The 57044-nt window shown below is 59.0% G+C and carries 52 protein-coding genes and 3 tRNA genes (1 of these 55 running past the window's edge); 25 read left to right on the forward strand and 30 right to left on the reverse strand.

Annotated elements, in window-relative coordinates; all coding sequences use genetic code 11:
• Positions 1-1386, reverse strand: a 1386-nt coding sequence (locus PHQ58_RS14790) for a phosphomannomutase/phosphoglucomutase (protein ID WP_300112208.1), incomplete at its 3' end; no start/stop codon positions are given.
• Positions 1387-1651: 265 nt separating this feature from the next.
• Between PHQ58_RS14790 and PHQ58_RS14795 the strand changes: the two genes are divergently transcribed.
• Positions 1652-2146: a methylated-DNA--[protein]-cysteine S-methyltransferase gene (locus PHQ58_RS14795; protein ID WP_300112209.1), complete on the forward strand. Its 495-nt coding sequence runs from the start codon at positions 1652-1654 to the stop codon at positions 2144-2146.
• Complete coding sequence (locus tag PHQ58_RS14800) at positions 2143-3039, forward strand: DMT family transporter (RefSeq protein WP_300112210.1); 897 nt, start codon at positions 2143-2145, stop codon at positions 3037-3039. Before PHQ58_RS14795 ends, PHQ58_RS14800 begins: the two co-directional genes overlap by 4 nt.
• A gap of 7 nt (positions 3040-3046) precedes the next feature.
• Here the strand turns inward: PHQ58_RS14800 and PHQ58_RS14805 are convergent, their stop codons facing one another.
• The 10 genes from PHQ58_RS14805 to folC all read right to left on the reverse strand — a co-directional run bounded on the left by PHQ58_RS14805 (position 3047) and on the right by folC (position 12527).
• Positions 3047-4909 (reverse strand): N,N-dimethylformamidase beta subunit family domain-containing protein, encoded by a 1863-nt coding sequence (locus PHQ58_RS14805; RefSeq protein WP_300112211.1) that lies wholly within the window; start codon positions 4907-4909, stop codon positions 3047-3049.
• Positions 4910-5301: 392 nt separating this feature from the next.
• A tRNA-Asp gene (locus tag PHQ58_RS14810) sits at positions 5302-5378 on the reverse strand.
• Positions 5379-5467: 89 nt separating this feature from the next.
• A tRNA-Glu gene (locus PHQ58_RS14815) sits at positions 5468-5543 on the reverse strand.
• 32 nt (positions 5544-5575) lie between these two features.
• Positions 5576-5651, reverse strand: a tRNA-Ala gene (locus tag PHQ58_RS14820).
• 63 nt (positions 5652-5714) lie between these two features.
• Complete coding sequence (gene gltX / locus PHQ58_RS14825) at positions 5715-7103, reverse strand: glutamate--tRNA ligase (RefSeq protein WP_300112212.1); 1389 nt, start codon at positions 7101-7103, stop codon at positions 5715-5717.
• A 3-nt stretch (positions 7104-7106) separates the two neighbouring features.
• Positions 7107-8321 (reverse strand): O-succinylhomoserine sulfhydrylase, encoded by a 1215-nt coding sequence (locus tag PHQ58_RS14830; RefSeq protein WP_300112213.1) that lies wholly within the window; start codon positions 8319-8321, stop codon positions 7107-7109.
• 2 nt (positions 8322-8323) lie between these two features.
• Positions 8324-9823 (reverse strand): amidophosphoribosyltransferase, encoded by a 1500-nt coding sequence (gene purF, locus PHQ58_RS14835; RefSeq protein WP_300112214.1) that lies wholly within the window; start codon positions 9821-9823, stop codon positions 8324-8326.
• 52 nt (positions 9824-9875) lie between these two features.
• The gene (locus PHQ58_RS14840) at positions 9876-10364 is read right to left on the reverse strand and encodes a CvpA family protein (protein WP_300112215.1); all 489 of its coding nucleotides are present in this window, start codon (positions 10362-10364) and stop codon (positions 9876-9878) included.
• A 10-nt stretch (positions 10365-10374) separates the two neighbouring features.
• Positions 10375-11166 carry an SPOR domain-containing protein gene (locus tag PHQ58_RS14845; protein WP_300112216.1) on the reverse strand — a complete coding sequence of 264 codons (792 nt, stop codon included), beginning with the start codon at positions 11164-11166 and terminating at the stop codon, positions 10375-10377.
• 44 nt (positions 11167-11210) lie between these two features.
• Positions 11211-12527, reverse strand: a complete 1317-nt coding sequence (folC, locus tag PHQ58_RS14850; protein WP_300112217.1) for a bifunctional tetrahydrofolate synthase/dihydrofolate synthase — start codon at positions 12525-12527, stop codon at positions 11211-11213.
• A gap of 79 nt (positions 12528-12606) precedes the next feature.
• On the opposite strand from folC, the gene PHQ58_RS14855 reads away from it, so the two are divergent.
• The 3 genes from PHQ58_RS14855 (at position 12607) to argG (ending at position 14861) form a co-directional block, all read left to right on the forward strand.
• A complete protein-coding gene (locus PHQ58_RS14855; protein ID WP_300112218.1) occupies positions 12607-12966 on the forward strand; it encodes an ArsC family reductase in 360 nt (119 codons plus the stop codon).
• A 56-nt stretch (positions 12967-13022) separates the two neighbouring features.
• Complete coding sequence (locus PHQ58_RS14860) at positions 13023-13340, forward strand: pyrimidine/purine nucleoside phosphorylase (RefSeq protein WP_300112219.1); 318 nt, start codon at positions 13023-13025, stop codon at positions 13338-13340.
• 177 nt (positions 13341-13517) lie between these two features.
• Positions 13518-14861 (forward strand): argininosuccinate synthase, encoded by a 1344-nt coding sequence (gene argG, locus PHQ58_RS14865; RefSeq protein ID WP_300112220.1) that lies wholly within the window; start codon positions 13518-13520, stop codon positions 14859-14861.
• Positions 14862-14907: 46 nt separating this feature from the next.
• Here argG and PHQ58_RS14870 read toward each other — a convergent pair whose 3' ends face one another.
• Positions 14908-15870, reverse strand: a complete 963-nt coding sequence (locus PHQ58_RS14870) for a complex I NDUFA9 subunit family protein (protein ID WP_300112221.1) — start codon at positions 15868-15870, stop codon at positions 14908-14910.
• Between the two features lie 45 nt (positions 15871-15915).
• On the reverse strand, positions 15916-16989 hold the full coding sequence (murB, locus tag PHQ58_RS14875; protein WP_300112323.1) for a UDP-N-acetylmuramate dehydrogenase: 1074 nt from the start codon (positions 16987-16989) through the stop codon (positions 15916-15918).
• A 33-nt stretch (positions 16990-17022) separates the two neighbouring features.
• Between murB and PHQ58_RS14880 the strand changes: the two genes are divergently transcribed.
• The 12 genes from PHQ58_RS14880 to tolA all read left to right on the forward strand — a co-directional run bounded on the left by PHQ58_RS14880 (position 17023) and on the right by tolA (position 26391).
• Entirely contained in the window at positions 17023-17508 is a 486-nt protein-coding gene (locus PHQ58_RS14880) for a YajQ family cyclic di-GMP-binding protein (RefSeq protein ID WP_300112222.1), read from the forward strand.
• Between the two features lie 29 nt (positions 17509-17537).
• Positions 17538-18494 (forward strand): phosphodiesterase, encoded by a 957-nt coding sequence (locus PHQ58_RS14885; RefSeq protein ID WP_300112223.1) that lies wholly within the window; start codon positions 17538-17540, stop codon positions 18492-18494.
• A 108-nt stretch (positions 18495-18602) separates the two neighbouring features.
• Complete coding sequence (gene ribD, locus PHQ58_RS14890) at positions 18603-19733, forward strand: bifunctional diaminohydroxyphosphoribosylaminopyrimidine deaminase/5-amino-6-(5-phosphoribosylamino)uracil reductase RibD (protein ID WP_300112224.1); 1131 nt, start codon at positions 18603-18605, stop codon at positions 19731-19733.
• 46 nt (positions 19734-19779) lie between these two features.
• On the forward strand, positions 19780-20415 hold the full coding sequence (locus tag PHQ58_RS14895; protein WP_300112225.1) for a riboflavin synthase: 636 nt from the start codon (positions 19780-19782) through the stop codon (positions 20413-20415).
• A gap of 43 nt (positions 20416-20458) precedes the next feature.
• Positions 20459-21574 carry a bifunctional 3,4-dihydroxy-2-butanone-4-phosphate synthase/GTP cyclohydrolase II gene (ribBA, locus tag PHQ58_RS14900; RefSeq protein ID WP_300112226.1) on the forward strand — a complete coding sequence of 372 codons (1116 nt, stop codon included), beginning with the start codon at positions 20459-20461 and terminating at the stop codon, positions 21572-21574.
• A 28-nt stretch (positions 21575-21602) separates the two neighbouring features.
• A complete protein-coding gene (gene ribH / locus PHQ58_RS14905; protein WP_300112228.1) occupies positions 21603-22076 on the forward strand; it encodes a 6,7-dimethyl-8-ribityllumazine synthase in 474 nt (157 codons plus the stop codon).
• Positions 22076-22606, forward strand: a complete 531-nt coding sequence (gene nusB, locus PHQ58_RS14910) for a transcription antitermination factor NusB (protein ID WP_300112229.1) — start codon at positions 22076-22078, stop codon at positions 22604-22606. Before ribH ends, nusB begins: the two co-directional genes overlap by 1 nt.
• 8 nt (positions 22607-22614) lie before the next feature.
• Entirely contained in the window at positions 22615-23799 is a 1185-nt protein-coding gene (locus PHQ58_RS14915; RefSeq protein ID WP_300112230.1) for a pyridoxal phosphate-dependent aminotransferase, read from the forward strand.
• On the forward strand, positions 23796-24224 hold the full coding sequence (ybgC, locus tag PHQ58_RS14920; RefSeq protein WP_300112231.1) for a tol-pal system-associated acyl-CoA thioesterase: 429 nt from the start codon (positions 23796-23798) through the stop codon (positions 24222-24224). The genes PHQ58_RS14915 and ybgC overlap by 4 nt, the downstream gene beginning before the upstream one ends.
• Positions 24225-24270: 46 nt before the next feature.
• Positions 24271-24963 carry a protein TolQ gene (gene tolQ, locus PHQ58_RS14925; RefSeq protein ID WP_300112232.1) on the forward strand — a complete coding sequence of 231 codons (693 nt, stop codon included), beginning with the start codon at positions 24271-24273 and terminating at the stop codon, positions 24961-24963.
• A 32-nt stretch (positions 24964-24995) separates the two neighbouring features.
• The gene (locus PHQ58_RS14930) at positions 24996-25415 is read left to right on the forward strand and encodes a biopolymer transporter ExbD (protein WP_300112233.1); all 420 of its coding nucleotides are present in this window, start codon (positions 24996-24998) and stop codon (positions 25413-25415) included.
• 10 nt (positions 25416-25425) lie between these two features.
• Complete coding sequence (gene tolA / locus PHQ58_RS14935) at positions 25426-26391, forward strand: cell envelope integrity protein TolA (RefSeq protein ID WP_300112234.1); 966 nt, start codon at positions 25426-25428, stop codon at positions 26389-26391.
• A gap of 73 nt (positions 26392-26464) precedes the next feature.
• On the opposite strand, the gene dnaE is transcribed toward tolA, so the two are convergent.
• Positions 26465-30028 carry a DNA polymerase III subunit alpha gene (gene dnaE, locus PHQ58_RS14940; protein WP_300112235.1) on the reverse strand — a complete coding sequence of 1188 codons (3564 nt, stop codon included), beginning with the start codon at positions 30026-30028 and terminating at the stop codon, positions 26465-26467.
• 95 nt (positions 30029-30123) lie between these two features.
• Between dnaE and PHQ58_RS14945 the strand changes: the two genes are divergently transcribed.
• A complete protein-coding gene (locus tag PHQ58_RS14945; protein WP_300112236.1) occupies positions 30124-30783 on the forward strand; it encodes a response regulator transcription factor in 660 nt (219 codons plus the stop codon).
• Here PHQ58_RS14945 and PHQ58_RS14950 read toward each other — a convergent pair.
• The 7 genes from PHQ58_RS14950 to PHQ58_RS14980 form a co-directional block, all read right to left on the reverse strand.
• Entirely contained in the window at positions 30750-32711 is a 1962-nt protein-coding gene (locus tag PHQ58_RS14950; RefSeq protein ID WP_300112237.1) for an ATP-binding protein, read from the reverse strand. The genes PHQ58_RS14945 and PHQ58_RS14950 overlap by 34 nt on opposite strands.
• A complete protein-coding gene (locus PHQ58_RS14955) occupies positions 32708-33646 on the reverse strand; it encodes an ABC transporter substrate binding protein (protein WP_300112238.1) in 939 nt (312 codons plus the stop codon). Before PHQ58_RS14955 ends, PHQ58_RS14950 begins: the two co-directional genes overlap by 4 nt.
• Positions 33647-33653: 7 nt before the next feature.
• Positions 33654-35588, reverse strand: coding sequence for a TonB-dependent siderophore receptor (locus tag PHQ58_RS14960; protein WP_300112239.1), 1935 nt, complete (start codon positions 35586-35588; stop codon positions 33654-33656).
• A gap of 107 nt (positions 35589-35695) precedes the next feature.
• Positions 35696-36715 carry a TRAP transporter substrate-binding protein gene (locus tag PHQ58_RS14965; protein ID WP_300112240.1) on the reverse strand — a complete coding sequence of 340 codons (1020 nt, stop codon included), beginning with the start codon at positions 36713-36715 and terminating at the stop codon, positions 35696-35698.
• A gap of 51 nt (positions 36716-36766) precedes the next feature.
• Positions 36767-38059 (reverse strand): TRAP transporter large permease, encoded by a 1293-nt coding sequence (locus PHQ58_RS14970; RefSeq protein ID WP_300112241.1) that lies wholly within the window; start codon positions 38057-38059, stop codon positions 36767-36769.
• Positions 38060-38064: 5 nt separating this feature from the next.
• Complete coding sequence (locus tag PHQ58_RS14975; RefSeq protein ID WP_300112242.1) at positions 38065-38577, reverse strand: TRAP transporter small permease; 513 nt, start codon at positions 38575-38577, stop codon at positions 38065-38067.
• Complete coding sequence (locus PHQ58_RS14980; protein ID WP_300112243.1) at positions 38574-39080, reverse strand: gluconokinase; 507 nt, start codon at positions 39078-39080, stop codon at positions 38574-38576. The genes PHQ58_RS14975 and PHQ58_RS14980 overlap by 4 nt, the downstream gene beginning before the upstream one ends.
• A 176-nt stretch (positions 39081-39256) precedes the next feature.
• Between PHQ58_RS14980 and PHQ58_RS14985 the strand changes: the two genes are divergently transcribed.
• On the forward strand, positions 39257-40288 hold the full coding sequence (locus tag PHQ58_RS14985; RefSeq protein ID WP_300112245.1) for a LacI family DNA-binding transcriptional regulator: 1032 nt from the start codon (positions 39257-39259) through the stop codon (positions 40286-40288).
• Between the two features lie 21 nt (positions 40289-40309).
• Here PHQ58_RS14985 and PHQ58_RS14990 read toward each other — a convergent pair whose 3' ends face one another.
• Complete coding sequence (locus PHQ58_RS14990) at positions 40310-40864, reverse strand: flavodoxin family protein (RefSeq protein WP_300112247.1); 555 nt, start codon at positions 40862-40864, stop codon at positions 40310-40312.
• 41 nt (positions 40865-40905) lie between these two features.
• Positions 40906-41607, reverse strand: coding sequence for a pirin family protein (locus tag PHQ58_RS14995; protein ID WP_300112249.1), 702 nt, complete (start codon positions 41605-41607; stop codon positions 40906-40908).
• 114 nt (positions 41608-41721) lie between these two features.
• On the opposite strand from PHQ58_RS14995, the gene PHQ58_RS15000 reads away from it, so the two are divergent.
• Genes PHQ58_RS15000 through PHQ58_RS15025 form a run of 6 tightly spaced genes read left to right on the forward strand, consistent with a single transcriptional unit; the run spans position 41722 to position 49801 of the window.
• A complete protein-coding gene (locus tag PHQ58_RS15000) occupies positions 41722-42660 on the forward strand; it encodes a LysR family transcriptional regulator (protein WP_300112250.1) in 939 nt (312 codons plus the stop codon).
• A 49-nt stretch (positions 42661-42709) separates the two neighbouring features.
• Entirely contained in the window at positions 42710-43765 is a 1056-nt protein-coding gene (locus tag PHQ58_RS15005; RefSeq protein WP_300112252.1) for an NAD(P)/FAD-dependent oxidoreductase, read from the forward strand.
• Positions 43766-43786: 21 nt separating this feature from the next.
• Positions 43787-44821 carry a tRNA glutamyl-Q(34) synthetase GluQRS gene (gluQRS, locus tag PHQ58_RS15010; RefSeq protein ID WP_300112254.1) on the forward strand — a complete coding sequence of 345 codons (1035 nt, stop codon included), beginning with the start codon at positions 43787-43789 and terminating at the stop codon, positions 44819-44821.
• Between the two features lie 51 nt (positions 44822-44872).
• On the forward strand, positions 44873-48091 hold the full coding sequence (locus tag PHQ58_RS15015; protein WP_300112256.1) for an EAL domain-containing protein: 3219 nt from the start codon (positions 44873-44875) through the stop codon (positions 48089-48091).
• Between the two features lie 47 nt (positions 48092-48138).
• The gene (trmB, locus tag PHQ58_RS15020; protein ID WP_300112324.1) at positions 48139-48906 is read left to right on the forward strand and encodes a tRNA (guanosine(46)-N7)-methyltransferase TrmB; all 768 of its coding nucleotides are present in this window, start codon (positions 48139-48141) and stop codon (positions 48904-48906) included.
• On the forward strand, positions 48893-49801 hold the full coding sequence (locus PHQ58_RS15025; RefSeq protein WP_300112258.1) for a pseudouridine synthase: 909 nt from the start codon (positions 48893-48895) through the stop codon (positions 49799-49801). Before trmB ends, PHQ58_RS15025 begins: the two co-directional genes overlap by 14 nt.
• 42 nt (positions 49802-49843) lie before the next feature.
• On the opposite strand, the gene PHQ58_RS15030 is transcribed toward PHQ58_RS15025, so the two are convergent.
• The 7 genes in view from PHQ58_RS15030 to PHQ58_RS15060 are tightly spaced (at most 42 nt apart) and all read right to left on the reverse strand, a layout consistent with a single transcriptional unit that may run on beyond the window.
• Positions 49844-50830 carry a Bug family tripartite tricarboxylate transporter substrate binding protein gene (locus tag PHQ58_RS15030; protein ID WP_300112259.1) on the reverse strand — a complete coding sequence of 329 codons (987 nt, stop codon included), beginning with the start codon at positions 50828-50830 and terminating at the stop codon, positions 49844-49846.
• A gap of 35 nt (positions 50831-50865) precedes the next feature.
• On the reverse strand, positions 50866-51660 hold the full coding sequence (locus PHQ58_RS15035) for an SDR family oxidoreductase (protein ID WP_300112260.1): 795 nt from the start codon (positions 51658-51660) through the stop codon (positions 50866-50868).
• An 18-nt stretch (positions 51661-51678) separates the two neighbouring features.
• Positions 51679-52587 (reverse strand): DMT family transporter, encoded by a 909-nt coding sequence (locus PHQ58_RS15040; RefSeq protein WP_300112262.1) that lies wholly within the window; start codon positions 52585-52587, stop codon positions 51679-51681.
• Positions 52588-52629: 42 nt separating this feature from the next.
• Complete coding sequence (locus PHQ58_RS15045; protein ID WP_300112326.1) at positions 52630-54141, reverse strand: tripartite tricarboxylate transporter permease; 1512 nt, start codon at positions 54139-54141, stop codon at positions 52630-52632.
• Positions 54142-54143: 2 nt separating this feature from the next.
• Positions 54144-54629, reverse strand: a complete 486-nt coding sequence (locus PHQ58_RS15050) for a tripartite tricarboxylate transporter TctB family protein (RefSeq protein ID WP_300112264.1) — start codon at positions 54627-54629, stop codon at positions 54144-54146.
• A gap of 19 nt (positions 54630-54648) precedes the next feature.
• On the reverse strand, positions 54649-56433 hold the full coding sequence (locus PHQ58_RS15055) for a GspE/PulE family protein (RefSeq protein ID WP_300112266.1): 1785 nt from the start codon (positions 56431-56433) through the stop codon (positions 54649-54651).
• Positions 56430-57044: the 3' portion of a spermidine synthase gene (locus tag PHQ58_RS15060; protein ID WP_300112268.1), read on the reverse strand. The gene runs 180 nt beyond the window's last position; the window shows 615 of its 795 coding nt (coding positions 181-795); the start codon falls outside the window, past its right edge; its stop codon occupies positions 56430-56432. The genes PHQ58_RS15055 and PHQ58_RS15060 overlap by 4 nt, the downstream gene beginning before the upstream one ends.

Below are 57044 nucleotides of genomic sequence, written 5' to 3' on the forward strand. Positions count from 1 at the left end.
CCGATCTTGTGCCGCCTCGTCGGTGACAGCGCCGGGCAGCACCTGGTGCAGCAGCGCCATCATGGCGGTTTGGATGCGTGTCAACGCTTCAGGCGTGTGGCCTTCAAAGCGCAGCACCAGCACCGGCGTGGTGTTGGAGGCACGAATCAGGCCGAAACCGTCGGGCCAATCGACCCGCAGGCCATCGATGGTGTTCAGGGTGGCTGGTGCGGGGAAGTTCACCGAGGCAACCAGTTGCGCCACCAGTGTTTGCGGCTGGCCCTCAGCGCATTTCACGTTGAGTTCTGGCGTGGAAAAACTGGTGGGCAAAGCATTCAGCACCGTGTTGGCATCTGGTGATTGGCTCAAGATTTCCAGCAGGCGACAACCCGCATAGGTGCCGTCGTCAAAGCCAAACCAGCGCTCTTTAAAGAAGATGTGGCCACTCATCTCGCCACCCAGCGGCGAGTTGACCTCTTTCATCTTGGCCTTGATCAGCGAATGCCCAGTTTTGAACATCATGGGCACACCGCCTGCCGCTTCAATGGCCGGGGCCAGGCGCTGCGAGCATTTCACGTCAAAAATGATGGTGCCACCAGGCGCACGTTTCAAGACATCCTGGGCAAACAGCATCATCTGGCGGTCCGGGTAAATGGTGTTGCCGTCTTTGGTGACTAGCCCCAAGCGGTCGCCGTCGCCGTCAAACGCCAGGCCCAGTTCGGCGTCGCTGCTCTTGAGCGCGGCCATCACATCACGCAGGTTTTCAGGCTTGCTTGGGTCAGGATGGTGGTTGGGAAAGTTGCCATCGACCTCGCTGAACAATTCTGTGACCTCGCAACCAATCGCACGCAATATGCCGGGCGCAGATGCGCCGGCGATGCCGTTACCGCTGTCCACGACGATCTTCAATGGGCGCGCTAATTTGATGTCGCCAATGATGCGCGCGGTGTACGCGACCAGCACGTCCACCGTGCGAATCTGGCCACCGGCGCGCAGCTCCCAGGTTTCATCTTCCATCATGCGGCGCAGGTTTTGGATCTCATCGCCGTAAATGGCGCGCCCGGCCAGCACCATCTTGAAACCGTTGTAGTCTTTGGGGTTGTGGCTGCCGGTGACTTGGATGCCACTGGCGCACAGTGTGTTGGCGGCAAAGTAAAGCATGGGCGTGGTGGCGAGACCGATGTCGATCACCTCAACACCGGCTGCCATCAGGCCACGCATCAGGGCAGCGCTCAAGTCCGGGCCACTCAGGCGACCATCACGGCCCACTGCTACGGCTGTTTGCCCCTCACGTAGCGCCACGGTGCCAAAGGCGCGGCCCAAGGCTTCGGCCACCGATGCATCAATGGTGCTGGGCACCACGCCGCGAATGTCGTAGGCTTTGAAAATAGTGGCTGTGAGTTGCATTGTGGGGTTCCCTGGCTGAGTCTGTTGCATGTTTTTTCGCCCTGAATTGTAGGGGCCAGGCACGGCTAAGACATCGGCCATGGCAGCTGCTAGCGGCAGTCATCGGCTGGTAGCGATGCGCTCTTGGCTGGATGTCCACATGCCGCGCGCTTATGATCGTTCACATGAACAGAGCGCCATCGGTTGCATCACAAGTGTCTCATCGACACTTCTTATTTGATAGCTTCTAACGCAATAATTTAAAGGGCTAGAGGCCTAAAACACCATGAAACTTCCTGCACACACACAAATCACCAGTATGGCCAGCCCCTTGGGGCGCATCACCATGGCTGCGGCTGACCAAAGCCTGGTCGGCGTCTGGTTTGAGGGCCAAGCTCACTTACCCGATCTGTCTGGCTTTGCGCAAGCGCCCACGCACCCGGTACTGCAGCAGGCCGCCGCGCAACTGACGCAGTACTTTGCCGGGGAGCGCACCAGCTTCGAGCTACCGCTGGACCTGAGCACCGGCACCGCGTTTCAGCAAAGCGTTTGGCAGGCGCTGCTGGCCATTGCACCGGGGCAAACCTGCAGCTACCAGACGTTGAGCGCGCTCATTGGCAACCCAGCTGCCGTGCGTGCCGTGGGTGGCGCCGTGGGTCGCAACCCCTTGAGCATCATCGTGCCCTGTCACCGCGTGGTCGGGGCCAAAGGCGCCCTGACCGGCTACGCCGGCGGGCTTGAGCGCAAAGCCGCACTGCTGCAGCTTGAAGGCGCACGTTGAAGTCCCCACACCCTGCGAGTCCCTGGCTGGCTGAGTTTGTAGCACTGGCCGCCATTTGGGGTGCGTCATTTTTATTTACCCGACTAGGCGCCACCGAGTTTGGCGCACTGCCCACCGCAGGCATACGTGTGACCATCGCCGCGCTGTTTTTGCTGCCTTTGCTGTTGCTGCGCGGGCAGGTGCCGGCCTTGCGCGCGCACTGGAAAAAGATCTTTTTCCTGGGGCTGTTGAACTCAGGCATTCCGTTTGCGCTGTACGCCTATGCGCTGCTGTCGATCAGCACCGGGCTGTCTTCGCTACTCAACGCCACTGTGCCGCTGTTTGGGGCCTTGGTGGCCTGGTTCTGGCTGAAGGACCGGCCACACGGCATGAAAATCATCGGGCTCTTGATCGGTTTTGTCGGCGTCGCCATGCTGGCATCAGGCAAAGCCAGCTTCAAGCCCAATGCCTCCGGCTTGGTCACGGGCTGGGCCGTGCTGGCGTGTTTGGGCGCCTGCCTGTGTTACGGTTTGGCGGCCAGTTTTACCAAACGTTATTTGAGCGGCGTGCCCTCGCTTGTGGTGGCTACCGGCAGCCAACTGGGTGCCACGTTGGGTTTGGCATTGCCAACACTGCTGTTTTGGCCGGCCACCATGCCCAGCGTCAACGCCTGGCTAGCGCTGCTGGTGGTGGGGGTGCTTTGCACGGGCGTGGCCTACGTGCTGTATTTCAGGCTGATTGACAAGGTCGGGGCGGCAGGTTCACTCACCGTGACATTTTTAATACCAGTGTTTGCCGTGATCTACGGCGTGGTGTTTCTGGGCGAATCCGTGACCGCCTGGATGCTGATCTGTGGCGCGGTAATTTTGTGCGGCACGGCCTTGTCGATGGGATTGTTCAAAGCGCGTGCCTGAGGCCTTGTCAGGCCGTTGGCACAAAAAACGCGACACCGTCAAACGTCCAGCCGGGCTCAATCATCAGTGGCGAGTAAAAGAGCCGCCAGCCGTCACCATTGGCCTGAACAATGTGGTGCTGGTAAATGGCCGCACTGCCTGCCACCGCGCTGGCGAAGGCGTGAAAAGCAATACCATCAGGTGTCCAGCCCAAGCCCAGGTTGGCGTTGAGGTTGTAAATGTACCTGTCACCATCACCGTTGGCCTGAGTTGCCTTGTATCGGTACACCGGAACCGTGTTGGCAATGGGTGCGGCGTAAGCCCGAAACGCCAATCCGTCAAGCACCGCCCCGGCTGGCGCGTCAGCCCCAACCGTGTAGAAATAACGCGAGCCGTCGCCGCTGACCTGCACGTTATGCCACTTGCGCACATCGGCACTCTCAAAATACGGCGCGCTGAGGCGGGTGACCACGTTGCGGGTGATGCGGCTGAACGGTGTGGCAATTTGCCCATCCAGCTCAGGCTGCAAGGCGCGCACCCAGTCGATCGTGCCACCATTGAAGATCGCACCGGCCGCCCCGCCGCGCGAGTGGATGCTGATGGCTGCATAGCCTGACTTTTCGCCAGGGCCACCCATGGCAAGGGACTTGGCATCCCAGGTGCTGGCATCGGCCAGCGCCAGCACCCGCAGCGTGGCGGGTGTGCCGTCCGCAGCAGTGGGGTAGGCGCGACCGTCGAGGCCGGTGCGAAAGTCCAGCGCATCCACTTCATAGCCGCAATAGGCACCGCCAAAATTTGCACCGGTAAGCAGGCCGGCACCCTCAAATGCCCAATGTTCGCCGCGCTGAACCACGTAGGGCGTGTCCGGACGGGCTAGTGACCCGGCCCAAGCAGCACCCAGATTCCAGCCCAGCCCGATGCTGCTGTTCTCAGGGTCTGGCGGTACCAAGCTGATCCAGTTGGTGGTTTTATAGGCCTCGCGCGTGTCCGGGTCGGTACTTCGTGATTTGTAGCAAACCAGTGTGCGATTGGCCGTGCCGCCAGAATTGGCCTCAAAGCGCACCTGCCACCAGCAGGTATTGCCGCTGAAAATTGCCGCATTACCGCCCGCACCCACAAAGATGTCAAATCGGCTACGCATATTGCGTGACCAGTATTCGTCGTGTCCCGCCGTCAGGAACAACTTATACCCATTGAGTGAAGCAGAGTCTTGATGCAAGTCCACACTGGTGCAGAAGTCGGCGGCAATGCCGTTTTTGGCCAGCCAGCGCACCAAGGGGGCTTGCCAGGGGTCAAAGGCAAAACTCAGCGGGTCGGCGTTGGGCCGGTCAAACGACACTTTGGTGGCAGGCACGCCACCCGTGGAGTTGTAGGCGTACATGCTTTTGCCACCGTAGTTGTTGTAAGCCTGCATGGTGGTGACTGGCACCTGAACCAGTACCTTGACACCGGCCGTAGGCGTTTTCGGGCGAACCACGAAAGGCACACAACACAAACGGTTGCCAGAACCAATGGCAGCGTAATAAATGCCACTGGGCCAGTTGGCAGGCACGCTCAGGGTGTAAGCCGTCGGCCAACCACAACCCGCCGCAGAGGCATTGGATGGCACCGAGCAGTTGTACAGGCTGACGTTTGTGGTCAGCAAAGTCTGGTCGGCCAGACCAACGCGAGCCACAGCCAATACAAATTTCTTACTGAGCAAGCTCAGACTCTGGCCCTGCGGGTCCCGCGCATAAAAAGTGATTTTCCCGCCCTGCTTGACCGACGTGGCCGAGGCATAACCTTCCAGGTTTGTACTGGCCGCCCAAGCCGAGTCCATCAGCCAAGATGTGGTGCTGGCCATGCCCGCCGCTTGAACAAAGCGACGCCGGGTCAAGTGTTTTGAAGCCATGGTGAATACCTCCCTTATTGAAAATGCAAACAACCACGTCGACGCTTCACTTGGCTACATCCTAAACAGATGTCAAGCGAGATACCGTTGAGCTACAAGAAATGGGAGTTGGCTCAGACGAGCCAACAGCAATTTGCTACCAAACCGCGCCATTGTCAGAAAAATGTCGATAGTTCAATTGATTCTTCTTGAGTTTGTGAGCTATTTACCATCGCATGGCAATTTTTCAAAAATTAAGGCGCAGTTGAGCCTCTTCTTTTGTCGCCCGATCTCAGCTTTAGAGCAACACTGCGTCGAACAAATTTTGACCAACTGCAAAATTTGTAGGCATAAAAAAAGCCCTACTTTTAAGGTAGGGCTTTTTCGTAAGTCATTGAAACCAATGACTAATTTGGCGGAGCGGACGGGACTCGAACCCGCGACCCCCGGCGTGACAGGCCGGTATTCTAACCAACTGAACTACCACTCCTGGTAGCTAACGTTTACTCTTTCGAGTCAAGTCATTTGTCCTTGCGGACAAACCGTTACCGACTTGCGCCACTTTACTTTTCAGTAAACTGGCGACCCCACGGGGATTCGAACCCCGGTACCTACCGTGAAAGGGTAGTGTCCTAGGCCTCTAGACGATGGGGTCATAACCTTTGGACTTCCGTCTCTTGAAAACAATGGTGGAGGTAAGCAGGATCGAACTGCTGACCTCTTGCATGCCATGCAAGCGCTCTCCCAGCTGAGCTATACCCCCTCAATAACACCACTTTGTTTAGAAGCAGTGTTTGTTTCCAAGCCTCAAATTATAGTGTGAATTTCAGGCTGTTTCTAATCTGCTGATAACTTTTTCGCGATCGAACAATTCAAGCATCGCATCCAGGGACGGTGTATGGGCATTTCCGGCCACCAGCACACGCACGGGCATGGCCAAATGTGGCATTTTCAGACTGCAAGCCTTCAGCACTTCCTTGATCTCGGTCGCGATGCTGGCTTTGTCCCAGGCGCAGGTGCCCAATCGATCTGCCAGCATGGTCAACGCGGGTTTGATGGCATCGGTCACATGCTGGGCGAGATCCGCTGCAGCGGGTTGCACATCCGCATAAAACACTGCCGCCCATTCGGCCAGCACCACAGTGGTGTCGCAACGGTCTTTGAACAGCGCACAAATGCGTGGCAGACGCTCATCTGCCGCAAGGCCCCGTTTTAGCAATTGCGCTTCCACAAGTGGCACCAACACCTCATCGGCGGTGATTTTGATGTGTTGGGCATTGACCCAGCGTAGCTTGGCTTCGTCAAACTGCGCAGCACTTTTACCCAAATGATCCAGGTTGAACCACTCAACAAACTGCGCCCGGCTGAAAATCTCGTCATCGCCATGGCTCCAGCCCAGACGCGCCAGGTAATTCACCATGGCATCGGGCAGATAACCTTCTTCGCGGTACTGTGTCACCGGTTTGGCGCCGTTGCGCTTGCTCATTTTTTCGCCCTGCTCGTTGAGCACGGTGGGCAAATGGGCATACACCGGGGGCTCTTTGCCCAAGGCTTTGAAGATGTTGATTTGGCGTGGCGTGTTGTTGACATGGTCGTCACCGCGAATCACATGGGTGATGGCCATGTCAATGTCGTCCACCACCACACAGAAGTTGTACGTGGGCGTGCCATCAGGGCGTGCAATCACCAAGTCATCGAGTTCGTCGTTGCTGATCTCAATGCGACCTTTCACCTTGTCTTCCCACACGACCGAGCCACCTTGCGGGTTCTTGAAACGCAACACCGGCTGCACACCTTCGGGAATAGCGGGCAGCACCTTGCCCGGCGCTGGTCGCCAAGTGCCGTCGTAGCGTGGTTTTTCTTTGGCCGCAGTCTGACGCTCCCGCAGGGCGTCCAACTCCGTCATGCTCATGTAGCAAGGGTAAACATGACCTGCAGTCACCAAGTCAGCCAACACCGCCTTGTAGCGGTCCATGCGCTGCATTTGGTAGAACGGGCCTTCGTCATAGTCCAGGCCCAACCAGCTCATGCCCTCGATGATCACATCGACAGCAGCCTGGGTGGAACGCTCCAGGTCGGTGTCTTCAATGCGCAAAATGAAGTCGCCGCCAGTAGACCGGGCAAACGCCCACGGGTACAAGGCGGATCGAATGTTGCCGAGGTGGATAAAGCCAGTGGGTGAAGGCGCGAAACGGGTACGGGTTTTTTGTGTCATGGGTCAGCTCAGTGTGTTCAGGCCGCGCAACAGGTCAGCCTTGATGTCGTCAAGATGCTCCAGGCCCACGGCGATGCGGATCAGGCCCTGGCCAATGCCTGCGGCTTGCCGCTGGTCTTCAGTCATGCGGCCGTGGGACGTGGTGGCAGGATGCGCAATGGTGGTTTTGGTGTCCCCCAAATTGGTTGTCACCGAGCACACCAGTGTGCTGTCAATCACATGGAACGCCCGCTTGCGGCCTTGTGCAGCATCCGATGCATGTACATCAAACGACACCACGGCCCCGCCCAAGCCACTTTGCTGGCGCATGGCCAAGTCGTGCTGCGGGTGCGATGCCAAACCTGGGTAATAGACATGCGCCACATTGGGCTGCGTCTGCAGCCAGGTGGCCAGGGCCAGCGCGCTGTCGCACTGGGCGCGCATGCGAATGGCCAAGGTTTCCATGCCTTTGGTGACCACCCAGGCGTTGAACGGCGACAGCACCACACCCACCGTGCGGTTGATCGGCCAAAACACATCATTGACGTATTTCTGGCTGCAACAAATGGCGCCTGCCACCACCCTGCCCTGACCGTCAAGGTACTTGGTGCCGGAATGAATCACAAAGTCCGCACCATATTCAACCGGGCGTTGCAGGGCGGGTGTGCAAAAGCAGTTGTCGACTGCCAGCAGCGCACCCCCTGAGTGCGCCACCTCGGCCAGTGCAGCAATGTCACAAATATCTGTCAAGGGATTGGTCGGCGTTTCGGCAAACAACAGCTTGGTATTGGGCTTGACGGCCGCGCGCCATTGCGCCACATCAATTTGCGACACAAAAGTGGTTTCCACACCGAACTTGGCAAACTCGACCGCAAACAGCCGCAAGGTCGAGCCAAACACAGACTGCGAACACACCACGTGGTCACCCGCGCGCAACAAACCCATGCCCAACAACAAAATAGCAGCCATACCACTGGAGGTAGCGATCGCCGCCTCGGTGCCCTCAAGCGCCGCCAGCCGCTGCTCCATGGCAGTCACGGTGGGGTTGCCGACGCGGGTGTAGGTGTAGCCGTCTTCCTCATTGGCAAAACGCTTGCGCGCGGTTTCTGCGTCGGGCTGGACAAAACTGCTGGTCAGGTAAAGCGCCTCTGAGTTTTCGCCATACTGGCTGCGCTCGATGCCCGTGCGCACCGCCAAGGTGTCGCGATGCAAGTTGTCAGGGAGTTTCTTTGCCGTCATGGTTAGTCTTCGTGATTAGGCAAGGCCAGGCGGGACGTTTCCTCCTGGCTTTCATCGCCGCCGACGCGGCTGGCATTGAGGCGAACAATGTCTTCCAGCGTGATGTCGCCAGTGACGTAGATGCCGTCAAAACAGGAGGCATCAAAGTTCTTGATCGTGGGGTTGAGTGAGCCAATGGCTTTCTTCATGCCATCCACATCCTGATAAATCAGCGCATCGCAGCCAATAATCTCGCGAATCTCTTCCACGGTGCGGTTGTGAGCCACCAACTCTTGCGGGTTAGGCATGTCAATGCCATACACATTGGGGTAACGCACCGGCGGTGCTGCGCTGGCCATATAGACCTTGCGGGCACCAGCGTCGCGGGCCATTTGCACAATTTCTTTGGACGTGGTCCCGCGTACGATGGAGTCGTCCACCAGCAACACGTTGCGGCCTTTGAACTCACTGGCGATCACGTTGAGCTTTTGGCGCACTGATTTTTTACGCACCGATTGCCCAGGCATGATGAAGGTGCGACCCACGTAACGGTTTTTCACAAAACCTTCGCGGTAAGGCAAACCCAGCAATTGCGCCAGCTGCGCCGCGCTTGGGCGGCTGGACTCAGGGATTGGGATCACCACGTCAATCTCATTGGGCGGCACGGTCGAAATCACGCGCTTGGCCAGGGACTCACCCAGGTTCAGGCGCGCCTGGTACACCGAGATGCCGTCCATCACCGAATCAGGCCGGGCCAGGTAAACAAATTCAAAAATACACGGGTTGTGCACCGGGTTCGCAGCACATTGCTGGCTGTGAATATTGCCCTTGAGGTCAATGAACACGGCTTCACCGGGCTCGACATTGCGCTCAAACTGGTGCGACGTGCCTTCCAGCGCCACCGATTCGCTGGCCAGCATCCAGGTGTCGCCACTGCGCCCCATGCACAGCGGGCGAATGCCGAATGGGTCACGAAATGCCAGCACACCATGGCCGGCAATCAGCGCGATCACGGCATAAGACCCCTTGACGCGCAGATGCACCTTGCGAACTGCTTCAAACACATCACGTGGCCGTAGCGGCATGCCGCGCGTGGTCGCTTCAATCTCATGTGCCAGCACGTTGAGCAGCACCTCGGAGTCGCTCTCAGTGTTGATGTGGCGGTGATCGGTGCTGAACAACTCGGCCTTGAGGGCATGCGCGTTGGTCAGATTGCCGTTGTGCACCAGCACAATGCCAAAGGGTGCGTTGACATAGAAAGGCTGTGCTTCTTCTTCACTGAATGCATTGCCGGCTGTGGGATAACGCACTTGCCCCAAGCCACAGTTTCCTGGAAGTGAGCGCATGTTACGGGTCCGAAACACATCACGCACCATGCCTTTGGCTTTGTGCATGAAGAATTTACGCTCCTGCTGGGTGACGATGCCCGCAGCGTCTTGGCCGCGGTGCTGCAGGAGCAACAAAGCGTCATACAGGAGCTGATTTACCGGGGCGTTGCTGACAACACCAACAATTCCACACATAGTTTTCCAATCTTTTTCAACGACTAATTCAATGCCAATATCAACAACTAATTCAGGTTGGCAAAAACTTTTCCAGGTGGCCAGGCAACGCCGGTTTCAAGCCCTTCAGCACCACAACTGCCACCCCGGCCCCTACCGACGCTTGCCAGGCTGGGTTTGATTTCATTGGCGTCAGGTCCACCAGCACAGTAGCTAACAGCAGCAGCAGCACACCCCGAACAGACCCGAACACAGCACCCAGCGCCCGGTCCACCGGGCGCAAGCCCACGGCCGTGGTGAGCTTTTTAACCACCACTGCGACTAGGCTACCCAGCACAACAACCATCAAAAACACCAGCACAAACCCTGCGGCATATCGCATCATGTCGCTGGAACCACCCATTGGCAAATACTGCGCGGCATCCAGCGCCAACCACTGCGCCAGCACGAATGCGGCCACCCAACTGAGCAAGGACAAAACTTCAAACACCAAACCACGCCAAGCCCCCAACAGCATGGACGCCAACAGCACGGCTGCAAAAATCCAGTCCAGCGCGGGCATGCTCACCGTCTTAAAGCGTCAGCAGCGCGGCTGGCAAGTTCAGCTTTTTGATCTTTTCAGAAGCTTTTTCAGCCTCGGCCCGGGCGGCAAATGGCCCCACTCGCACGCGAATTCGCTTGCCGTCCTTGGTCTCAGCCACATTGGTGTAAGTTTTCAGGCCGGCCCGCTCCAGCTTCAGGCGAACCTCATGCGCGCGCGTCGCGTCGGCAAACGCCCCAACCTGGACGACAAAACGCCCCACTGCCGCAGCAGGTGAATCCACCGTCTTGCCATCCAGCAAAGACTGTGCTTTGACAGCCTCCAGCGGCTTGGCAGCCACAACAGGGGCGGCCGGACTGGCAGGTTTTGGCACCTCTTTTGCTTCACTTTTTATAGCTTCAACTGCTTTTTCAACGGGAGCTTGAGGCTTGTTCTTTTCAGGGGCCTCGGTGATTACGCCAGGCTCATCAGCGAGCACACGGGATTTGGCTGGATTGCCCACAGCATTGGGCGACACCTCTGCTGGCGCAGCGACTGGGGCCGCTGGGGCTGTTGATTCTGGCGTTGACTGCGAAGGTGTGGCATTCGGAAAGGCAAGTGGCACTACCTTGTTGCGGTCAGGTATGTCAATGGGCATGTCGACGGCAATCGGGCGCGGTTGCTTGTCAAAAAGCAACGGAAAGCCAATCACCCCCAACAGCACCAACACACTAGCCCCTACCAAACGGTGTTTGGCGCGCTGGCGCAGGGCATCAATGCTCTGTGGCGCAGGGGGCGCACTGGCGGGCTCGTCGGCAGCTTTGCGAAACTTGAAGAAAGGCATGCTGGATCAGTTGATAGAAATCAGTCGAAGGAAACCAGGAAATATCAGGCGGCAGGCAGATGTTTGGCCTGTAGGCGGGGCACCCCGTCTCTGACCACGCCGCCTACGGTGTAGAACGACCCAAAGACAACGATTCTATCAGCGGGGTCTGCGCCAGCGAGGGCCGCCTGCAGTGCCGATTCGGGATCTGGGTGGGTGCTGGCACTGGCATCTTTGCGGGTGTTTTGGGCTTGCCAAGCCTGCATCAGATCCGCGGAACTGGCGGCGCGGGCGGTCGGCAAATCTGTGAAATACCACTTGTCAACCAAGGGGTTGAGGCGCTTTAAAAGGGCCGCTACGTCCTTGTCGGCCATGGCACCAAACACCGCGTGTGTGGTGGGGAAATACCCCATGGCGTCCAGATTGAGGGCCAGCGCGGCAGCCGCGTGCGGGTTGTGCGCCACATCCAGCACCAGCGTCGGTTGGCCCGGCACAATTTGAAAACGCCCTGGCAGTTCGGCAAACACCAGTCCATTGCGCACCGCTTGCGCGGTAACCGGCAAGCGCTCGCGCAGCGCGGTGAGCGCCGCCAGTACACCGCCGGCATTGACCAGCTGATTGGCCCCACGCAAGGCCGGATACGCCAAGCCGCTGTAACGCCTGCCGCGCCCGGCCCAGTTCCACTGCTGCTTGTCACCCGACACGTTGAAGTCTTGCCCAACGCGCCACAAATCTGCACCAACTTCCAGCGCCCGGTCGAGCACGCTTTGCGGCGGCAGCGGGTCGCTCACCACCACTGGTTTGCCGGTGCGCATGATGCCGGCCTTCTCGTAGCCAATGGCCTCCCGGGTTTCGCCCAGCAGCGCCACATGGTCCAGGTCAATGCTTGTGATGATGGCGCAGTCGGGCTCGATGATGTTCACAGCATCCAGGCGCCCCCCCAAGCCGACTTCAAGAATCACCACGTCAAGCGTCTGGTGACGCATCACGTCCAGAATGGCAAGCGTGGTGAACTCAAAGTAGGTGAGCGAGATATTTTGATCATTTTGGCTTCTAGCCCTTTCCACATCTGCGAGAGCAGCTACCAAATAGGAAGCATTCACCGGGTCGCCATTGAGCCGTAGGCGCTCTTCAAAATGCACCAGATGTGGCGAGGTGTAAACCCCGGTGCGGTAGCCCGCCTGCATCAGAATGGATTCAAGCATGGCACAGGTGGAGCCTTTGCCATTGGTGCCGGCCACGGTGATGACCGGGCAAGAAAAACGAATGCCCATGCGCTCGGCCACGGTGCGCACGCGGTCCAGGCCGAGGTCAATGGTGACGGGGTGGAGTTGCTCGCAGTGGGCGAGCCAGTCTTGAAGGGTTTGAGGCGTTGATGTCATACGGCCTGAATTGTCTCCCAGTGCAGGGTAAACCCGGCGCCAGCGGGACAATTTTGACCGCAATGGCATGATGGCGGGCATGAATACCCCCATCCTCACCGTTTACGGCATCCCCAATTGCGACACCGTTAAAAAAGCCCACAGCTGGCTGACCACGCAAGGCGTCGCCTATATTTTTCATGATTTCAAAAAACAAGGCGTACCTGCTGCGTTGCTGCCGCAGTGGCTGGCGGCAGTTGGTTGGCAGACATTGGTGAACCGCAAAGGCACCACCTGGCGCAAGCTCGATGAGGCCACCCGTCTGGCAGTGGTAGATGACGCATCAGCCACCGCCCTGATGCTGGCGAACCCCAGTGTCATCAAGCGACCGGTGGTGGTGTGGGGTGATGGCAGCATCAGCGTTGGCTTTGATGTTGATGTATTTAAGGCGCACCTTTGAGCAAAACCAAGCGCCCCTAAAATCCAAAGCTTTCATCGCCCGGAAATACCAGCATCATGACCACCACCCACATTGACGGCGTGTCCGTTACCACCCAAGCCAGCGTTTACTTTGACGGCAAGTGCGTCAGCCATGGCATCACATTTGCCGACGGCACCAAAAAATCAGTCGGTGTGGTGCTGCCCGCCACCTTGACCTTCAATACCGGTGCGCCAGAAATCATGGAATGTGTGGCGGGTAGTTGCGACTACAAACTGGCCGGCACCGAGGCCTGGCTGACTTCCAAACCGGGTGACACGTTCAGCATTCCAGGCGATTCCAGCTTTGACATTCGCGTCACCGAGCCGTACCACTACATCTGCCACTTCGGCTAATTTTTGGATGACGGGCTAAAAAGTGCCCCAGCGTCGTTGCGCCGCCTTGCCGTACAAGGACGTACTGTCTGCGGCGGCGCGCCTAGCTGGGACAATTTTTAGCCCGTCCGAGACATTTGTGAATATTATTTTTTATAGTTACTCACGCTTATTCCATAAGGGCTAGAGGCCAAAATCATGTCAAATACCATTCTTCAAAACATTCCCGTCGACCAAAAGGTCGGCATCGCTTTCTCGGGCGGGCTTGACACCAGCGCGGCCCTGCACTGGATGAAACTCAAAGGCGCCCTGCCCTACGCCTACACCGCCAACCTGGGCCAGCCTGACGAGTCGGATTACGACGAGATCCCACGCAAGGCGATGGAGTATGGCGCTGAAAAGGCCCGGTTGATCGACTGCCGCCAACAGCTCGCCGCCGAAGGTATTGCCGCGCTGCAAGCAGGCGCCTTTCACATCACCACCGCGGGTGCCACCTACTTCAACACCACGCCGCTGGGCCGCGCTGTGACCGGCACCATGCTGGTGAGCGCCATGAAGCAAGACGATGTGAACATCTGGGGCGATGGTTCCACCTTCAAGGGCAACGACATCGAGCGCTTCTACCGCTACGGGCTGCTGACCAACCCAGCACTCAAAATCTACAAGCCCTGGCTGGACCAGCAATTCATCGACGAACTCGGTGGCCGCGCCGAGATGTCTGCGTTCATGACTGCGCACGGTTTTGGCTACAAGATGAGCGCTGAAAAGGCGTACTCCACCGACAGCAACATGCTGGGCGCCACGCACGAAGCCAAAGACCTGGAGTTTTTAAGCAGCGGCATGAAGATCGTCAACCCCATCATGGGCGTGCCGTTCTGGAAAGAAGACTGCGTGGTGAAGGCTGAAGAAGTCTCGGTGCGCTTTGAAGAAGGCCGCCCGGTGGCCCTGAACGGCGTTGAATACCCTGATTTGGTCAGCCTGATTCTGGAAGCCAACCGCATTGGTGGCCGCCACGGCTTGGGCATGAGTGACCAGATCGAAAACCGCATCATTGAAGCCAAGAGCCGCGGTATTTACGAAGCCCCTGGCTTGGCGTTGTTGTTCATTGCCTACGAGCGTTTGGTGACCGGCATCCACAACGAAGACACCATTGAGCAGTACCGCGACAACGGCCGCAAACTGGGCCGCCTGCTGTACCAGGGCCGCTGGTTCGACAGTCAGGCCATCATGCTGCGGGAAACCGCCCAGCGCTGGGTGGCCCGCGCTGTGACCGGCACGGTATCCATTGAGCTGCGCCGCGGCAACGACTACTCGCTGCTCAACACCGAGTCCCCCAACCTGACCTACGCGCCCGAGCGCCTGAGCATGGAAAAGGTGGAAGACGCGCCGTTTTCACCTCTGGACCGCATTGGCCAGCTGACCATGCGCAACCTGGACATCACCGACACGCGTGCCAAGCTGAGCATTTATGCCAAAGCGGGCTTGCTGTCGCTGGGATCTGATGGCGACTTCTTGAGCTTGAAAAACGACGAGCCTAAATAAGCGGCACCAAAGCAGGGGCACAGGCAGACCAAGCCTGTGCCTTTTTTTATGTGCGCACCAGGTATTGCTGCGCAATCGGCTTCAAGGCTGATGCGGTGATGCCCAGCGAGGCCAGGCCCGGCAGCTTGCCCGAGGCCACGTTGTCAATCTTCATTGAATCCAGGTTGTCGACACTCATCAAGGGTTGACCGGGGGCCAGGCCTATCAGCGTGGCCTGGAGCCGCCCGGCCCAGGTGGGCAATGCAATCACCGGCCGACCCAGACCGCCTGCGACGCCACTGATTTGCGCGGCAAGCTGCACAATTTCTTTCAGCGTGTAGACATCGGGCCCAGCCAATTCAATGATGCGCGGCGAAGCCTGTCCATTGGCCCCTTTGAGACAAGCCACCACGGCACTCGCCACATCCTGCACCCACACCGGCTGAAAGCGCGTGGCGGCACCTGCCAAAGGCATCAGCGGGAAGACTTTCTGCAACTTGGCAAACAGGTTCAAAAACTTGTCACCTTCGCCAAAAATCACGCTGGGCCGAAGGATGCTCAAATCAAAACCCTTGTGCGCCGCAGCGCCAGCACCACCGCCCGCTGCAGCTTGCAGCAATACTGCCTCGCCCTCGCCTTTGGAGCGCAAGTACATGGACGGCGACTTTTCAGGCTGCAAAGAATCCGCACCCAGCGCGCTGATGTGCACCACCTGGGCCACGCCGCCAGCCAGGCAGGCCCGTGCAATTTTTTTCGGTAACGCCACATGCACGTGTTCAAAAGCGGCTTGGTCGCCATGAAGAATGGCCACCAAGTTGACGAGTGCGTCATGCCCCGCCACAGCGCCCGCCAGGGCCGCTTCGTCATGCAGGTCCAGCTCCAGCACCGTCAGACTCGGCAAATGCATGATGTTCGTGGCATTGGACCTGCGCCGCGTCGGCACCGTCACCTGCCAGCCCTCACGAATGAGTTTTTCACACACACGGGCGCCAACGAAGCCGGTACCACCTAACACAATGATTTTTTTCATGGCGGCAATGATGCGTCAAAACTTGGGGAAATCGCTGCCGTGGGGTCAAATAACGACGGGTTCGGCTTCCAGCATGATGCCAAAGCGCTCGTACACGCTGGTTTGAATGGCGCGGGCCAGGGTCATGACCTCGCCACCCGTGGCGCCATCACTGCCACTGACCGAACCACGATTGACCAGCACCAAGGCCTGTTTTTCGTACACACCCGCCTGCCCGACCGACTTGCCGCGCCAACCGCATGAATCAATCAGCCAACCTGCCGCCAGCTTGACCGAGCCGTCGGCCAACACGTAATGCACCACCTTGGGGTCGCGAGCAATGATGTCGGCACACTGCTCACGGGTGACGCTGGGGTTTTTGAAGAAACTGCCGGCGTTGCCAATCAGGTCGGGGTTGGGCAACTTGGCACGCCGAATGTCACAGACCCAATCAAAGATCTGCTGCGCTGAGGGCTGAGTGCAGTCGTGCTCAGCCATTTTTTTCTCGATGTCCGCATAGCCTAATACCGGTTTCCAGTGTTTCGGCAATGCAAATCGCACACGCAAAATCAGGGCCCGATCTTTCAGTCCCAGCGCCTTCTGGTCGGCATCGGTATTGGCGGAACTGCTATGCTTAAAAATGGAGTCGCGGTAACCAAAAGCACACTGCGCAGCGTTCAGGGTGAATAGTTCACCAGTGTGCAAATCGATCGCATCCAGCGAATCAAAGCGATCTTGCAGCTCCACCCCGTAGGCACCGATGTTTTGCACCGGCGACGCGCCCACCGTGCCGGGAATGAGCGCCATGTTTTCCAGACCCGGCAAACCCTGCGCCAAGGTCCAGGCGACAAATTCATGCCAGTTTTCACCAGCACCGGCTTCCACAATCAAAGCTTTGGCGGTTTCGCCAGCCAGCCTGCGGCCCATCACCTCGACCTTCAGGACCAAGGCCTTCACGTCACCAGTGAGCACCACATTGCTTCCGCCACCCAGCACAAATTTGGGCATTTGAGCCCAGGGTGCCTCGGCCAACAGGGCGCGCACATCAGACGCATCGACGATACGCGCCAACGCCTGCGCTTTGGCCACGATGTGGAAGGAATTGAAAGGCTGAAGGGGAACGTTTTTCTCGACTAACATGGTGGAATTGTCGAACATTTTGTGAGTACTTCTATGCCCTCTTTTGATACCGTTTGCGAAGCCAGCATGGTTGACGTGAAACACGCCATTGAAAACACCACCAAGGAAATCACCACCCGCTTTGACTTCAAGGGCACGCCTGCAGCCATTGAACTCAAGGACAAGGAAATCACCATGATTGGCGACGCTGACTTTCAGCTCAGCCAGATCGAGGACATCTTGCGCAACAAGCTCACCAAGCGCAATGTGGACGTGCGTTTTCTGGACAAGGACGATGTACAAAAAATCGGGGGTGACAAGGTCAAGCAAGTCATCAAGATCCGTGACGGCATTGAGACCGAGTTGGCCAAAAAAATCCAGCGCATCATCAAAGACAGCAAGATCAAGGTGCAAGCCGCCATTCAAGACGGCAAATTGCGCGTGACAGGCAAGGACCGTGACGACCTGCAAGCTGCCATGGCGCTGATGCGCAAAGAAGTCACTGACATTCCGCTGAGCTTTGACAACTTTCGCGATTAAGCAACCACGCTTCCCGGTTGCTGCACGCCATGCGACTGATCGTCAAATCCGAAGACGAATACGAAGACCTGCTGGGCCAATGGTCAGATCTGGAATCCAGCTTGGGCGTGATTTTGGCTCACCCAACCAGCGCCCAGGAGTTTGAAGCGCGTATCTACCAATATGACCGCTGGATGCAAGACCTGATCCAGCGCGACGCCGATGTGGCGCTGTACCTGCTGTTTCAGTTGGCCGCGCAGTCACCCGTGGGCTACAGCGCGTCGCACGCGCTGGTGTGCGCCGTGTTATGCCACTTGGTGGCCCCTGAATTTGAGTTGACCCTGCATGAGCGCAATAGCCTGGTGCGCGCCGCGTTCACCATGAACATTGCCATGACAGCGCTGCAAGACCAGCTGGCCACGCAGCGTAGCAAGCCCAGCCAAGAGCAGCAAACAGCAATCAAGGCGCACACGGCCATGGGGGCCTTGATGTTGGGCAACCTGGGCATTGCCAATGAGCTGTGGCTGGAAACGATCCAACTGCACCACCAGGAAGCGTCGCAGCAAGCCGAACTGGAAACGCTGACACCACCGCAGCGCCTGGGCATGATTCTGCAAGTGGTTGACCGCTATGCGGCCATGATCAGCCCGCGCCAATCCCGCGAAGGCCGCAGCGCTGTTGAGTCTGCCAAAAACATCATTCACAGCAGCGCTGACCACGACAACCCCGTGGGCCAGGCACTGGTGCGCATTGTGGGCCTGTGCCCGCCCGGCACCTTTGTGCAACTTGACGATGACAAGGTGGCTGTGGTCATGCGCCGCAGCGACCAGCCCAACCTGCCTGACGTTGCCATTGTGCTCAACGCCCATGGCGACCAAGTGAAACCACCCACCTTGCACCACACGGCCGAAGGAAGGCCTGGCATCAAAGGCGCGCTGCCCGCCTCGGCCATGCAAGAGCGCATCAACCACCATGTGATCTTGCAATTGGGCATGCAGGCTGCTTGAGTTGGTTTGCTATTTTATAAATAGCAATAGGTTCTTATAGAATAAGGACTAGACGCTTAATTTATGAAAATTTAGCTCGCAATCCATTCAAAATAAGCCAACCCCTTCATGCCTGATACCTCCGCGCTCGTTTCACAAGCCCTGGCGTTAGCCACCCAAAGCCTGCTGCTAACGTCCCCCAACCCACGTGTGGGTTGCGTCATCGTCAGCGCAGATGGGCAAGTGCTCGGCCGTGGTAACACGCAACGCGTCGGCGGTCCGCACGCTGAAATCAAGGCGCTGCGCGATGCCGCAGAAAAAAACCACTCGGTGGTGAATGCCACCGCTTATGTCACCCTCGAACCCTGCGCCCACCATGGCCGCACGGGGCCGTGCTGTGACGCGTTGATCACTGCCGGCATCAAGAAAGTGGTAGCCACAAACACCGACCCAAATCCGCTGGTGGCTGGCCAGGGCTTTGCGCGCTTGCGCGCTGCAGGCGTCGCTGTTGAACTGCTCCAAGCCGATGACCCGCTCGCCAGCGCGGCACGCGAACTCAACATTGGCTTCTTCAGCCGCATGGTCCGCAAAAAGCCTTGGGTGCGCATGAAGATGGCCGCGTCGCTGGATGGTCAAACGGCGCTGCAAAACGGTGTCAGCCAATGGATCACCTCAGAGGCCGCCCGCACCGACGGTCACGCTTGGCGCGCCAGGGCCTGTGCCGTGCTTTCCGGTATTGGCACGGTGCTGGCCGACAACCCAAAGCTTGACGTGCGGCTGGTCAACACGCCGCGTCAACCCCACGTCGTCGTTATAGACAGCCGCCTGGAAACACCGCTGGATGCTGCTTTTTTTATAGCTGGTCGCGCTTGCTACATCTATGCTGCAGTGCCAAATGATGTAAAAAAATTGGCGCTTGAGGCACGCGGTGCCACGGTGATTTACCTGCCCGGCAAGACACCTGGCACAGAGGGCAAGGTCGACCTCAACGCCGTGTTGTTGGACCTGGGCAAGCGCGAAATCAACGAACTGCACGTGGAAGCCGGCCACAAACTCAATGGCTCTTTCATTCGTGAACGCCTGGTCGACGAGTTTCTGGTTTACCTTGCACCCAAACTGCTGGGGCTTGGCCAGGGCATGGCCAACTTTGGCCCACTCACCACGCTCGATGAGGCGGTGAACCTTGACTTTCAAAGCGTCGAGCGCGTCGGTGCTGACCTGCGCGTGCTGGCCAGAGAACCGGGGCGTGACAGGTTTTAAGTAGCCGCCCGCCATCGCACGTGACTTAACCTGCGAAAATACCCGGATGTTTACAGGAATCATCACCGGCATCGGCCGCATCACCGCCATTGAGCCCCTGGGCCAAACGGCCACCCATGGCAAACGACTCACCATTGCGTGCCCACCCGATTATTTGAATGACGCGGGGTTAGGCGACAGCATTGCGCTCAACGGCGCATGCATGACCGTCACCACACTTGATGTCGCGCGACACCAGTTCACGGTGGACATCTCGGCCGAGTCGCTCAGCAAAACCGCCGGTTTGGCGGCCATCGGCCCGATCAACCTTGAAAAAGCCTTGCGCGCCCATGACCGTTTGGGTGGCCACATCGTCTCGGGCCACGTTGACGGCGTTGGCACCGTCACCCACTTCGCCCAGATCAGCGAAAGCTGGGAACTGAGGGTGCAGGCCCCCAAAGAATTGGCCAAATACCTGGCGTTCAAGGGCTCTATCACCATCAACGGCGTCAGCCTGACAGTGAACCAGGTGACAGATTTGCCCGACGGTTGTGAGGTGAGCATCAACCTGATCCCGCACACCGTGCAAAACACGGCGCTTGGCTCGCTGGCGGCAGGCTCACAGGTGAACCTGGAAATTGATTTGATCGCGCGCTATGTCGAGCGCATGCTCAACCCGGCAGCACGAGTTGAGACCGCCTGAAAACCAAAACAACACTGAACCCTTATTTTTTGAAGAACTGCCCATGACAACTCCAAGCCCCGTGGCTATTTCCCCCGTTGAAGACATCGTCGCCGACATCAAAGCAGGCCGCATGGTCATTCTGGTTGACGAAGAAGACCGCGAGAACGAGGGCGACCTTGTCATGGCCGCCGAACACGTCACCGCAGATGCCGTTAATTTCATGGCTCGTTTTGGCCGTGGCCTGATCTGCCTGACTTTGACCAAAGAGCGCTGCGAACGCCTGCAACTGCCACCCATGACAGTACGCAACGGCGACAAAAAAGGCACCGCATTCACCGTGTCGATTGAAGCCGCAGAAGGTGTCACCACCGGTATTTCGGCCGCCGACCGGGCCTGCACTGTGCTGGCGGCCGTGGCCCAAAATGCCAAAGCAGATGACCTGGTCCAGCCCGGCCACATCTTCCCGCTGCAGGCTGTAGAAGGCGGCGTGCTGATGCGAGCCGGTCACACTGAAGCCGGTTGCGACCTGGCCGCCATGGCGGGCTGCGAGCCAGCTTCCATGATTTGCGAGATCATGAAGGACGATGGCACCATGGCACGCCTGCCTGACCTGCAGCTGTTTGCCGCCGAGCACGGAATCAAGATTGGCACCATTGCTGATTTGATTCACCACCGCAGTCGCGTCGAATCTCTGGTGGAGCATGTGGGTTCACGCCCACTCAAAACCGCGTTTGGCGAGTTCACCGCGCACGCCTTCAAAGACAAGACGGCCCACGGCGTTCACTTGGCGCTGGTCAAGGGCCAATGGGACGAAAACGAGGCCGTGCTGGCACGTGTGCACGAGCCCCTGTCTGTGCTGGACGCCCTGGAAGTCGGCCGCACCATGCACTCCTGGAGCCTGGACGCCAGCCTGAAGCGTGTCGCCTCCGAAGGCAAAGGCGTGGTGGTGTTTTTGAACTGTGGCGAAAGCGGCAACCAACTGTTGGATCAGTTTGATGGCACAGCGCGCGCCAGCCACGGGCCAGAGCGTGGCCGCATGGACCTGCGCTCTTACGGCATCGGTGCTCAGATTTTGCGCGAATGTGGCGTGCGCAAAATGCACCTGATGAGCACACCCCGCCGCATGCCCAGCATGACCGGTTACGGCCTTGAAATTGCCAGCTACGTCACCGCTTAAGCACCCATACCGAACAGGAAACAAACCCATGCTGATTGCAGACCAAGGCACGCTCGATGCCACCGACAGCCGCCTGAACGGCAAAAAGCTCACCATTGGCATCGTGCAAGCCCGCTTCAATGCCGGCATCACCGACGCGCTGGCCGCTGCCTGCACGGCCGAATTGCTGGCGCTGGGTGTGCCTGAAAAACACATCACGCTGGTGCAGGTGCCCGGCGCGCTGGAGGTTCCCATGGCACTGTTGGCCATGGCAGAAAAACTGAAATATGACGCGCTGATTGCCCTGGGCTGCATCATTCGCGGCGAAACCTACCACTTTGAGCTGGTGGCCAATGAATCAGGCGCGGGTGTCAGCCGCGTCGCGCTGGATTACCAGTTGCCTATTGCCAATGCCATTCTGACCACCGAAAACATGGCACAAGCCGTGGCTCGCCAAACCGACAAGGGCCGAGATGCGGCCCGCGTGGCCGTTGAAATGGCCAATTTACTGGAAGAAATTTAATGAGCGAATCTAGCCACCCCACCCCAATCACCCGTCCGCCACGCCAGCCCCGCAAGGGATTGACCAGCACCGGTGTGCGCAAAGCGGCCAGCAAATCAGACCGATCCCGCTCGCGTGAGTTTGCAGTGCAAGCCTTGTACCAAGTGCTGGTCGGCAAAAACGAAACTGAGGCGGTGGACGCATTCACCCGCGATCTTGCGGGGTTCTCAAAGGCTGATTCGGTGCATTTTGACGCCCTGTTGCACGGCTGTGTCGAACAATCTGCAGCGCTTGACGCGCTGATCTTGCCGCTGCTTGACCGCAAATTGGCAGAAATCTCACCAGTGGAACATGCCGTGTTGTGGATTGGCACTTATGAGCTGCAGCACTGCCTGGACGTGCCATGGCGCGTGGTGCTGAACGAATGTGTCGAGCTGGCCAAGGAATTTGGCGGCACCGACGGTCACAAATATGTCAACGGTGTACTCAATGGTCTGGCTCGTCAGTTGCGCGAAGCCGAGGTGGCAGCTGACAAAGGTGCCGCACGCTGACACCAGCCATGCGAATTTCCCAACGCGCCAAGCGCATTGAGCCTTTTTACGTGATGGAAGTGGCCAAGGCAGCCAGCGCTGTGGCGGCAAAGGTGGCGCAATCCGACTCACCCATGATCTTTTTGAACATCGGTGAGCCAGACTTTACTGCGCCGCCCTTGGTGCAGGAAGCCGCTGCCAGAGCCATTCACGACGGCCTGACGCACTACACCCAGGCCACCGGTTTGCCTGAGTTACGCGAGCGCATCAGCGACTGGTACACCAGCCATTTTGGCGTCTACGTGCCAGCCAGCCGCATTGTGATCACCGCAGGTGCCTCTGCCGCGCTGCAGCTGATTTGCCTGGCCTTGATTGAGGCCGGTGACGAAGTCCTCATGCCGGACCCCAGCTACCCCTGCAACCGCCATTTTGTGTCGGCAGCTGACGGTACAGCGGTGCTGATTCCGACCACTGCAGCAGAGCGCTTTCAGCTCAGCGCCGACAAGGTGGCAGACGCATGGAATGAGAAGACACGCGGTGTGTTGCTCGCATCCCCATCCAACCCCACCGGCACGTCCATTGCGCCCGATGAGTTGCGCCGCATCCACGAGGTGGTCAGGCAGCGCGGTGGCATCACCCTGATTGACGAGATTTACTTAGGGCTTAGCCACGACGAGCAGTATGGCCACACCGCGTTGGCGCTGGACGACCAGGTCATCAGCATCAACAGCTTCAGCAAATACTTCAACATGACCGGCTGGCGTCTGGGCTGGATGGTGGTGCCTGAAAAACTCGTGCCGGTGATTGAGCGGCTGGCGCAAAACCTGTTCATTTGCCCCAGCACCATTTCCCAGTATGCGGCGCTGGCCTGTTTTGAGGCGAACAGTCTGCAAGAGTACGAACGCCGCCGGGCCGAATTCAAGGCTCGGCGTGACTACTTCATTCCGGCCCTCAACGCCCTTGGTTTGACGGTGCCAGTGATGCCCGACGGTGCTTTTTACGCTTGGGCCAATTGCGAAGGAGCCTGCGAGAAACTGGGCGTGAATGGCAGTTGGGACTTGGCCTTTGAGCTCATGAACCGTGCCCACGTGGCGGTGACACCAGGGCGTGACTTTGGCCATGCCGACACACAAGCTTTCATCCGGTTTTCTACGGCCAACTCGATGGCACAACTGCACACCGCCATTGACCGCCTGAAGGCCCTGCTGGCATGAGCGACGAGCCGCTTGCCAAAGAGACTTTTCACTGGCCAGTGCGGGTCTACTGGGAAGACACCGACGCCGGTGGCATTGTGTTTTACGCCAACTACCTGAAGTTTTTTGAGCGCTCGCGCACCGAATGGCTGCGCGCAAAAGGCATCAGCCAGCACGCGCTGCGTGAAACCACAGGCGGCATGTTTGTGGTGGGCCAGGCCGATGTGCGTTACCTGAAAAGCGCCAGACTCGATGACGAACTGATGGTTACAACTTCATTGCTTGACGCAGGACGAGCCTCCATGACAATCCATCAGCAAGCTTTTTTGACCAGCCCGGGCGGGACGGTGCTGCTGTGCGAAGCCACCATTCGCGCCGGTTGGGTCAACGCTGAAACGCTCAAACCGGGCAGAATCCCGGCGCAAATTCTTCAAGCACTGACCTGAACACCCTGCACTGAACCCATTGACCTGAATCCGAAATAAGCCAAGCATGAACCAAGACCTTTCCATTTTTCAACTCGTGCTGCACGCCAGCCTGGTGGTGCAGCTGGTGATGCTGCTACTGCTGACCATCTCGGTGGCCAGCTGGGCGGCGATTTTTCGCAAGCTCTTTTCGCTGGGCAAAGTCAAGCAGCTCAACGATGGATTTGAGCGCGAGTTTTGGTCGGGTAGCAGCCTGAATGACTTGTTTGCTGCAGCCACCCAGAACGCCCGCACGGCAGGGCCGATGGAACGCATTTTTGCCAGCGGCATGCGCGAGTACCAAAAACTGCGCGAACGCCACATCACCGATGCCGGCACCCTGATGGACGGGGCCCGACGCGCCATGCGCGCAAGCTTCCAGCGTGAGATGGACGTGATCGAAACGCACCTGAGTTTTCTGGCCTCTGTCGGATCGGTGTCGCCGTATGTGGGCTTGTTTGGCACGGTGTGGGGCATCATGCATGCGTTCACTGGCTTGGCCGCACTGCAAACCGTGACGCTGGCCACGGTGGCTCCAGGCATTGCCGAAGCGCTGGTGGCCACCGCCATTGGCCTGTTTGCGGCCATTCCAGCCGTGGTGGCCTACAACCGGTTTGCCCGCGACATTGACCGCATTGCCATTCGCCTGGAAACCTTCATCGAAGAATTTTCCAACATTTTGCAGCGCAATGTGAGCGCACAAGCGGCTCCTGGCCGTTAAAACCCCGCTATTTAGCCCCAGGGAGCACACCAATGGCAGCAGTTGCACACCGCGGACGCGGACGCCGCACCATCAACGAGATCAACATGGTGCCCTTCATCGACGTGATGCTGGTGCTGCTGATCATTTTCATGGTCACCGCACCCTTGATCGCGCCCAGCATGATTGACCTGCCCAGCGTTGGCAAAGCCGCGCAACAGCCTGATCAGGTGGTGCAAATCGTCGTTGGCAAAGACGAGTCTCTGCAGCTCAAGCTCAAAGACAAGTCCACCCCCATCAGCCTGAAAGAAGTGGCCAGCGCCGTCAAACAAGCCCAAAGCGGTGCGCAAAATCCAGCCGTGGTCATTAGCGCAGACAAAGCCGTCAAGTACGAAGCCGTGGTGAAGGTGATGGACACCTTGCAACGCGCCGGAGTGGCCCGCGTGGGCTTGTCCGTGCAATTGGCACCCTGATCAAACGGCCATGCACGCTGCTGCTGAACGCCTCGAATTTGCACCGCCCGACACACCGGGGTTACTGCGCGCACTGGTCCTGGCTGCACTAGCCCACCTGCTGTTAGTGGCCGCCTTGACCTGGGGAGTGCACTGGAAGCGCGACGTAGAAATCGTCAGCGCCGAGGCTGAATTGTGGGCTGCCGTGCCAGTGGCCGCTGCGCCCAAGTTACAAGAACCACCGCCCGAACCGCCCCCCCCACCAGAACCTCAACCCGTCCCAAAACCGGCGCCCAAACCTGCGCCAGAGCCACCCCCTGCCCCGGTGGTGGAGCCGCCCAAGGTGGACATTGCGCTGGAGCAGGAAAAGCGGCGCATTCTGAAACAAAAGCAGCTTGACCTTGCAAAACAGCAAGAAAAATTGCAGTTGGCCAAACAGAAGCTAGAGAAGCTCAAGCTGGAAAAGCAGCAGGCAGAAAAGCTCAAACTTGAGAAGCTCAAAGCGGCCCAAGTTGAGACGGCAAAACTCAATGCTGAGAAACTAAAGGCCGACAAGCTCAAGCAGACGCTGGCCGACAAAGCCAAGCAAGCCCAGGACAAGAAGCAGCTTGAGGCGCAGGCCAAACAACTTGAAGTTCAGCGCGAAAAAAATCTGCAACGCATGACCGGCCTGGCCGGGGCCAGCGGTGGCCCAACATCAACCGGCAATGCGCTCAAGTCTGCTGGCCCATCCGCCAGCTACGCCGGACGCATTCGCGCCAGAATCAAACCCAACATTGTGTTCACCGAAGACATTGCGGGCAACCCAACGGCTGAAGTGGAAGTGCGCACCTCACCAGACGGCACCATCATCGCCCGCAAACTGATCAAATCCAGCGGCGACAAGGCCTGGGACCAAGCCGTGCTCAAAGCCATTGACAAAACCGAAGTGCTGCCACGCGACACCGATGGCCGCGTGCCACCAGTGCTGGAGATCAGTTTCAAGGCCAAAGATTAGTCACATCTAAGCGGCCAAAAAAGCTATATTTTATATAGCTACTTACGCTTATTTAATAGGGTCTAGAGGCCAATTATTCATAAATAATTTCAGCCTTGCCGGGTACGGCCTGAGCCCACCAGCTGGCCAGTGCGGCATCGGTTGGATAAAACTTGGCGCGCTCATCCAATTGCAATTCAGCGCTGGCTGCAGCTTCCGCACTGACACAGGTCAGCGCCAAACGCACTCCCAAACCACGCCACAAATCACCTTGCTCGGTGACTTCTTTTTGCGCCGGAAAGTCCCTCAAGAGCCGCGCCATGTCCAGCTTCAAGCCCTGCGGCCCGGTGCTGGCCGTCACGCGCAGGTATTTGCCAAAGCGACAGCGCGCTTGGTCCAGGTTCCAGATTTGCTGAACCGTCAATTGCATGCCACCTGAGAAACGATCGGGCTGCTGTTTGCCCATGACAATCACCAGTTCATCGTCTTTGAGCAGGTCTTTATGTGCTGTGAGCAGCGCCTCATCGGCACGGGCTTCAATCACACCAGTTTTGTCATCCAGCTTGAACAAGGCCAGTTTGCCGCGCTGGCCGTTGATGACGCGAAAGTCGGTGATGATGCCAGCCAGCAGCTGTGGCTCGCGGGTGTCAATCAGGTCCGTGATTGGCCTCTTGGCAAAGCGCCGCACTTCGGTCACCACTTCGTCAAACAAATGGCCTGACAGGTAAAACCCGACAGCGGTTTTTTCGTACACCAGCCGTTCTTTCACACCCCAGGGTGTGGCCTGCACCAAGTCGGGCTCTTGCGTGCTGGAGCCATGGTCATCGTCACCACCCATGTCAAACAAGCTGCACTGGTTGGCATTGGCCAGGGTCGCGGCGCCAAACTCAAAGGCCAAGTCGACACTGGCCATCAGGCTGGCGCGGTTGAGCTCAATGGCATCAAAGGCGCCAGCTTTGATCAGAGCCTCAACGGTGCGCTTGTTGATGCGGCCGCGGTCCACCCGTGCGCAAAAGTCAAAAAGACTCTTGAATGGGCCCACCTTATCGCCGTTTGGCCCCACGCCGCGCCCCTCTCGCGCGGCCACAATGGCTTCAATGGCTTGCTGGCCGCTGCCTTTCACGGCGCTCAGGCCATAACGAATCACCTTGTCTGAGACCGGCTCGAAGCGGCTCACGCCGCGGTTCACGTCGGGTGCCTCAAAGGTCAAGCCCATTTTGATGGCGTCTTCCAGCAAGACCTTCAGCTTGTCGGTGTCATCCATTTCCACCGTCATGTTGGCGCAGAAAAACTCAGCGGTGTAATGCACCTTGAGCCAGGCGGTGTGGTACGCCAGCAGCGAGTAAGCAGCGGCGTGGCTCTTGTTGAAGCCATAGCCAGCAAACTTCTCCATCAAGTCAAAGATTTCGTCGGCCTTGTCCTGATTGATGTCGTTCTTTAACGCGCCATCGCGAAAAATCTGGCGGTGCCGAGCCATCTCGTCAGCGTCTTTCTTGCCCATGGCGCGGCGCAGCATGTCGGCACCACCCAATGAGTAGCCGCCCAGAATCTGCGCGGTCTGCATCACCTGCTCCTGGTAGACCATGATGCCGTAGGTCTCCGAGAGCATGTTGGCCACCAGCGGGTGCGGGTACTCCACCACCTCACGGCCGTGCTTACGCGCCACAAAACTCGGAATCAGGTCCATGGGGCCCGGGCGGTACAAGGCGTTCAGGGCAATCAGGTCTTCCAGGCGCGTGGGTTTGGCATCACGCAACATGCCCTGCATGCCGCGCGATTCAAACTGGAACACGGCCTCGGTCTTGCCGTCCTGAAACAGCTTGTAGGTTCCCTTGTCGTCCAGCGGCAGGCTCTCAAAGGCAAAGTTTTCCTGGCCGGGATGGCGTTTGATGATGAATTCGCGCGCAATTTCCAGAATGGTCAGCGTGGCCAGGCCCAAAAAGTCAAACTTGACCAGCCCGACCGACTCCACATCGTTCTTGTCGTACTGGCTTACCGCAGAGTCACTGCCGGGTTGCTGGTACAGCGGACAAAAGTCGGTCAGTTTGCCCGGTGCAATCAGCACGCCGCCTGCATGCATGCCAATGTTGCGGGTCATGCCTTCGAGCTTGCGGGCGAGCTCAAGTAGTGTGCGGACATCTTCTTCCTTGGCCTCGCGCTCGGCCAATATCGGCTCAGCCTCAACGGCGTAAACCAATTTATCGTCTTTTTTCCGGTCTGCAGGTGGCAACTGCAAGGTCACAGCCACGCCAGGCTTGTTGGGAATGAGCTTGCTGATGCCGTCACAAAAGGTGTAGCTCATGTCGAGCACCCGGCCCACATCGCGAATCGCTGCGCGTGCCGCCATGGTGCCAAACGTGGCGATCTGGCTCACCGCATTTTTGCCGTATTTATCCTTGACATAGTCAATGACGCGGTCGCGGTTGCCCTGGCAAAAGTCAATGTCAAAGTCGGGCATGGAGACCCGCTCAGGGTTCAAAAAACGCTCAAACAGCAGGTTGTATTGCAGGGGGTCAAGATCGGTGATCTTCAAGGCATAGGCCACCAGCGAGCCGGCGCCTGAGCCGCGCCCCGGCCCCACCGGGCAGCCGTTGTTTTTGGCCCAGTTGATGAAGTCGCCCACGATCAAAAAGTAGCCCGGAAAACCCATGCCCAAAATCGTCACCAGCTCAAATTCGAGCCGTTCCAGGTAGCGCGGCATCTCGGCTTCGCGCTGCACCGGGTCGGGGTACAGATGCGCCATGCGCTCTTTCAGGCCTTCGTGCGAGGCATAACGAAAGTAATCATTCGCCTGCATCACCACGCCATCAACCGGCGGAATCGGAAAGTCTGGCAGCTGCGGCTTGCCCAGCACCAGGCTCAAATTACAACGCTTGGCAATTTCAACGCTGTTGGCCAAACTTGACGGCACATCAGCAAACAAGGCCTGCATCTCTGCCACGGTTTTGAAATACTGGTCACGCGTGAAACGGCGCACGCGGCGCGGGTTGGCCAATAACTCGCCCTCGGCAATACACACGCGGGCCTCATGGGCTTCAAAGTCTTCAGGCGCCAAAAACTGCACTGGGTGAGTGGCCACCACCGGCAGTTGCATGCGCTGCGCCAGTTGCACGGCGGCGGCCACCTGCGCCTCGTCATCAGGGCGGCCGGCGCGCTGCAATTCCAGATAAAACCGATGCGGGAACACGCCAGAGAGCTGTAAGGCAGCGTCCAGCGCCCGCGCGTCGTCGCCCTGCAACAGGGCCTGCCCAACCGGCCCTGCTTGCGCCCCCGAGAGGCAAATCAAGCCTGCGTTGAGTTCGGTCAGCCAAGCCAGCGTCACCGTCGCCTGCGCTTTGCCACCGTTTTGCGTCCAGGCCCGTGCCAGCAACTCCGACAGGTTCAAATATCCCTGATGGCTTTGCACCAGCAGCAGCACGCGAGACAGTTGTCCTAACTCTTTACCCAACCCTTCCAGCCAGACCTCAGCGCCAATGATGGGTTTGACGCCTCGCTTACGCCCTTCCTTGTAGAACTTGATGGCCCCAAACATATTGCTCAGGTCAGTAATCGCCAGGGCCGGCTGGCTGTCAAAGGCCGCGGCTTTGACCACCTCATCAATGCGGGTGGTGCCGTCGATAACGGAAAATTCAGTGTGCAGGCGTAAGTGAACGAACATGTGCGTAAAGTATGATGAAAAAAGCAGTCTGGCACTCAAAAACAAGACCAGTGCTGTCATCTGTTCAATTGTAAGAAGACCCCAAGGCAGCTATCTTGAAGATTCTCGTGGTGGACGATCATGCGCTGGTGCGCGAAGGCTTGTGTCAGGTGCTCAAGGGCCTTGACCCAGCCCAGCCTACCGAGGTGCTGCAAGCACCCGATTGTGCCCACGCCTTTGTCCTGGCACAGGCTCACCCAGACCTTGAACTGGTGTTGCTCGACTACCATTTGCCCGACATGAATGGGCTTGCAGCCCTGGCTATTCTTGGCAAAACCCACCCTGAACTTCCTGTGGTGATCTTGTCTGGCTCGGCCAACCCCAGCATCATGCAGCAGGCACTGGCCCAAGGGGCGGCAGGTTTCATCACCAAGTCAGGCTTGAGCGATGAACTGCTTGGCGCCCTGCGGCGTGTGCTTGATGGCGAAATTTATGTGCCTACCAGTCTGGCGGCGTTCCCTGGTCTGGAGACAGATGCGTTATCCACCAGCCGCCAGCCCCCGGTTTTTAGCCCACGTCAACTTGAAGTGCTGCAACTGCTGCTGGACGGCTGCACCAATCGGGAAATTGGCGCCCAGCTGTTTGTGGGGGATGAAACCATCAAAACCCACGTCACCAACATCATGCGGATACTGAACGCCAAAACGCGCACCCAGGCCGCCACCGAGGCGGCTCGCTGGGGCTATCGCAAGTCTTCTACGTCATCGCCCGGCTGACCCGCCAACAAGTGGCGCAGTAAATTGCGCAGCTTGGCTGGGCGCACCGGCTTATGTAACAAGATCAGGCCCGCAGCCTTGGCGTTGGCCATCAGCGTTGCATCGGTGTCGCCGCTCATCATGCAAACCGGCACCGTGTGCGGCAACTGGGCCTGCAACAGCTGCACCACGGCAATGCCAGTCTGGCCGTCCTGCAGGCGGTAATCGCTCAAAATCACCCCGGGTTTCAGTCCGTCATATAGCCATTGCTGGGCATCGGCCAGGCCTTGCGCTTCGTAGACGCGTACACCCCAGCCACCCAGCAACCCCGCCAGCGCAGAGCGCACCAAGGCATCGTCTTCAATCACCAGGACCTCAGCGCCCTGCAAATCATCGCCTTGTGCCCGCTCTGGACTCGCTGCATCAGAGACCACGTCTGTCGGTTGTACCACCGGCAAGGTCAGTTCAAAACGAGTGCCCATGCCAGGGCGCGATGCCAGACTCAAAGCGTGGTGCAACAAATCTGCCGTGCGCTGCACGATGCTCAAGCCCAGCCCCAGACCTTTGTTGCGGTCGCGGGCGGCGTTGCCAACCTGGTAAAACTCCTTGAACACGTCTTGCTGGTGCTCCGGTGCAATGCCGATGCCGCTGTCCCACACCTGAATTTGCAGTTGTGTGCCGCCATGAATCAGCCGGCAAGCCACCAGCACCCCGCCGTGGTCGGTGTAGCGCAGGGCGTTACCTGCTAGGTTGAGCAAAATACGGTAAAGCAAGGTGGCATCGCTGAGTACCCACACCGAACTGTCGCGAATGCGCAAACGCAGCCCTTTGTCCAGTGCGGTCTGGGTCAAGTCATGCCGCAGTTGCGCCAACAAGCCAGACAGCGCAAAGGGGCCAACCTTCACCTGCACCGCCTGCGCTTCAAGCCTTGAAATGTCCAGCAGGCCATCCAACAGGTTTTGCATGGCCCGCACCGAGGCTTCCAGGTGTCCAATCAATTGGCGCGTCTGTCCGTCATGTGGCAACTGCGCCAAACGACTCACAAACATGCCCAGGGCATGGGTGGGTTGCCGCAAATCATGACTTGCCGCTGCCAAAAAGCGCGATTTGGCCTGCGTGGCTTGCTCTGCCTCTTCTTTTTTCTCACGCAGGGCTTGCGTGGCGGTGCTGATCTGCTGCTCAAGGTCTTCCCGCGCATGGCTCAGACGTTCAGCCATTTTGAGCAGGTTGATTTGCAGATCGCGCAGCGGGTCACCACGATGGGACGCATCGTTTCGGACTTCAGCGGCCACAGAAAAATCACCGCGACCAATACGCTCGATCAAATGGGTCACCCGCAGAATCGGGCGAATCACGCCGCGGCTCAGTCCTGCCGCCAGAACCACACCAAAAATAATCCCCAGCAGGCTCACCAAGCCCCCCAGCAACAACATGCCTTGCTTGCGCGCGTCCACACCCTGGCGCGAAAACTTCACCACCACCTGGCCCAGTTGCGCCGGCATGCCGTCGGGGCGTGAGCGGCTTTCTTCATACAAATCATCGAGCTTGATACCGCTGGCAAACACGGGTTGTCCCAGGATGTCCAGGCGCCTTGGTGCATCAAAAGCCTGCGCTTCCCCAGCACCATAAGCCAGCAGGTGCGAGCCGACGTCATCACCGGCGCTGGCCAGAACCTGGCCATAAGCATCCAGAATGGCCACCCAGCGCACATCAGGCTCACGCAACGCCCCGCGCACCACAGATTGCAACTGGGTCTGATTGCCTGAAAACAAACCATATTCGCTGGCCAACGCCAGCTGGCGCGCCACCGAACGGGTGCGTTGCTGGTAAGACTCCTGCATGTCGTCAAAGCGCGCCAGCAAAAACACCACCGCCAGCACCATGCTCACCAAGATCACCGGCAACAGCGCCGCCAGCAACATGCGTGACCGTATGTCCAGGCGCCTCATGGCAGGTGCTCCAGGCGGCGCAACGTCAGGCGCAAGGCTTTGGCATCGAGTGACAGGCCCAAGGCTCTTGCCACATGTTCGTTCACGCTAACCTCAAAATCATTGGATTCCACTGGCTGCTCGGGCAGCAACTGGCCGCGCAGGGCAGACACTACAAAAGTAGCAGCCTGCCTACCCACCTGAACAGGTGTTGCGTGCAAAGCCAACAAGGCCCCGGCACGCACATAGGCCGGCGAAAACGCCACCACCGGCACACCTGCCCTGAAGGTGGTGAGCAAAATATTCTGAATGCTGCTGCTGTTGAACACCAGTGGGTCAGCCAACGCCAAAAACACGTCACAACCATTGAGTACCTGTTGCAAGTCGGGAAACACATTGAAGTTGCCCTCCAGCCCGGCTTCATTCAGGGACAACCCATTGGCGTCAGCCAAGCTGCGCAAAGCCGGTGCCTTGGGCCACGAATCTGGCCCCCAAAGCACACCCAGGTGTTTAGCTTGCGGCAAAGCCAAGCGAATCATGGTGAGTTGGCGCTGTAAAGATTGGTCCAGGTAAACGGCCGTGAATTCGGCCGATGCCTTGCGCCCGCTACTGCGCAGCACCCGCTCAAAACTGCTGCGTGGCAGCAGTGTCGCCAACACCGGGGCCGACACTTTGCTGGCGGCCAGTGCAGCCGTCGCCTGGCTACCCAGTGCCACATAAATACGCGGCGCCACGGTTTGTGCAGGGCGTGCCGCCCACTCAAGCAAGCTCAGACGGCGGATGTCATAGGGTGACACACCCGAATTGACTAGCCCATCAATCAACGTCTGCGCGGCTTCCATGTAAGCGGCGGTGCTGTCACTGCTGACGATCACCACCCGCACCTCCGCCTGCGATAACGATGCCAGTAGCCACAAGCTCAAACTGAGCAGGAGCGAACGCAGGCGTATCACCATGCCGGGTCTATTTGTCCAGACGAACGGTCACAAAGGCGCGCCGCTGAAAGTTATGACCAAGGTAATAGTCCTGATACGGTGACCCGAGGTTTTGCACCGTAACGGCCAGTTCACCCGCATGGACGCCCCAGCGTAGCGGCCAACCCAGGCGCACATCGGTGCGGGTAAAAGCCTGCCGGCTGTGATAACCGGCGCCGGCCAACGTGGCTGTGCCACTGTCCTGATGGCTCAGGCTGAAATCCAGGCCATTGGAAAATTTCTGAAAATAAACCAGCGCGCTGGAGCGCTTGGGTGCAGCGAACACGGTACCGTTGCCATAGATGGATTCGGCTGCGCCGATGTCGGTATACGCTTGGTTGAGAATAAATTGGGCCCCTTCCCACGGCCGCCATTTCAGCTGGTATTCCCAGCCCTGAATAGCGAAGTCTTCATCGTTGGTGTAGTCGCGCGGCGTGGTGGCATTGAGCTGTCGAATGAACCCATTGACCTTCTCGCGGTATACGCGCACGTCCAGACTCCCACCCCATCGCGGGAATTCGCCCAGGTAACCGAGCTCATTGGCCACCACACTCTCGGGCACCACGTTGCCACTTGCCAGCGTGTTGACGCCAAACAACAGGCCATTCCAGACATAGCGCACGTTGGCAAATTTCTCGTAGGTGCTGGGTGGACGATAGGCTTTGGATACCCCAGCGCGCAGGGTATGCCCTGGCGCAAGGTGCCAATTGGCCATCAATCGCGGCGACACCGTTTCACCCGTCACACTGCTTTTTTCGGCCATGGCACCAGCGTTAATCACCACTGAGGGCCGGGCCCGCCACTCCACATTGCCAAACAACCGCGTGAAATCAGTCACAAAGTCGGCCTCAGTGGCATACAAGGCAGCTGATGTGATCGTCTCATGGCGAAACTCCCCACCCCACACCACACGTGTCGCTTGGCCGGCGCGAAACGTGTGCTGCAAAGACAAGGTGTCGCTGCTGGCCTTGCCGGCGCCTGAGACCATGTAGGTGTCATTGATGCCAAATCTTCGCAGTGAATAGGGAAACTCGTCCTTATAGTTTTCCTGCGCGTGAGACCAACTGGCAGCCAGGTCCTCATCCGGACTCAGGCTGCGTCTCCAGTCGGCCTGCAGATAATTGGAATCAAATTGGCTGTTGCGCAACGGGTTGTCAATGTTTCCGGGCAATCCCTTGCCCGAGTCAATCACCAGGTTCCCCAATCGCAATTGCACCTCATCGCCCGCGTTGGTAAAGAAATCTGACCTGAAATTAAAACGGTCCACCTGGTTATTGCCGTTCGACCCGGCCAACCCGTCATCCGCACGCTGATCAACCGTGATCCGGTAAGTGGCCTCATCGTTGCCCCAACCCAGCCTGGCCTGTGCATCCCGCACACCATTCTGACCCACCGTGAGCGTGCCTTGCGCTCCCAGCGTCTCAGACGTTGGCTGCGTCACGATGTTGACCACCCCCAAAAATGCCCGTGCGCCGTACGCAGCTGAATTGGAGCCGCGCAAAATTTCAATGCGGTCAATGTCTTGCAGCGCCACGGTCTGCAAACCCGGGCCTACGCTGCCAATAAAGTAGGGGGAATAAACTGAGCGACCATCCACCAGCACCTGCATGCGGTTGGAAAAAGCATCAAACGTGCCGTGGTAACTGGCCAGCGGGGCCCCTGAATAAAATGAGGCGCTGCTCTGGAACCCCGGCACCAGCCGCAGCAGGTCGGCCAGGTCTCGTGCGCCGCTACGCCGAATAAAGTCACGATCCAGCACGGTGACGGCGCCCGGGGTCTCATCCAGACGCTGCGGCAGCCTGGAAACCGACAGCACCACCGGCATCTCATCGAGAAAATCTTTTTCAGACACCTCGATGGCGGTCTGTGCAGATGCGGTGCTGGCACAGGCAACGAGGGTCAAAAAAATCAGGGGGCGGGTCATGAATTGGCAGACGTAAATTTTGTGAATTGATGCCTGCCATTTTGCACTTTATCTGATCGCGCCCAGATCACCTCCCGCGTTGTTGAGACCTTGCCACCCGCAAATGCTTACTTGCTTGCGCGAATTTTGACCAGTTCTTTCTGGGCATCGTTCCACAGCTCCATGCCCACATCGGCAGCAACCATGGCGTAAACCTTGGTCAACTTGTCACGCATGCGGGCAGCTTCAGCGGGCGACAGTTCATTGATCTGCATGCCTTTGGCCTTCAGGTCAGCCATGGCTTTGGAGGCTTCGGCGCGGGTGTCCTTGCGCTCAAAGTCACGGCTGGTCTTGGCGGCATCGCTCAGCACCTTTTGCTCGTCCTTGGAGAGTTGGTCCCAGTATTTCTTGCTGACCGTGACGATCCAGGGGCTGTACACGTGGTTGGTCACCGTCATGTACTTTTGCACTTCGTAAAACTTGCTCGACAAAATGGTGTTAAAGGGGTTTTCCTGGCCATCAACCGTCTTGGTTTCAAGCGCGCTGAAGAGTTCAGAGAACGCCATCGGAATAGCGTTGGCGCCGAGGGTTTGAAAACTGGTCAGGAACACGTTGTTTTGCATCACGCGCAGCTTGATGCCGTTCATGTCTTCCATTTTGGTGATGGCGCGTTTGCTGTTGGTCAGGTTACGAAAGCCATTTTCCCAATAGGCCAGGCCCACCAAGCCCTTGTCTTGCAACTTGTCCCGAATCCTGTCGCCAATCGGGCCGTCCAACAAGGCGTCGGCTTCTTTGGTGTTGCTGATCAAGAAAGGCGTGTCCCAAAGCGCCATTTCTTTGGAGATTCCGACCAACGTGGCGGTGGATCCGACCATCATCTCCTGCGCGCCGCCAATCAGGGCCTGCTGCATCTGGTTGTCCGGGCCAAGTGCGGCGGCACCAATGGCGCGCACCTTCATCTTGCCGCCCGAGAGCCGAGCCACTTCGTCGGCAAACACCTTGGCTGCGCGGCCCTGGTTGCTTTGCTCGTTAAGGCCATAACCAAAGCGAATCAGGCGCGGTTTAATGTCTTGCGCCAGGGCTGAAAAAGAAGCGCTGAGCACAGCGGCGCTGGCTACAGCAATGAGGGTTCTGCGAAGAAAAGTCATGAAATATCTCCAGGGTTAGAAAATGAACAAGGGGGAAACGGACAAGGAATATCAGCGCATCCACGCCACCGGCGCGGTCACGATCTGCGGAAACAACACAAACAGGAACAAGATCAGCACATAAGTGATCAAGAACGGGCTAACACCCTTGATCACTTGATGTAGCGGCATGCGCCCCACGCTGGCCACCACGTTAAGCACAGTGCCCACCGGTGGCGTGATTAGCCCAATGGAACCATTCAAGATGAACATCAGGCCGAAGTACACCGGGTCAATGCCTGCCTTGACGGCAATCGGCAGCATCACCGGGGCGAAGATGAGGATGGTGGGGGTCAGGTCCAGTGAGGTGCCGACCATGATCAGCACAATCATCATCACCGTCATCAACAATTTGGGGCTTTCCACCAAGGGACCCAGCCATGCCGTCAACACATTGGGCAGGTCGGCCAGCGTCACCATGTAGCTGGCCACTTGCGCGCCAGCGCATAGAAACATCACGATGGCGGTCGTCCGGGCAGCCCGCACCAACACGTCATAGATCTGCACAATTTTCATCTCGCGGTGCACAAACAGCGAGATCACCAGGGCGTAAAACGCTGCCACTACTGCCGCCTCTGTTGGTGTGAACACGCCGGACTTCATGCCGCCAATGATGATGATGGGCATCAGCAAGGCCCAGAACGCCTTGAGCGTGGCGGCAAACCGATCTTTCATGGGAAGGGGCTCGCCCTTAGGCAGATTCAGGTCGCGCAACACCAGCTTCCAGGCAATGATCAGCCCCACACCCATGATGAGCCCGGGCACGATGCCCGACAGAAACAGCAATGAGATAGAGGTGTTGGTGGTGACACCGTAAATGATGAACGGCATGCTCGGTGGAATGATGGGCGCAATGATGCCTCCTGCGCCAATCAAGCCCGCCGAGGTGTGCATGGGGTAGCCCTGCTTGCGCATCATGGGCAGCAAAATGGTCGCCAGCGCAGCGGTGTCGGCCAGCGCCGAGCCGCTCATGCTGGCCATCAGCACCGCTGCGCCAATCGCCACAAAACCCAGGCCGCCACGAATGTGCCCGACCCAGGCCTGCGCCATGGTGATGATGCGCTGGCTGATACCGCCGGCGTTCATCAACTCACCAGCCAAAATAAAAAACGGCACCGCCAACAGCGCAAAACTGTCCACGCCCGCCACCAGGTTTTGCGCCAGCAACTGCGTGTCCCAAAAGTCCAACACCCAGGCCATGCCGGCCCCCGTCAACACCAGCGCCAGCCCCATGTTGAGGCCCAGACCAATCAGCGACAGCATGCCGCCAATGAACACCAAAAACGCCAGACCTTCACTTGACATCGTCTTTACTCCGGTTGCGCGCTGTGACCCAGATGCAGCGGCTTGTGTTGAATAAGTTCAATCAGCGCCATGAGGCCAATGCCGCAGGCGCACAAAAATGCGGGCAAAGGCAACAGCGCAATGGGGTAACCCAACACCACCGAGTGGCTGTTCAGTCCCACCAAAATTTGTTGCCAGGCACCCCAGCCCAGTAGCCCGCAGGCCGTGAGCACCAGCAAACGGATCAGCACCGTGGCAGCGGTCATCAGGTGTGGGCGCTTCTGAAGCAAGGCCACAAAACTGGTGAACGCCATGTGTTCGCCGGCCGGGTAAGCGGCGGTGGCGCCAATGAACACCATCCAGACAAACAGCAGCCGTGAGAGCTCTTCGCTGGCCGCGATGCCACTGCCAAAACCGTAGCGCAAAACGACGTTGACGAAGACCGACAAGGCCATGGCACCCAGGCAAATCGCCATCAGGCTGCTGGCCAGGCGCTTGAGCTTGCTTTCTGGCACTTTTGGGGGCAATTCAGTGTTCATTCCGGGTCCTTGGTTTGCAGCCAGGCTGACACCTGTGCTTGCAGTTCTAAAGGCGAAGCCATCGCATCCAGACGCAACACACCCGCCTCGCCAACGGGTGTTTCCAGGGTGGCGAACTGGCTGTCTACCAGTGTGGTCGCGAAAAAGTGTGCGTTGGCACGGGCTTGTACCCGGGCTTGCGCGTCATCCCGGCCGATGTCAAGAAAGGCAAAACGCAGGGCTGGCGCCGCCTGACGCAAACGGTCCCGGTAAACTTTTTTGAGGGCTGAACAGGTGATGACGACACCTTCAGGATGGGTTTGCAACTGGGCACACAGGGCATCAAGCCAGCCTGCGCGGTCAACGTCAGTCAATGCAATGCCCTGGCTCATTTTTTGCCGACTGGCCGGGCTGTGGAAGTCATCGCCCTCAACCAATGGTAAGTGCTGAGCCTTGGCGACCGCCACGCCCAGACTCGATTTACCGCAACCAGCAACACCCATGATCACCACAGAATTTTTCATTTCATGCTCGGGATAGCGCTATCCAATTAAGTCAAATAAAAGACCTTCAAAAGGTCATCACGAATTTCGGCCAACCGCCTGAAGTACCTGAAAATTAAACTTGGCTTTTCAAGCATGCAGCTCTGGATAGCGCTATCCTACATCACGGCAACACACACCATCTCAGTATTTACCCTATGTCCAACACACCTCGACAGTCACGTCCAAGGGCCACTGGCCGCATCACCCTCGCAGATGTCGCGCGGGTGGCGGGGGTCAGCCCCATCACCGTGTCGCGGGCCCTGCGAGGTGAACGCGCCGTGGACGCGCTGCTGGTGGCGCGTGTGCAGGCGGCCGCCCAGGAGCTGGGCTACGTGCCTGATCCGGCGGCACGTGCCCTGGCCTCGCGGCACAGCGCGCAGGTGGTGGTGCTGGTGCCCATGCTGTCCAACGCACTGTTTGTCGACTTGCTTGAGGCAGTTCAGCGCACGCTGCGACCATCGGGTTACCAGATGCTGATGGGCGTGACCCATTACGACCCGAGCGAGGAAGAAAACCTGCTGCGAGAGTTGCTACAGCATCGGCCGGCCGGGCTGCTTCTCACCGGTGTGGAACAAAACGATGCCAGCCGCAAGCTGATGGCCCAAAGCGGCGTGCCGTGTGTTCACCTGATGGAGGCCGAAAAAACCGAGGGCATTTTCAGCGTGGGGTTTTCGCAAACCGACGCTGGCGCCGACATGACCCGGCACTTGCTGCAACGCGGCCGCAAACGCATTGTGTTTGCCGCAGCACAACTCGACCCGCGAACCCTGCAACGCCTGGCGGGTTGGCGCCGTGAACTCACCCGGGCAGGCCTCTTTGATGCGTCGCTGGAATGGCTTGACCCAGCGCCGTCATCCATGGCGCTTGGCGGCGACATGTTCAAGGCCATCATGGCGGCTCGGCCCACAACAGATGCCATTTTTTTCTGCAACGATGACTTGGCACAAGGGGCGCTGCTGGCGGCGCTGCGAATGGGGCTGCAGGTACCGCAACGGGTTGCAGTGGCCGGCTTCAACGACCTCACCGGCAGCGATCAGATGTTGCCGGCCCTGACCACCGTGCGCACCCCTCGCGCCGAGATGGGCAGCGCTGCAACCGCCATGTTGCTGTCGCTGATCAATGGCGAAGCCATTGCCTCGCCGTGCCTTGATCTAGGGTACCAATTGATGGTGCGAGAGAGCACCTGAGCAACTGCTACCCGTCGGGTATCAGTCCTTGAACTTGGCGGCAACCGCAGCCACCCGCTGGCCAAACAGGCGCGCGGTTTCCAGGTCGCCGGGCAACATTTCTGCAGGGGATGAGTCAGACGGCGACTGAGCCATGGCCCCGCTGAACGAGCCCACGTAGTTGATGTCGTTGCGCTGGGCTGCCTTGCTGTTGGCCGGCATCAATGCCGTGCCCACCCAAATGCCACCCTGCTGCATGGCCAGGGTGAACAGGTAATGCAGGGTTGAGAGCTTGTCGCCGTTCATGGTGGCGCTGTTGGTGAAGCCGGCAAACACCTTGTCTTTCCAGGCCTGGCTGAACCAGGGCTTGCTGGTGGCATCGGCAAATTTCTTGAACTGCCAGCTCACCGAACCCATGTAGGTGGGGCTGCCCATGATGATGGCGTCGGCCGCATTGAGCGTGGCCCAACCGTCATCCGACACATTGCCGTCACCATCGATGGTGACCAAATCGGCATCAGCACCGTCAGCCACCGATTGCGCCATGCGCAGGGTGTGGCCATAACCTGAATGAAAAACAACTGCTACTTTTGCCATTTTGAGAACTCCTTGTGAATAAATAAAAATTCAGATGTACGTCAAGCGCACAAATCAAACACCAGCACTTCAGCACCTTCGCCCTCGGTCAGCACGACCTGGCTCTCGTCTGCCAGCATGGCCGCATCACCCGTTTGCAGCGCCACACCGTTGACCTTCAATGCGCCGCGCACCAAATGCACATAGGCTTTGCGGCCCGCCGCCAAAGCAAGATTAGCCGCTTGCCCTGCTTCAAACAACCCGGCATACAGGCGCGCATCGGCGTGGATTTTCACCGAGCCTTGCGCACTGTCGGGTGAAGCCACTAGGCACAAACGCCCCTCTTTGGCAGACTCGGGAAATGTGGTTTGTTCGTAGCTCGGCTGCACACCCATCACATTGGGCTCAATCCAGATTTGCAACAGGTGCGTGGTGTCATTGGGCGCGTGGTTGAACTCGCTGTGCTGCACCCCGGTACCCGCGCTCATGCGTTGCACATCGCCTGGTGGAATCGCCTTGATGTTGCCCATGCTGTCCTTGTGCGCCAGAGAGCCCTGCAGCACATAGGTGACGATCTCCATGTCGCGGTGACCGTGTGTGCCAAAGCCTTTAGCTGGCGCAATCCAGTCTTCATTGATCACACGCAAATTACCCCAGCCCATGTGGTCCGGGTCGTAATAACCAGCGAACGAAAAACTGTGAAACGACTTGAGCCAGCCGTGGTCAGCAAAGCCGCGTTCCTGTGAGTGTCTGAGGGTCAACATGCAAGCTCCTTTACGAACGTTTTTGTAGCCTGAACTTTAGCCCTCTCACGCACCCGAACGACACAGCCTATTTGATGGCATCATTCAATCTGTTTGAACAAAAATGCACGAATCATGCAAACCGCACGTCATGTCTTGACCCCAGACGCCCTCGCCATGCTGCAAACCATCAACCGCACCGGAAGTTTTGCGGCTGCCGCGCGCAGTCTGGGGCTAGTGGCCAGCGCCTTGACTTACCGGGTGCGGCAAATGGAAGACGCACTTGACGTACTGCTGTTTGACCGCAGCTCGCGCCAAGCCAAACCCACTGAGGCCGGCCTGGAGTTGCTGCGCGAGGCCGAGCGCCTGCTGGAAGACCTGGACGCCGTGGCAAACCGCGTGAAACGTGTGGCCACCGGGTGGGAGCCGCAGTTCACCATTGCCGTGGACAGCATCATCGCCAAAGCCACAGTGATGGAGCTGTGCGACAGTTTTCTGGCGCAAGACCCGCCCACGCGCATTCGCCTGCGTGACGAAACCTTGTCCGGCACGCTGGAAGCCCTGGCCAGCGGCCAGGCTGACCTGGCCCTGGGCGTGGCGGACATGATTCCCACCAACACCCTGCAGGCCAAACCACTGGGCGACGTGCGGTTTGTTTACGCCGTGGCTCCGCATCACCCACTGGCCAACGCACCCGAGCCGCTCACCGATGAACTGATGCGCGCACACCGCGCTGTGGCCGTCGCGGACACCATCAGCCGTGGGCGTGGGGTCTCGATTGGCCTGCTGGGCGGGCAAGACGTGTTCACCGTGGCCACCATGCACGACAAGCTTGATGCCCAGTTACGCGGTCTGGGCTGTGGCTCGGTGCCGGTTTGTATGGCTGGGCCCTTCATTGCCAGCGGCCGCCTGGTCGTAAAAACCACGCAACACCCCGCGCGCTCAGTGGCCGTGAACTACGCCTGGCGCACCGCCAACAGCACCACGCAGGGCCGGGCCTTGCAATGGTGGTTGGCCCAACTGGAGAGCCCCACCACACGCAGCGCTTTGCTTGAGCGCCACCGAGGCGTGTAAAGTCGCCTACATACACACAGATTTACACCTTGATTTACTGGAGAAAAAAATGAGCACAACCCCACGCGCACCCCAACACTTTGCCGTTATCGGCGCTGGCATGGCCGGCATCACTTGCGCCCGCACCCTGGTCCAGGCCGGTCACCGCGTCACCATCTTTGAGAAAAGCCGGGGCCTGGGTGGGCGCATGTCCACCCGCGACAGCGCCTTTGGCACGTTTGACCACGGCGTCCAATACTTCACCGCACGCGACCCGCGTTTTCTGCAAGCCCTGGAAACCACACCCAATCTCTGCAAGCGTTGGAGCGCCAACACCGTGCAAGTGCTCGACGAGCTCGGCCACGTGGCAGCCCCCGGCCTAGCCAACCACGACGCCCATTGGGTTGGCGTACCCGGCATGAAAGCACTGGTAGCGGGCTGGGCCGAGCCCCTCAAGGCAGCCGGCAGCATTGAGATGCAAACCCGCGTGATGCAGATTGAGGCCGATGCGCTCCAATCAAAACAATGGCAACTGCGCACCGAAGGCCTGGACGGCGCCCAACATGTGTTCTCGGGGTTTGATGGTGTGCTGCTGGCCATTCCCCACGCCCAGGCGCAAAGCCTGCTGCAAACCTCCAAACAAGCCGCCCCTTGGGTTAAACAACTTGAGAAGGTCAAGGTAGCGCCATGCTGGACGCTGATGCTGGCTTTTCCGCAGGCCATGCAACCCGGCCTGTCGGCGCTGGGCCCACAGTGGAACGCCGCTCGCAGCACACACCACCGCATTGCCTGGCTGGCGCGCGAGTCCAGCAAACCTGGTCGCGACCCGATTGAACGCTGGACCGTGCAGGCCAGCGCCGCCTGGTCACAAGAGCACATTCAAGACGACCCGGCACGCGCCGAGGCCAAGCTGATCAAGGCGTTCTCTGAAGTCACCGGCATTCGCGCCGAACCCGCGCATGTGGACAGCCAGCGCTGGCTGTATGCCAAAACCGTGCAGCCGTTGGGCACCAGCCATTTGTGGGATGCCAAGAAGCGCCTGGGCGTGTGTGGCGACTGGTGCATCGGCCACCGCGTGGAAGACGCCTTTGTGTCGGGGCTGGAGCTGGCACTGACCGCGCTGTAATGCCGTCATGAACGCCGGATCATGTCCGGCGTGACCTCTCAGGATTCGGGCCAAATTTGTCACCATGCCCAAACGGCCAACACACCCGTGACCGCACCACACGCATCGCGTTACATCGGCCGCTTTGCACCGTCACCCACCGGGCCGCTGCACGCCGGCTCGCTGGTGGCGGCACTGGCCAGCTGGCTGGACGCCAAAGCCCATGGCGGCCAGTGGCTGGTGCGCATTGAAGACGTGGACACCACGCGCTGCCTGCCTGGCCTGGACCAGGTCATCCTGCAACAACTTGCAGCCTGCGGCCTGCACAGCGACCAGCCACCCATCTACCAATCACAACGCTCAACCCTCTACCAACAGGCATTGGACCGGCTGGTTGCCAGCGGCCACGCCTACCCGTGCGCCTGCTCGCGCCGCGACATCGAACTGGCGCTGCAACACAGCGGCCAAGGCAAACCGCGCCACGGCGAACTGATTTACCCCGGAACCTGCCGGGATGGCTTGCACGGACGCACTGCACGTGCCTGGCGCTTTCGCACTGATTTATTTATAACAAATCACCCTGTACCCCTTATAAATAATGCGCAGGCAGCTACAAATTCAATAGCTATTAAATTACCAAGCTTGCGCTGGACAGATCGCCGCCTGGGGCCACAACAACAAGACGTAGAGGCCGAGGTGGGCGACTTCATCCTGAAACGCGCCGACGGTTGTTTCGCCTACCAATTAGCGGTGGTGGCAGACGATGGCGCCCAAGGCATCACCGACGTGGTGCGCGGTGAAGATCTGGCCGACAACACCGCCCGCCAAATTTTGCTGCAACACGCCCTGCAGCTGCCCACGCCGCGCTACCTGCACACGCCGCTGGTGTTTGGCGACAACGGCGAGAAACTCAGCAAACAAAATGGGGCTCAGGCGGTCAATACCAACACACCGCTGGCCACCCTGAATGCCGCCGCCAAAGCACTGGGGCTGGACGCGTGCACCAGCACGGTGCCGCAAGCGCTGTTGACCTGGATCACTCAATGGAAAACCCTGTACCAGGGCAATCCGCTTTAGTCTTTTCAAATCGCTGGTCTCCCTCCATAATTCGTTGAAGGGAAGACCAAAATGATAAAACCAGCCGAAGTCACCATGTGCTTCACGCGCCAGGGCATACCCCGCGTGGTTTCAGCCAGTCAATCAACGCAAGATTTGTTGGGCTACACCGCGGCGCAGTTTCTCTGCGGTGCGGTCAAGTGGCCCGATTTGGTTCACCCTGATGACCAAGACATCATCACGTGGCTTTGGTCGCCCACGCTGTCGCCCGCCACCGGCAGTTTCAACATCCGAATTCGCCACCAGGATGGCCGAATTCGCTGCGTACTGGGCCGCTACACACTGCAAACCGACACCAAGACTGGTACGCAACCCGAACCCACGCTGAACCTTCAATTGACCGATGCACGGTACTTGTATCAGCACAACCCCGTGGTGCTGACGCCCAGTTTTGTGGCCATGATGGAGAACACCGACGACTTCATCTACTTCAAGGACCGCAACCACGTCTTCACCGGTGCCAGCCAGACCCTGGTCAGCATCACCTCGCCCACAAAGCACTGGACCGACCTGATCGGCCAGACCGATTACGACGTGTTTCCTGAGGCATACGCTGACATTTATTACCGACTAGAAAAACAGGTTTTCGCTGGCCAGCCGGTTGCACAGGAGATCCAGGGCTACGTGGCCAACGACGGCCACACCGGCTGGGTGGACAACCGCAAGTACCCAATTGCCGACGCCGAGGGCAAGCTCATCGGACTGTTTGGCATTGCCCGTGACATCACCGACCTCAAACGTGCCCAAGACGCGCTGACGGAAAGCGAACACCGCTTTAAAACCATTTTTGAGGATCTTCCGGCGATATCAGTGCAGGGCTACGATAAAAACCGCCGGGTGATCTTCTGGAACCGGGCCAGCGAAACGATCTATGGCTACACGCGTGAGCAAGCGCTGGGGCGTCGACTTGAAGAGCTGATCATCCCCGAGCCCATGCGCGAAGCTGTCATCGGCTTTGTCAGCGCCTGGGTGCAGGGAGGCCCAGCGATTCCTTCGGCAGAACTGGTTTTGCAAGGCGCGGATGGCTCGCCAGTCGAGGTGTATTCCAGTCACGTCATGCTCAAAAGCAGCAGCGGCGAGCCGGAAATGTATTGCATTGACATCGGCATAGCAGAGCGCAAGAAAGCGGAGCACGCCCTGCGCGCCAATGAGGCATTTTTGTACACCATCATCAATGAAATTCCCGATCCGCTGATTCTGAAAGACCAGAAGGGCGATTTCCTGCTGGGCAACCGTGCGGTGGCCAAGTTATATGGCACCACACCCGAAGCCATGGTCGGCAAGCATGACGGTGACTTTGGCGTACCGCAGGCGTTGGCAGAATTCTTCCGGGAAAACGTGCTGGACATCATGGCCAAGGGTGAAACCCAGGTGGTGTTTGAAGACAGCCGAGATGCCGCTACGGGTGAGATTCGCCACTACCGCTCCATCAAAAAACCATTCAAAAACACCGATGACCAAAACCAGATTCTGATCCTGGCGCAAGACATCACGGACGTGATCCGGGCGCAGCGCCAGGTGGCCGAGAGCGAACAGCGGCTGCAGCAAGTCATGGAAATCACCCGCGAAGGCATCTGGGACTGGCACGTGCCCACCGGGAAGGTTTTGCACAACCGGCAATGGTATGAAACGCTGATGTATCCGGAGGATGGCGTACCGGGAACCCTTGAAGACTTCATGGCGCTTGTCCACCCTGAAGACCGCGAGACAGTCAACTTGCGCATCGGTGACCTGATGGCTGGCACCAGCGCCAACTACCGCTCCGAGCACCGCCTGCTGCGCAAGGACGGCAAAGTCATTTGGGTGCAGGACCGCGGGCGCGTGGTGGAACGCGATGCGCAAGGCCAGCCGCTGCGCGTGGTGGGCAGCTTTGCAGACATCAGTTTCCAGAAAGAACACCAGCATTACCTGGAACGCATCGCCCATTACGACCAGCTCACCGGCCTGGCCAACCGGGTGCTGTTGGCCGACCGCATGCGCCAAGCCATGGCGCAGAGCAAACGCCATGGGCGACTACTGGCGGTGGCTTATCTGGATCTGGACGGCTTCAAGGCCATCAATGACCGCTACGGACACACCACCGGTGACAGGTTGCTTCAGGCCCTGGCGACCCAGTTCAAAGCCATGATGCGCGAGGGAGACACCATGGCCCGCATGGGCGGTGACGAATTCGTGGCTGTGTTTGTTGACCTGCAAGACGTGCACGGCAGCTTGAAACTCATCACCCGATTGCTGGAAGTGGCCGCACACCCAGTGGTGGTGGACGGCCAAAGCCTGAGCGTCTCGGCCAGCATTGGCGTGAGCTTTTTTCAGCAGGCCGACGACACTGACGCCGACCAGTTGCTGCGCCAGGCCGACCAGGCCATGTACAGCGCCAAACTGGCGGGGAAAAACCGCTACCACCTGTTTGATGCCGTGCATGACCGCAGCCAGCGCGTGCGCAACGAAACCCTGGAGCGCGTTCACCAGGCGCTGGCTGATCAGGAGTTTGTGCTCTATTACCAACCCCAGGTCAACCTGCGCACCGGCGTGGTGGTTGGCACCGAAGCACTGATCCGTTGGCAGCATCCGCAGCAGGGCCTGCTGGCACCAGGTTTGTTTCTGCCCGACATCGAAGGCCACGCCATCAGCGTGAAGCTGGGCGAATGGGTCATTGAAACTGCGCTCCAGCAACTGGAAGACTGGGCAAAGGTCGGGCTGAACCTGTCTGTCAGCGTCAATATTTCGGCGCACCACCTGCAGCAGCCTGATTTTGTTAAAAAGCTCAAGACCCAGTTGGACGCCCACCCGATGGTGCCGCACGGCCACTTGGAGCTTGAGGTGCTGGAAACCACGGCGCTAGATGAACTTGACTCGGTGGCTGAACTGATGCGAGCTTGCGCCAGCATGGGGATTGCCTTTGCACTCGATGACTTTGGCACCGGTTACTCCAGCCTCACCTACCTGAAGCGGCTGCCCGCACAGGTGCTCAAAATCGACCAATCGTTTGTGCGCAACATGCTAGACGACCCTGAGGACCGGGCCATTGTGGAAGGTGTGTTGGGCCTGGCGCGGGCCTTTGGCCGCCGGGCTGTCGCTGAAGGCGCAGAAACTGCGGCGCATTGCAAGCTGTTGTTGCAGATTGGCTGTGATCTGGCGCAGGGCTACGGCATCGCCCGCCCGATGCCCGCCAGCCAGCTACCCGCCTGGGTGGCAGGCTGGCGGCATGATCTCTACAATCCAGCCCCGTGAACGATACCCAAACCACCCCCCCAAACGCCCCTGTCCCCGCCCCTGAACTGGCGCGCACCCCACGCATTCGCCCGCAAACGCTGGCAGACGTGGCCTTTCCCAAGACCATCAAGAGTTTTGTGCGCCGCGCGGGCCGCGTCACCACCGGCCAGACCAAGGCGTTTGCCGAGCTGGGCTCAACCTATCTGTTGCCCTACCAGCCAATCACTCTTGATTTTGCAGCTGCTTACGCAGACGTGGAAAGGGCTAGAGGCCAAAATGATATAAAAAACAGGCCCACCGTTCTAGAAATTGGCTTTGGTATGGGCGAGGCCACGGCGCACATTGCAGCGCTGCTGCCTGACACCAACTTCTTGTGCTGCGAGGTGCATGAGCCTGGCGTGGGCGCCTTGTTGAAACGCATTGGCGAGCAACACCTGCACAACATCCGCATCTGCGCGCATGACGCGGTCGAGGTCATTGACCACATGCTGCCGCAGCATTGCCTGGACGGCGTGCACATTTTCTTCCCCGACCCGTGGCACAAAAAGAAACACAACAAGCGCCGCCTGATTCAAGCCCCGCTGATCGCCAAGCTGGCTGCGCGCCTGAAAGTCGGTGGCTACCTGCATTGCGCCACCGACTGGCAGCCCTACGCCGAGCAGATTCTTGAAGTGCTCAGCGCCGAGCCCTTGCTGAAAAACACCGCTTTGGCACAACACCCAGAGTTGCTGGGCTACGCACCCAAGCCACATTACCGCCCACTCACCAAGTTTGAAAATCGAGGCATCAAGCTAGGCCATGGCGTTTGGGACGTGGTGTTTGAGCGGATTTAAGCCGCCCACCCGCAACGGCATTGGCCCCAGCTGTGTCGGTTTGCCCGCCGGGCAGTGGCCAACTTTGCTGGACTTTTTGACAGAACGCTTCCCCAATGTCAGCCGCCAAACCTGGCTGGAACGCATGGCGCGCGGTGATGTGGTCAGGGAACAGGGCGGCCTTGTCACACCAGAGCTCGCCAGCCAACCGCCCTACCCGGCCCACCAACGCATTTACTACTACCGCGAGGTGCCTTTTGAGGCACCCATTCCGTTTGACGAAGTGGTGCTGTTTGAAGACGCCCACCTGATCGTGGTCGACAAGCCGCACTTTTTGCCCGTGGTGCCCTCGGGTGGCTACTTGACTGAAACCGTGCTGGTGCGCCTGAAAAAGAAACTGGGGCTGGATGACCTGGTGCCGATCCACCGCATCGACCGCGACACCGCCGGGCTGGTGATGTTTTCAAAACAACCCGCCACGCGTGCCGCCTATTGCGGGCTGTTCAGCCAGCATGCCGTGCGTAAAACCTACGAAGCCATTGCCCCGTGGCGCGATGACCTGGTGTTTCCGTTGACGCGTCAGAGCCGCATCAAGGAAGCCGGCCACTTCATGCTGCAGCACGAGGTGCCTGGCCCGGTCAACGCCATCACCCACATTGACGTGCTGGAGGTGCGCGGCAACCTGGCCCGCTACCAACTCAAGCCCATCACCGGGCAGCGGCACCAATTGCGGGTGCATATGCTGAGCCTGGGATTGCCGTTGCAGGGCGACGGGCTCTATCCCACGCTCACCCCCGAAGGGCAGATGGACCACACCAAACCCTTGCGGCTGCTGGCCAAAGAACTGGTGTTTGTGGACCCGGTGAGCGGCGAGGCCCGGCAGTTTTCAAGTGCCAGAGCTTTGAGCTTTTGCTGATCTCGGGGCTGCGTGGCTTGCCACCAAAGCACCCCAATGCAGTTATTGCGCCTTGAAACCGCTCTCGGCAATGATGCGCGCCCAGGTTTTAGCGTAAGCCTGCTCTCGGCTGGCCAACTGTGCGGGGGTCATGTAGCCCACCGTCAAGCCCATGGCAGTCAGGCGCTCGCGCACATCGGGCATGGCCACCACTTTGGCCACAGCGTTCGAGAGTTTGTCAACCGTGGCTTGCGGCGTGCCTTTGGGGGCAAAAATGCCGTAAAACGGCAAGTCTTCAAAGCCGGCCAAGCCCAGCTCGGTGAAGGTGGGCACATCAGGCAGCGCCGCTTGGCGCGTCTTGCCCATCACCGCCACCATGCGAATCTTGCCGGCCTTCTGGTTTTCATAGAAGTCGGGCATGGAGCCCACCCCGGCGTGGATCTGGTTGCCCAGCATGTCGGCCATCATGGGCGCGCTGCCGCGGTACGGGGCGGCTTGCAGGTCCAGCTTGTATTTTTGGCCAATCACCTTGACCAAAAATTCAGGTACGGAGGCCGGTGCTGGCACGCCCACCGTGTCAAGGCCTGCGCCCTGCTTTTGCACCCAGGCCACATATTCCACCATGCTCTTGGCGGGGGTGCCGCCAGACACAGCCAAGCCATTCACAAAGGTGGCAAAACCTGCGACGGGTACAAAATCCTTATTGGAATCGTAGCCCGGGTTCTTCACCACCAGCGGCAGGATGGTGATGGTGTGGTCGTGCGACAAAAACAGCGTGTTACCGTCTGGCGCCGCCGCCTTGAGCGCCTGCGCCGCAATTTGGCCGCCGGCACCGGCCTTGTTGTCCACCACCACCGACACGCCAATCTGGTCTTTCAGCTTGTCAGCCAGGATGCGGGCAATGGCATCGGTGCCACCCCCGGCCGGGAAACCCACCATCAGCTTGACCGGCCCAGTTTGGGCCTGTGCCAGGCCAGCGGCAAGCAAGGTGCCGACTGCCAAGGTTTTGGCGATTTGCTGAACGAATTGACGAACTTGAAACTGAACCATAAGAACTCCTGAGTTTGAAATCTTTCAGACCTGGTTTAAAACGTGCCCGGGTAGGCGCCACCATCTGCCAACACATTTTGCCCGGTCATGTAACCGGCTTGCTGGCTGCATAAAAATGCGCAAATGGCACCAAACTCATCCGGTGAGCCAAAGCGTCTGGCCGGAATGGCGTTGCGCCGCGTCGCTGCTACGGTTTCAACTGACTGCGTCGTTTTGGCCGCCGCGGCTTGAAATATGGCCTGCAGGCGGTCGGTGTCAAAGGCACCGGGCAACAGGTTGTTGATGGTCACACCCTGGGCGGCCAAGCCACTGCGCGCCAAACCGGCCACAAAACCCGTCAGGCCGCTGCGCGCGCCGTTGGACAAGCCCAACACGTCGATCGGCGCTTTGACGGCGCTGGACGTGATGTTGACAATGCGCCCAAAACCGCGTGCCGCCATGCCATCCACCGTGGCCTTGATGAGCGCAATGGGCGTCAGCATGTTGGCGTCGACGGCCTTGATCCAGTCGTCACGCTCAAAGCTGCGGAAATCCCCGGCGGGTGGGCCCCCGGCGTTGGTGACCACGATGTCAAAGTCGGCGCGCATGGCAAACACCGCAGCCCGGCCCACCTCTGTAGTGATGTCTTTTGCAATAAATTGCACTGTAGCCCCCGTATTAATTGCGTGGGTAGCTATTAATTTTGATGCAGCGGCTTGCAGTGCCTCAGCCCCACGGGCGACCATCAGCACGTTCACCCCCTCAGCCACCAGCGCCGTGGCGCAGCCCAGCCCCAGGCCTTTGCTGGCGCCACACACCAAGGCCCATTTACCGGCAATTCCTAAATCCATGGAGGTCTCCTGAAAAAATCACGCCCTACGTGGGCGGCTGGTAAAAACAAAAATTCCCGCCACAACCAGTGCCGTACCCGCCGCCACCCAGGCGGTGAACGGCTCGCCAAGCAGCAGCACACCCATCAAAATGGTGGACATGGGGCCAATCATGCCGGTTTGTGCGGCCAGGCCAGCGCCAATTCGCTCAATGGCCATCATCACCATCAGCACTGGCGCGGCTGTGCACAGCGTGGCGTTCAGGATCGACAGCCAAATCACTTCTGGGGCCACCAACGCCGCGCTCATGGGCCGCAGCAGCACAAACTGGCCTATACAAAGCACGCAAGCCACTGTGGTGGCCAAGCCCACCAGCCGCAGCGAACCCAGCCGCTGCACCAGTTCGCCACTGAAGCTGAGGTAAACCGCATAACTGACCGCGCTGCCAAACACCAGCACCGCGCCCAAAGCGGCATCCGCGCCGGCAAAACTGATCTCGTGGCCAAACACCAGAATCACCCCCGCATAACTGATGGCCATGCCAAAGGCCTGGCGGCGGCTGATGTGGCGCTTGTACAGCACCAGACCCAGCAGCAACACCAGCGTGGGGTTGAGGTACAGGATGAGCCGCTCCAACGAGGCACTGATGTAGGCCAGCCCGGCAAAGTCGAGAAAACTCGCCAGGTAATAGCCAGTGAAACCCAAGCCAAGAACGCCCCACCAGTCATGCCGTGTCAGTGCTGGCTTGCCCCGACTGGACCACCAGGCCATCACGGCAAAAATGGGCAGCGCAAACAGCATGCGGTACATGATGAGCGTGACGGCATCGACGCCATGGCGGTACGCCAGCTTGACGATGATGGCCTTGCCGCTAAAGGCAATGGCGCCGATGGTCGCCAGGATCAAACCAGTTGCTACATTACCAATAGCTGGTTGCGCTTTATTCATATGGGCTAGGGGCCAATTTCTTATATATTTTTTGTGAGGCGGCTAGTCTTCAACAAACGCAATTTCACGGGTTTTTCGAATGGCTGGCAGCAGCACCAACACCAGCAAAGCCAGTGCCGCCAACAGCAAGCCTGCTGAGAGCGGACGGGTGACAAACACGCTCCAGTCACCGCGCGAAAACAACAAGGCGCGGCGCAGGTTTTCTTCCATCATCGGCCCCAGGATGAAGCCCAGCAGCAGCGGTGCAGGCTCCATGCCGAGCTTGATGAACGCATAACCAATGATGCCAAACAGGCCCACCATCCAGATGTCAAAGATGTTGTTGTTGGTGCTGTAAACGCCAATCGCGCAAAACAACACAATCGCCGGAAACAGCCAGCGGTAGGGCACGCTGAGCAGCTTGATCCAGATGCCGATCAAGGGCAGGTTCAACACGATCAGCATGGCGTTGCCAATCCACATCGAGGCAATCAAGCCCCAGAACAGCTCGGGGTTGCTGGTCATGACCTGCGGGCCGGGCTGGATGTTGTGGATGGTCATGGCACCCACCATCAGCGCCATCACGGCGTTGGGTGGAATGCCCAAGGTGAGCAGCGGGATGAACGAGGTTTGCGAGGCCGCGTTGTTGGCGGCCTCAGGCGCGGCCACGCCACGAATGTTGCCTTCACCAAAGGGCACTTCACCCGGCTTGAGTCGGGTCTTTTTCTCAAGCGTATAGGCGGCAAAAGCGGCCATCACCGCGCCGCCACCGGGCAAAATGCCCAGCACAGAACCCAGCCCGGTACCACGCAAAATGGCTGGCCACATGCGTTTGAAATCCAGTCGGCTCGGCATCAGGCCATGCACATTGGCCGTGAACACCTCACGTTTGCCGTCTGGGTGATTCAGGTTGCTGATGATCTCGCCATAACCAAACATGCCCATGGCAATCACGATGAAACCAATGCCGTCGGTCAATTCGGGAATATCAAAACTGTAGCGCGCCACGCCCGAATTCACATCGGTGCCGACCAGCCCCAGCAGCAAACCCAGCAAGATCATGCCAAAGGCCTTGAGCAAGTCACCCGATGCGAGCACCACCGCGCCCACAAGGCCCAGCACCATCAGCGCGCAGTATTCGGCCGGGCCAAACATGAAGGCCACTTCGGTCAGTGGCACGGCAAATGCGGCCAGCACCAGGGTGCCGACACACCCGGCAAAAAACGAGCCAATACCAGCCGCGGCCAGCGCTGGCCCAGCACGGCCCCGGCGCGCCATTTGGTAGCCATCGATCACCGTCACCACCGACGAGGCTTCGCCCGGCAAGTTCACCAGAATGGCGGTGGTGGAGCCGCCGTATTGCGCCCCGTAATAAATGCCAGCCAGCATGATCAACGCCGCCAACGGTGGCAGCGCGTAGGTGGCGGGTAGCAGCATGGCAATGGTGGCCAACGGGCCAATGCCGGGCAACACACCAATCAGCGTGCCCAGCAGGCAGCCGACAAAGGCGTACATCAGGTTGACGGGCGTGAAGGCCACGCCAAAGCCCAGTGCCAAATGCTCAAACAACTCCACCGTCAAGCCCCCGACACAAAAACCGGCCACACCGGCAATTGGAGTTTGAGCAACAGCACAAAGGCCAGATAGCTCAAGGCGGCAAGCGCCGTGGCCAGCAACGCGGCTTCCTTGAACTTGAAGCGCTCCCCGGCCAGACAAGCCGCAAAGGTCAGCAGGTAAATGCCCACCATCAAGCCCAGCGCCGGCAACTGCAAGCGCGGCAACCCGCCCAGCGCCACACCAAACAGCAGGTTGGCCGAAATGATGGCCACCAGCGGTTTCCAGGCCCACGGGCCAATGACCTGCGAAGCGTCGGCTTGCGACAGCGCGGCACGCAACATCATCACCCCGCCCAGCAACGCCAGCAGTACGCCCAACAGCATGGGAAAGTAACCCGGCCCCATGCGTGCCGCCGTGCCCACGGTGTAGCGCAGCGCGCCCCAGGCAAAGGCACTGCCGACCAGCGTGAACAACAAACCGGCGTAAAAGTCTTTGGCGTTTTTCACTGCGACTTATCGAAGCACATCACGTCAACGGCGGTGTGCTCGACAGCACTTCTTCCAGTACCGTCAGCCCTTCGGCCACGCGCAGCGCGCCGGCCAGGCGCAGCGGGCGCATGCCATCACTGATGGCCTGCCGCTTGAGCGCATCGGCATTGGGTTCGCGGTTGATCTTTTCCTTGAACGACTCAGACACCACCAGCAGTTCATACAAACCCATGCGGCCCATGAAGCCGGTCATGCGGCAATCCACACAGCCCACCGCCTTGAAGGGTTTGTAGGGGCCGTTGAGCTGCCAGGGTTTCACCACCTCAGCCAGTGCCTCACGCGTGGCGGCCGGGTCTGGCACTTTGCACTGCGGGCACAGGGTGCGCACCAGCCGCTGCGCCAACACACCCAGCAACGTGGCATTGATCAGATATGACGGCACACCAAGCTCCATCAAACGGGTAACGGCACTGGGTGCATCGTTGGTGTGCAGCGTGCTGAACACCAAGTGGCCGGTGAGGGCCGCCTGCACGGCCATCTCAGCCGTGGCGTGGTCGCGGATTTCGCCCACCATGATGATGTCGGGGTCTTGCCGCATCAGGGCGCGCAAGCCTTCGGGAAAGCCAAAATCAAGTTGCGGCTGCACCTGCGTCTGGTTAAAAGACGGCTCGATCATCTCAATCGGGTCTTCCACCGTGCTCACGTTCACCTCTTCGGTGGCGACACGTTTCAGGGTCGAATACAGCGTGGTGGTTTTGCCGGAACCCGTGGGACCGGTCACCAAAATGATGCCGTTGGGGCGCTTCACCAGCGCCTCCCAGCGCTGCGCGTCGTGGCTGGAGAAGCCCAGGGCGCTGAGGTCTTTGACAGTGGTTTCCGGGTCAAAAATGCGCATCACCATCTTCTCGCCAAACGCCGTGGGCAAGGTGGAAATGCGCATTTCGATCTCATCACCACCGGGGTTACGCGTCTTGATGCGGCCATCTTGCGGGCGGCGTTTTTCCACCACGTCCATACGGCCAAGCAGCTTGATGCGCGCCGTCATGGCAACCAGCACACCCATCGGCATCTGGTACACCGGGTGCAACACGCCATCGATGCGAAAACGGATCACGCCTTGCTCACGACGCGGCTCCAGATGGATGTCGCTGGCGCGCTGGTCAAACGCATATTGCCAGAGCCAGTCCACCACCTGCACCACGCTTTGGTCGTTGGCGTCGAGCTGCTTGTTGCTCTTGCCCAGCTCCACCAGTTGCTCAAAGCTGCTGCTGGCGTTGTTGCCAGCCTTGGCGGCAGCACGCACGGATTTGGCCAGAGCAAAAAATTCAGCGGTGTAGCGTTTGATGTCCTGTGGGTTGGCCAACACCCGGCGCACACTGCGGCGGCTTTGGCGCTCCACTTCAGCCACCCAATCGGTCAAAAATGGCTCGGCCGTGGCCACCACCACCTCATGCGCGGTGACTTGCACCGGCAAAATTTTGTGGCGTTCGGCGTAGGCCGCGCTCATGGCATCGGCCACCTTGCCCACATCGACCTTGAGCGGGTCAATACGCAAATACGCCAAGCCCGCGCGCACGGCCAGCCACTGCGTCAGGGCTTCCATGTCAAGGGGCTTGTTGTCGCTGGCGCGGTACACGGTCACGCTGACCAGGCGCACCAAGGGGTGCTGTGCGCTCTCGGCCTGGGCGCAGCGGGTATGGATGCGCTGCGCCTCGGCCGCAGAGATCACGCCGTCCGCCAGCAGCCATTGCACCAGACGACGCCAATCCAGCGGACCAGCAGCCGTGGGCCCAACAGGCTTGGGGCTGGCGGCTTGGTTCATGACAGCATGGGCTTGAACACCCGCACCCATTTGCTGGCCGGCAGGCCCCAGTTGAATTCGATCAGGTCGGCACGCGCCATCAACAGCTCACGCTTGGGGCGACTCGATGTGTGCTGGGCCAGCACCACGGTGTTGCCTTCACGCGTGGGCTTGAAGGCCCAGATGGCCTCTTTGCCAAAGGCAGCCGACATTTTCTCGACACTTCGGGCAAAGCTGGAAGCGCGGCCAAACAGGTTCACCGTCATGCAGCCCTCAGGCGTCAGCAAGCGGCGGCAGTTGTTGTAGAAAGGCAGGCTGTCAAGCACCGGGGCGGCGGCTTCATGGTCGTACAAATCCACCTGTAGCGCGTCCACTGTGCCCCACCATTTTGGGTTCTGTATTTCTTGTGCCGCATCGTTCACCACCACCTGCATGCTGGGGTTTTCAGCAGGCAGCTTGAACCAGTTGCGACACGCCGCCAGCACCTGCGGATTGAGCTCAATGGCGGTGGTTTTCATGCGCAGTTCTTTGGCGCAGAACTTGGTCAACGACCCGGCACCCAGGCCGAGTTGCAGGGCTTGGCGCTCTTTGACGGACTCAGGCGGCACAAACAGCAGCCAAGCCATCATGCG

The sequence above is a fragment of the Rhodoferax sp. genome (assembly GCF_028688795.1).
Taxonomy (GTDB): domain Bacteria; phylum Pseudomonadota; class Gammaproteobacteria; order Burkholderiales; family Burkholderiaceae_C; genus Rhodoferax.

Bases quoted from the DNA above. Each gene is read 5' to 3' on its own strand.
- PHQ58_RS14995 (WP_300112249.1), bottom strand. From the start codon at position 41,607: ATGTTGACCCTCAGACACTCACAGGAACGCGGCTTTGCTGACCACGGC.
- ribD (WP_300112224.1), top strand. From the start codon at position 18,603: ATGCCTGATACCTCCGCGCTCGTTTCACAAGCCCTGGCGTTAGCCACC.
- PHQ58_RS15055 (WP_300112266.1), bottom strand. From the start codon at position 56,433: ATGAACCAAGCCGCCAGCCCCAAGCCTGTTGGGCCCACGGCTGCTGGT.
- PHQ58_RS14965 (WP_300112240.1), bottom strand. From the start codon at position 36,715: ATGACTTTTCTTCGCAGAACCCTCATTGCTGTAGCCAGCGCCGCTGTG.
- nusB (WP_300112229.1), top strand. From the start codon at position 22,076: ATGAGCGAATCTAGCCACCCCACCCCAATCACCCGTCCGCCACGCCAG.
- tolQ (WP_300112232.1), top strand. From the start codon at position 24,271: ATGAACCAAGACCTTTCCATTTTTCAACTCGTGCTGCACGCCAGCCTG.
- PHQ58_RS14870 (WP_300112221.1), bottom strand. From the start codon at position 15,870: ATGAAAAAAATCATTGTGTTAGGTGGTACCGGCTTCGTTGGCGCCCGT.
- PHQ58_RS14975 (WP_300112242.1), bottom strand. From the start codon at position 38,577: ATGAACACTGAATTGCCCCCAAAAGTGCCAGAAAGCAAGCTCAAGCGC.
- PHQ58_RS15000 (WP_300112250.1), top strand. From the start codon at position 41,722: ATGCAAACCGCACGTCATGTCTTGACCCCAGACGCCCTCGCCATGCTG.
- PHQ58_RS14950 (WP_300112237.1), bottom strand. From the start codon at position 32,711: ATGAGGCGCCTGGACATACGGTCACGCATGTTGCTGGCGGCGCTGTTG.
- gluQRS (WP_300112254.1), top strand. From the start codon at position 43,787: ATGTCCGGCGTGACCTCTCAGGATTCGGGCCAAATTTGTCACCATGCC.
- PHQ58_RS14805 (WP_300112211.1), bottom strand. From the start codon at position 4,909: ATGGCTTCAAAACACTTGACCCGGCGTCGCTTTGTTCAAGCGGCGGGC.
- PHQ58_RS14795 (WP_300112209.1), top strand. From the start codon at position 1,652: ATGAAACTTCCTGCACACACACAAATCACCAGTATGGCCAGCCCCTTG.
- PHQ58_RS14840 (WP_300112215.1), bottom strand. From the start codon at position 10,364: ATGCCCGCGCTGGACTGGATTTTTGCAGCCGTGCTGTTGGCGTCCATG.
- PHQ58_RS15015 (WP_300112256.1), top strand. From the start codon at position 44,873: ATGATAAAACCAGCCGAAGTCACCATGTGCTTCACGCGCCAGGGCATA.
- purF (WP_300112214.1), bottom strand. From the start codon at position 9,823: ATGTGTGGAATTGTTGGTGTTGTCAGCAACGCCCCGGTAAATCAGCTC.
- PHQ58_RS14930 (WP_300112233.1), top strand. From the start codon at position 24,996: ATGGCAGCAGTTGCACACCGCGGACGCGGACGCCGCACCATCAACGAG.
- PHQ58_RS14955 (WP_300112238.1), bottom strand. From the start codon at position 33,646: ATGGTGATACGCCTGCGTTCGCTCCTGCTCAGTTTGAGCTTGTGGCTA.
- PHQ58_RS14885 (WP_300112223.1), top strand. From the start codon at position 17,538: ATGCGACTGATCGTCAAATCCGAAGACGAATACGAAGACCTGCTGGGC.
- PHQ58_RS14860 (WP_300112219.1), top strand. From the start codon at position 13,023: ATGACCACCACCCACATTGACGGCGTGTCCGTTACCACCCAAGCCAGC.
- PHQ58_RS14970 (WP_300112241.1), bottom strand. From the start codon at position 38,059: ATGTCAAGTGAAGGTCTGGCGTTTTTGGTGTTCATTGGCGGCATGCTG.
- folC (WP_300112217.1), bottom strand. From the start codon at position 12,527: ATGACATCAACGCCTCAAACCCTTCAAGACTGGCTCGCCCACTGCGAG.
- PHQ58_RS14895 (WP_300112225.1), top strand. From the start codon at position 19,780: ATGTTTACAGGAATCATCACCGGCATCGGCCGCATCACCGCCATTGAG.
- gltX (WP_300112212.1), bottom strand. From the start codon at position 7,103: ATGACACAAAAAACCCGTACCCGTTTCGCGCCTTCACCCACTGGCTTT.
- PHQ58_RS15040 (WP_300112262.1), bottom strand. From the start codon at position 52,587: ATGAATAAAGCGCAACCAGCTATTGGTAATGTAGCAACTGGTTTGATC.
- argG (WP_300112220.1), top strand. From the start codon at position 13,518: ATGTCAAATACCATTCTTCAAAACATTCCCGTCGACCAAAAGGTCGGC.
- ybgC (WP_300112231.1), top strand. From the start codon at position 23,796: ATGAGCGACGAGCCGCTTGCCAAAGAGACTTTTCACTGGCCAGTGCGG.
- murB (WP_300112323.1), bottom strand. From the start codon at position 16,989: ATGTTAGTCGAGAAAAACGTTCCCCTTCAGCCTTTCAATTCCTTCCAC.
- PHQ58_RS14915 (WP_300112230.1), top strand. From the start codon at position 22,615: ATGCGAATTTCCCAACGCGCCAAGCGCATTGAGCCTTTTTACGTGATG.
- PHQ58_RS14990 (WP_300112247.1), bottom strand. From the start codon at position 40,864: ATGGCAAAAGTAGCAGTTGTTTTTCATTCAGGTTATGGCCACACCCTG.
- dnaE (WP_300112235.1), bottom strand. From the start codon at position 30,028: ATGTTCGTTCACTTACGCCTGCACACTGAATTTTCCGTTATCGACGGC.
- tolA (WP_300112234.1), top strand. From the start codon at position 25,426: ATGCACGCTGCTGCTGAACGCCTCGAATTTGCACCGCCCGACACACCG.
- PHQ58_RS14830 (WP_300112213.1), bottom strand. From the start codon at position 8,321: ATGACGGCAAAGAAACTCCCTGACAACTTGCATCGCGACACCTTGGCG.
- ribH (WP_300112228.1), top strand. From the start codon at position 21,603: ATGCTGATTGCAGACCAAGGCACGCTCGATGCCACCGACAGCCGCCTG.
- ribBA (WP_300112226.1), top strand. From the start codon at position 20,459: ATGACAACTCCAAGCCCCGTGGCTATTTCCCCCGTTGAAGACATCGTC.
- PHQ58_RS14985 (WP_300112245.1), top strand. From the start codon at position 39,257: ATGTCCAACACACCTCGACAGTCACGTCCAAGGGCCACTGGCCGCATC.
- PHQ58_RS14880 (WP_300112222.1), top strand. From the start codon at position 17,023: ATGCCCTCTTTTGATACCGTTTGCGAAGCCAGCATGGTTGACGTGAAA.
- PHQ58_RS15030 (WP_300112259.1), bottom strand. From the start codon at position 50,830: ATGGTTCAGTTTCAAGTTCGTCAATTCGTTCAGCAAATCGCCAAAACC.
- PHQ58_RS15005 (WP_300112252.1), top strand. From the start codon at position 42,710: ATGAGCACAACCCCACGCGCACCCCAACACTTTGCCGTTATCGGCGCT.
- PHQ58_RS14845 (WP_300112216.1), bottom strand. From the start codon at position 11,166: ATGCCTTTCTTCAAGTTTCGCAAAGCTGCCGACGAGCCCGCCAGTGCG.
- PHQ58_RS15035 (WP_300112260.1), bottom strand. From the start codon at position 51,660: ATGGATTTAGGAATTGCCGGTAAATGGGCCTTGGTGTGTGGCGCCAGC.
- PHQ58_RS14980 (WP_300112243.1), bottom strand. From the start codon at position 39,080: ATGAAAAATTCTGTGGTGATCATGGGTGTTGCTGGTTGCGGTAAATCG.
- PHQ58_RS14855 (WP_300112218.1), top strand. From the start codon at position 12,607: ATGAATACCCCCATCCTCACCGTTTACGGCATCCCCAATTGCGACACC.
- PHQ58_RS14960 (WP_300112239.1), bottom strand. From the start codon at position 35,588: ATGACCCGCCCCCTGATTTTTTTGACCCTCGTTGCCTGTGCCAGCACC.